The organism is Psychrobacter sp. NG25 (assembly GCF_015234355.1).
Classification (GTDB): Bacteria; Pseudomonadota; Gammaproteobacteria; order Pseudomonadales; family Moraxellaceae; genus Psychrobacter.
Genome location: NZ_JADGMV010000005.1, coordinates 1 through 57,671, shown reverse-complemented (window position 1 = coordinate 57,671; position 57,671 = coordinate 1). Strand labels below are relative to the sequence as shown.

At 41.0% G+C, this 57,671-nt stretch carries 50 protein-coding genes and 1 tRNA gene (1 of these 51 running past the window's edge); 31 read left to right on the top strand and 20 right to left on the bottom strand.

Features of this window, described 5'->3' with window-relative positions:
* Both IPZ60_RS08745 and IPZ60_RS08740 read left to right on the top strand, forming a co-directional pair.
* Positions 1-4,081 carry the 3' portion of an SdrD B-like domain-containing protein gene (locus IPZ60_RS08745; protein WP_194197428.1) on the top strand. It extends 1,247 nt beyond the left edge of the window, so the window shows 4,081 of its 5,328 coding nt (coding positions 1,248-5,328); its start codon lies beyond the left edge, outside the window; it ends in the stop codon at positions 4,079-4,081.
* A 135-nt stretch (positions 4,082-4,216) separates the two neighbouring features.
* Positions 4,217-4,990 carry a hypothetical protein gene (locus tag IPZ60_RS08740; RefSeq protein WP_194197427.1) on the top strand — a complete coding sequence of 258 codons (774 nt, stop codon included), beginning with the start codon at positions 4,217-4,219 and terminating at the stop codon, positions 4,988-4,990.
* Positions 4,991-5,106: 116 nt separating this feature from the next.
* On the opposite strand, the gene IPZ60_RS08735 is transcribed toward IPZ60_RS08740, so the two are convergent.
* From IPZ60_RS08735 to glpK, 5 genes are all read right to left on the bottom strand, one after another.
* Entirely contained in the window at positions 5,107-5,805 is a 699-nt protein-coding gene (locus tag IPZ60_RS08735; RefSeq protein ID WP_194197426.1) for a TetR/AcrR family transcriptional regulator, read from the bottom strand.
* A gap of 248 nt (positions 5,806-6,053) precedes the next feature.
* Positions 6,054-6,713: an endonuclease/exonuclease/phosphatase family protein gene (locus tag IPZ60_RS14205; RefSeq protein ID WP_227669305.1), complete on the bottom strand. Its 660-nt coding sequence runs from the start codon at positions 6,711-6,713 to the stop codon at positions 6,054-6,056.
* Between the two features lie 66 nt (positions 6,714-6,779).
* Positions 6,780-7,082, bottom strand: a complete 303-nt coding sequence (locus tag IPZ60_RS14200; protein WP_227669304.1) for an endonuclease/exonuclease/phosphatase family protein — start codon at positions 7,080-7,082, stop codon at positions 6,780-6,782.
* Positions 7,083-7,377: 295 nt separating this feature from the next.
* Positions 7,378-7,890 carry a hypothetical protein gene (locus IPZ60_RS08725; RefSeq protein ID WP_194197425.1) on the bottom strand — a complete coding sequence of 171 codons (513 nt, stop codon included), beginning with the start codon at positions 7,888-7,890 and terminating at the stop codon, positions 7,378-7,380.
* Between the two features lie 311 nt (positions 7,891-8,201).
* Complete coding sequence (glpK, locus tag IPZ60_RS08720) at positions 8,202-9,785, bottom strand: glycerol kinase GlpK (RefSeq protein ID WP_194197424.1); 1,584 nt, start codon at positions 9,783-9,785, stop codon at positions 8,202-8,204.
* A gap of 453 nt (positions 9,786-10,238) precedes the next feature.
* On the opposite strand from glpK, the gene IPZ60_RS08715 reads away from it, so the two are divergent.
* The 5 genes from IPZ60_RS08715 to IPZ60_RS08695 are packed head-to-tail and all read left to right on the top strand — an operon-like array spanning position 10,239 to position 16,590.
* Entirely contained in the window at positions 10,239-11,876 is a 1,638-nt protein-coding gene (locus IPZ60_RS08715; RefSeq protein ID WP_194197423.1) for a TolC family protein, read from the top strand.
* A gap of 50 nt (positions 11,877-11,926) precedes the next feature.
* Positions 11,927-12,793 (top strand): YihY/virulence factor BrkB family protein, encoded by an 867-nt coding sequence (locus IPZ60_RS08710; RefSeq protein ID WP_194197422.1) that lies wholly within the window; start codon positions 11,927-11,929, stop codon positions 12,791-12,793.
* 48 nt (positions 12,794-12,841) lie between these two features.
* On the top strand, positions 12,842-14,041 hold the full coding sequence (locus tag IPZ60_RS08705; RefSeq protein ID WP_194197421.1) for an HlyD family secretion protein: 1,200 nt from the start codon (positions 12,842-12,844) through the stop codon (positions 14,039-14,041).
* A gap of 3 nt (positions 14,042-14,044) precedes the next feature.
* Positions 14,045-15,382, top strand: coding sequence for an ABC transporter permease (locus tag IPZ60_RS08700; protein ID WP_194197420.1), 1,338 nt, complete (start codon positions 14,045-14,047; stop codon positions 15,380-15,382).
* On the top strand, positions 15,382-16,590 hold the full coding sequence (locus IPZ60_RS08695; RefSeq protein WP_194197419.1) for an ABC transporter permease: 1,209 nt from the start codon (positions 15,382-15,384) through the stop codon (positions 16,588-16,590). The genes IPZ60_RS08700 and IPZ60_RS08695 overlap by 1 nt, the downstream gene beginning before the upstream one ends.
* 236 nt (positions 16,591-16,826) lie before the next feature.
* On the opposite strand, the gene sthA is transcribed toward IPZ60_RS08695, so the two are convergent.
* From sthA to IPZ60_RS08680, 3 genes are all read right to left on the bottom strand, one after another.
* Entirely contained in the window at positions 16,827-18,476 is a 1,650-nt protein-coding gene (gene sthA / locus IPZ60_RS08690) for a Si-specific NAD(P)(+) transhydrogenase (protein ID WP_194197418.1), read from the bottom strand.
* 84 nt (positions 18,477-18,560) lie between these two features.
* Positions 18,561-18,959 carry a DUF4377 domain-containing protein gene (locus tag IPZ60_RS08685; protein WP_194197417.1) on the bottom strand — a complete coding sequence of 133 codons (399 nt, stop codon included), beginning with the start codon at positions 18,957-18,959 and terminating at the stop codon, positions 18,561-18,563.
* 81 nt (positions 18,960-19,040) lie between these two features.
* Positions 19,041-19,937, bottom strand: coding sequence for a pyruvate, water dikinase regulatory protein (locus tag IPZ60_RS08680; protein WP_227669303.1), 897 nt, complete (start codon positions 19,935-19,937; stop codon positions 19,041-19,043).
* Between the two features lie 579 nt (positions 19,938-20,516).
* Here IPZ60_RS08680 and ppsA point away from each other — a divergent pair.
* The 8 genes from ppsA to IPZ60_RS08640 all read left to right on the top strand — a co-directional run bounded on the left by ppsA (position 20,517) and on the right by IPZ60_RS08640 (position 28,927).
* Entirely contained in the window at positions 20,517-22,901 is a 2,385-nt protein-coding gene (ppsA, locus tag IPZ60_RS08675; protein ID WP_110923068.1) for a phosphoenolpyruvate synthase, read from the top strand.
* A gap of 126 nt (positions 22,902-23,027) precedes the next feature.
* Complete coding sequence (locus IPZ60_RS08670; protein WP_227669302.1) at positions 23,028-24,011, top strand: RDD family protein; 984 nt, start codon at positions 23,028-23,030, stop codon at positions 24,009-24,011.
* A 290-nt stretch (positions 24,012-24,301) separates the two neighbouring features.
* On the top strand, positions 24,302-24,706 hold the full coding sequence (rpsF, locus tag IPZ60_RS08665; RefSeq protein WP_045446907.1) for a 30S ribosomal protein S6: 405 nt from the start codon (positions 24,302-24,304) through the stop codon (positions 24,704-24,706).
* Positions 24,707-24,722: 16 nt separating this feature from the next.
* Positions 24,723-24,953 carry a 30S ribosomal protein S18 gene (gene rpsR, locus IPZ60_RS08660; protein WP_010198808.1) on the top strand — a complete coding sequence of 77 codons (231 nt, stop codon included), beginning with the start codon at positions 24,723-24,725 and terminating at the stop codon, positions 24,951-24,953.
* Positions 24,954-24,977: 24 nt separating this feature from the next.
* Complete coding sequence (gene rplI / locus IPZ60_RS08655; RefSeq protein WP_110923070.1) at positions 24,978-25,484, top strand: 50S ribosomal protein L9; 507 nt, start codon at positions 24,978-24,980, stop codon at positions 25,482-25,484.
* Between the two features lie 337 nt (positions 25,485-25,821).
* The gene (locus IPZ60_RS08650) at positions 25,822-26,046 is read left to right on the top strand and encodes a hypothetical protein (protein WP_194197415.1); all 225 of its coding nucleotides are present in this window, start codon (positions 25,822-25,824) and stop codon (positions 26,044-26,046) included.
* Positions 26,047-26,363: 317 nt separating this feature from the next.
* Positions 26,364-27,722, top strand: coding sequence for a GntP family permease (locus IPZ60_RS08645; protein WP_227669301.1), 1,359 nt, complete (start codon positions 26,364-26,366; stop codon positions 27,720-27,722).
* A 68-nt stretch (positions 27,723-27,790) separates the two neighbouring features.
* Entirely contained in the window at positions 27,791-28,927 is a 1,137-nt protein-coding gene (locus IPZ60_RS08640; protein WP_194197413.1) for a glycerate kinase, read from the top strand.
* Between the two features lie 57 nt (positions 28,928-28,984).
* Here the strand turns inward: IPZ60_RS08640 and IPZ60_RS08635 are convergent, their stop codons facing one another.
* On the bottom strand, positions 28,985-29,854 hold the full coding sequence (locus tag IPZ60_RS08635; protein ID WP_194197412.1) for a LysR family transcriptional regulator: 870 nt from the start codon (positions 29,852-29,854) through the stop codon (positions 28,985-28,987).
* A 107-nt stretch (positions 29,855-29,961) separates the two neighbouring features.
* Here IPZ60_RS08635 and IPZ60_RS08630 point away from each other — a divergent pair, with 107 nt between their 5' ends.
* Together IPZ60_RS08630 and IPZ60_RS08625 are read left to right on the top strand one after the other, a co-directional pair.
* Positions 29,962-30,462 (top strand): lactoylglutathione lyase family protein, encoded by a 501-nt coding sequence (locus IPZ60_RS08630; RefSeq protein ID WP_194197411.1) that lies wholly within the window; start codon positions 29,962-29,964, stop codon positions 30,460-30,462.
* Positions 30,463-30,661: 199 nt separating this feature from the next.
* Entirely contained in the window at positions 30,662-31,474 is an 813-nt protein-coding gene (locus IPZ60_RS08625; RefSeq protein WP_194197410.1) for an enoyl-CoA hydratase, read from the top strand.
* Positions 31,475-31,544: 70 nt separating this feature from the next.
* Here IPZ60_RS08625 and IPZ60_RS08620 read toward each other — a convergent pair whose 3' ends face one another.
* The 3 genes from IPZ60_RS08620 to IPZ60_RS08610 all read right to left on the bottom strand — a co-directional run bounded on the left by IPZ60_RS08620 (position 31,545) and on the right by IPZ60_RS08610 (position 35,697).
* Entirely contained in the window at positions 31,545-31,883 is a 339-nt protein-coding gene (locus tag IPZ60_RS08620; RefSeq protein ID WP_194197603.1) for a RidA family protein, read from the bottom strand.
* Between the two features lie 59 nt (positions 31,884-31,942).
* On the bottom strand, positions 31,943-33,190 hold the full coding sequence (locus tag IPZ60_RS08615) for an FAD-binding oxidoreductase (protein WP_194197409.1): 1,248 nt from the start codon (positions 33,188-33,190) through the stop codon (positions 31,943-31,945).
* Between the two features lie 326 nt (positions 33,191-33,516).
* Positions 33,517-35,697, bottom strand: a complete 2,181-nt coding sequence (locus tag IPZ60_RS08610; protein ID WP_194197408.1) for an ATP-dependent helicase — start codon at positions 35,695-35,697, stop codon at positions 33,517-33,519.
* Positions 35,698-36,020: 323 nt separating this feature from the next.
* Between IPZ60_RS08610 and ychF the strand changes: the two genes are divergently transcribed.
* The 4 genes from ychF (at position 36,021) to IPZ60_RS08590 (ending at position 40,223) form a co-directional block, all read left to right on the top strand.
* A complete protein-coding gene (gene ychF, locus IPZ60_RS08605) occupies positions 36,021-37,112 on the top strand; it encodes a redox-regulated ATPase YchF (RefSeq protein ID WP_194197407.1) in 1,092 nt (363 codons plus the stop codon).
* Between the two features lie 129 nt (positions 37,113-37,241).
* Positions 37,242-37,805: a hypothetical protein gene (locus tag IPZ60_RS08600; protein ID WP_194197406.1), complete on the top strand. Its 564-nt coding sequence runs from the start codon at positions 37,242-37,244 to the stop codon at positions 37,803-37,805.
* A gap of 198 nt (positions 37,806-38,003) precedes the next feature.
* On the top strand, positions 38,004-39,437 hold the full coding sequence (locus tag IPZ60_RS08595) for a deoxyguanosinetriphosphate triphosphohydrolase (RefSeq protein ID WP_194197405.1): 1,434 nt from the start codon (positions 38,004-38,006) through the stop codon (positions 39,435-39,437).
* Positions 39,438-39,542: 105 nt separating this feature from the next.
* Positions 39,543-40,223, top strand: coding sequence for a TetR family transcriptional regulator (locus IPZ60_RS08590; RefSeq protein WP_110923082.1), 681 nt, complete (start codon positions 39,543-39,545; stop codon positions 40,221-40,223).
* Positions 40,224-40,380: 157 nt separating this feature from the next.
* Here the strand turns inward: IPZ60_RS08590 and IPZ60_RS08585 are convergent, their stop codons facing one another.
* Together IPZ60_RS08585 and IPZ60_RS08580 are read right to left on the bottom strand one after the other, a co-directional pair.
* On the bottom strand, positions 40,381-41,064 hold the full coding sequence (locus tag IPZ60_RS08585; RefSeq protein ID WP_194197404.1) for a TetR/AcrR family transcriptional regulator: 684 nt from the start codon (positions 41,062-41,064) through the stop codon (positions 40,381-40,383).
* 219 nt (positions 41,065-41,283) lie between these two features.
* Positions 41,284-42,072, bottom strand: coding sequence for a TatD family hydrolase (locus IPZ60_RS08580; RefSeq protein WP_194197403.1), 789 nt, complete (start codon positions 42,070-42,072; stop codon positions 41,284-41,286).
* A 296-nt stretch (positions 42,073-42,368) separates the two neighbouring features.
* On the opposite strand from IPZ60_RS08580, the gene IPZ60_RS08575 reads away from it, so the two are divergent.
* On the top strand, positions 42,369-43,034 hold the full coding sequence (locus IPZ60_RS08575; protein ID WP_194197402.1) for an acyltransferase: 666 nt from the start codon (positions 42,369-42,371) through the stop codon (positions 43,032-43,034).
* Positions 43,035-43,055: 21 nt separating this feature from the next.
* Here the strand turns inward: IPZ60_RS08575 and IPZ60_RS08570 are convergent, their stop codons facing one another.
* Together IPZ60_RS08570 and tsaA are read right to left on the bottom strand one after the other, a co-directional pair.
* Positions 43,056-44,843 (bottom strand): GspE/PulE family protein, encoded by a 1,788-nt coding sequence (locus tag IPZ60_RS08570; RefSeq protein ID WP_194197401.1) that lies wholly within the window; start codon positions 44,841-44,843, stop codon positions 43,056-43,058.
* A 50-nt stretch (positions 44,844-44,893) separates the two neighbouring features.
* Positions 44,894-45,754 (bottom strand): tRNA (N6-threonylcarbamoyladenosine(37)-N6)-methyltransferase TrmO, encoded by an 861-nt coding sequence (gene tsaA / locus IPZ60_RS08565; RefSeq protein WP_194197400.1) that lies wholly within the window; start codon positions 45,752-45,754, stop codon positions 44,894-44,896.
* Positions 45,755-46,109: 355 nt separating this feature from the next.
* Here tsaA and IPZ60_RS08560 point away from each other — a divergent pair, with 355 nt between their 5' ends.
* From IPZ60_RS08560 to IPZ60_RS08535, 6 genes are all read left to right on the top strand, one after another.
* Positions 46,110-46,883 (top strand): ferredoxin--NADP reductase, encoded by a 774-nt coding sequence (locus IPZ60_RS08560; RefSeq protein ID WP_110923088.1) that lies wholly within the window; start codon positions 46,110-46,112, stop codon positions 46,881-46,883.
* A gap of 159 nt (positions 46,884-47,042) precedes the next feature.
* Positions 47,043-47,128, top strand: a tRNA-Leu gene (locus IPZ60_RS08555).
* Positions 47,129-47,291: 163 nt separating this feature from the next.
* Complete coding sequence (locus IPZ60_RS08550) at positions 47,292-48,650, top strand: integrase arm-type DNA-binding domain-containing protein (protein ID WP_194197399.1); 1,359 nt, start codon at positions 47,292-47,294, stop codon at positions 48,648-48,650.
* Between the two features lie 265 nt (positions 48,651-48,915).
* Entirely contained in the window at positions 48,916-49,521 is a 606-nt protein-coding gene (locus IPZ60_RS08545; protein ID WP_194197398.1) for a YqiA/YcfP family alpha/beta fold hydrolase, read from the top strand.
* Positions 49,522-49,578: 57 nt separating this feature from the next.
* Positions 49,579-50,070, top strand: coding sequence for a hypothetical protein (locus IPZ60_RS08540; protein WP_194197397.1), 492 nt, complete (start codon positions 49,579-49,581; stop codon positions 50,068-50,070).
* A gap of 182 nt (positions 50,071-50,252) precedes the next feature.
* The gene (locus IPZ60_RS08535) at positions 50,253-50,864 is read left to right on the top strand and encodes a hypothetical protein (RefSeq protein WP_194197396.1); all 612 of its coding nucleotides are present in this window, start codon (positions 50,253-50,255) and stop codon (positions 50,862-50,864) included.
* A 195-nt stretch (positions 50,865-51,059) separates the two neighbouring features.
* Here the strand turns inward: IPZ60_RS08535 and IPZ60_RS08530 are convergent, their stop codons facing one another.
* A complete protein-coding gene (locus IPZ60_RS08530) occupies positions 51,060-51,581 on the bottom strand; it encodes a hypothetical protein (protein WP_194197395.1) in 522 nt (173 codons plus the stop codon).
* A 233-nt stretch (positions 51,582-51,814) separates the two neighbouring features.
* Between IPZ60_RS08530 and IPZ60_RS08525 the strand changes: the two genes are divergently transcribed.
* Positions 51,815-52,720 (top strand): hypothetical protein, encoded by a 906-nt coding sequence (locus IPZ60_RS08525; protein WP_194197394.1) that lies wholly within the window; start codon positions 51,815-51,817, stop codon positions 52,718-52,720.
* Between the two features lie 162 nt (positions 52,721-52,882).
* On the top strand, positions 52,883-53,905 hold the full coding sequence (locus IPZ60_RS08520; RefSeq protein ID WP_194197393.1) for a hypothetical protein: 1,023 nt from the start codon (positions 52,883-52,885) through the stop codon (positions 53,903-53,905).
* Between the two features lie 62 nt (positions 53,906-53,967).
* Here IPZ60_RS08520 and IPZ60_RS08515 read toward each other — a convergent pair whose 3' ends face one another.
* From IPZ60_RS08515 to IPZ60_RS08505, 3 genes are all read right to left on the bottom strand, one after another.
* Positions 53,968-54,993 carry a phage/plasmid replication protein, II/X family gene (locus IPZ60_RS08515; protein WP_194197392.1) on the bottom strand — a complete coding sequence of 342 codons (1,026 nt, stop codon included), beginning with the start codon at positions 54,991-54,993 and terminating at the stop codon, positions 53,968-53,970.
* Between the two features lie 229 nt (positions 54,994-55,222).
* Positions 55,223-55,429 (bottom strand): AlpA family phage regulatory protein, encoded by a 207-nt coding sequence (locus IPZ60_RS14365; RefSeq protein ID WP_194197391.1) that lies wholly within the window; start codon positions 55,427-55,429, stop codon positions 55,223-55,225.
* A gap of 637 nt (positions 55,430-56,066) precedes the next feature.
* Positions 56,067-56,870, bottom strand: coding sequence for a tetratricopeptide repeat protein (locus IPZ60_RS08505; protein WP_227669299.1), 804 nt, complete (start codon positions 56,868-56,870; stop codon positions 56,067-56,069).
* Positions 56,871-57,490: 620 nt separating this feature from the next.
* Here IPZ60_RS08505 and IPZ60_RS14195 point away from each other — a divergent pair.
* Positions 57,491-57,671 (top strand): hypothetical protein (locus IPZ60_RS14195; protein ID WP_227669298.1); only part of this gene is annotated, 181 nt, incomplete at its 3' end.

The window sequence follows — 57,671 nt, the reverse complement described above, 5'->3', positions numbered from 1 at the left end:
ATTTAAAGCTGATGGTAAATATCAGGTGCTAAGCTTAGGTAACATGGCAACTGGCGAAAGTAAAAAGATAACTTATCGTGTGTTGATCGGTGCCTCGTCATTAGGTGGTGACGGTATCAACCGCGCGACTGCGGTGGCTAGCAACGACCAAGGTCAAAGTGTTGCTTCAAGAGAAGCACAATGGAAAATTGATGTAGAACGCGGCATCATGAATACGGATGGCATTATCATCGGTAAGGTGTACCACGATATCAACCGTGACGGCATTCAACAAAAAGAAGATGGCGAGCTGGGTGTCGCAGGCGTCCGTATTTACATGGAAAATGGTGACTTTGTGGTGACCGATCCTGAAGGTAAGTATAACTTTTATGGTGTCAGTGCAAAGACACACGTCCTGAAAGTAGACCGTACCACTATTCCTCATGCAACCGAGATGGTAACCCAAAGCAATCGAAACACTGGCGATGCTGGTAGCCGTTTTGTCGATTTAAAGTATGGTGAACTGCATCGCGCTGATTTTGCTATTGTTGGTGGCATGGATGATAGCACTGAACGCTTGAATACTGAGCTAGTCGCTCGCAGCAAATCAGTAGGTACTAAAAATGATACCTTAGAGCAAGCTATCAAAACGGAGCTGACTCTAGAGCCTGACTATAATCGTGACTACGAAGATAATGTCGATGCTAGTGGCTGTAATATCAATGGCGATTTAGATCTTGGTAATAATTGCGACTCTGCAATCGTCAATGATATGGTTGGTGAAGTAACCAAACGTGTTGACATGGCTGTGACGACAGTAGCACCACCCGTCGAACAAGAATTAGAGCTATATCTAAAAGAAGTCGCCAATAACGATGTTGCCTTTATCAACTTAAACGAAGGTCAACAGCTTAGCTCTTATAAGCAAATAGTACAGGTACAAGCACCGCTCGGATCAATATTCACACTATATGCCAACGGCAAAGCAGTATCAGAGCAAAAAATAGGTAAAACAGCTGAGCAAGAAAAGCAAAATGTAACTGCTTTCGATTATTATGCAGTGGATTTACAACGCGGCAAGAATACCTTGCGCGGTGTGGCTACCGATATCAATGGTAAAGTCATCTCTGAACAAACGATCAAAGTATTGACGCCAGATAGCCTTCAAGCGATTGACTATCGTACTCAAACCCAGCTAGTAGCTGCCGACGGTATCAGCGAATATCAAGTCGTCATCAGCCTAAAAGATCGTGATGGTCGTCCTTACATTGCTTCAACACCGATTACTATTGACACGAACATTGGACGTATCAACCTGAAAGACGGTAGTCAAGACAAGGCCAGCACCCAGGTTATTGTATCCGGTGGCGAGCTATTGATTCCTGTGACCGCCCCTAGCGCACCGGGTAAAGGCGAACTGGTTATCGACACTGGCAGTAGCAAACAGGTTATCCCTCTACAGTTTACCGCTCAGCTGCGTCCATTGATTGCTGTGGGTATTGTAGAAGGCGCTATCTCGCTCAAAGACTTTGATGGCAGTAGTATTACAGATGCTCAAGGCGCATTTGAGCAAGAGCTAAATGAAATTTCTGGCGATGACAACTATTCAGCGACTGGTCGTGCTGCTATGTTCCTCAAAGGCAAAGTACGCGGCGACTATCTGCTGACATTAGCATATGACAGTGATAAAAAAGGCGAACGTTTATTCCGTGATATCGATCCTGGCGAATACTATCCTGTTTATGGTGACTCATCAGCTAAAGGCTTTGATGCCCAATCTACTAGCAAGCTGTACGTACGCCTTGATAAAGGTCGCTCGTTCGCTATGTATGGCGATCTAAAGACTCAGATTGATAATGATGAAGGTATCAAGCTCGGTCAATACAACCGTACGTTGACAGGCCTAAAAGCTCAGTTCGAAGACAGTAATACTCGTGTTACCGCTTTTTTAGCAGAGACCAGTACAAGCCAGCGTGTCAATGAGACTCGTGGTCTTGGTATCTCAGGCCCTTACCCGTTGGCTGAAAACTTTGATGCCGTACTAGAAAACTCTGAAACCATCGAAATCATCACTCGTGACGCAAACAATTCTGGACTGATCGTCAGCCGTGAGACACTGACACGTTTTGCTGATTACGAAATTGACCCTATTAGCCGTAGCCTATATTTAAAGAGTCCTATTGCCAGCCAAGATATTGATGGCAACCCTGTCTATATTCGTGTCACAGTAGAAGTAGATGAAGGTGGTGAAGATTACTTGGTTGGTGGTATCGCAGCCAAGCAACAGTTAAATGAGAAAATTTCTATTGGCGGTAGTTATATCAATAGTGATGATCCACTTAACAAAGAAGAGCTTGCTAGCCTAAATAGCGTCATTAAGTTCAATGACAACCTAAAGCTAGTCGCTGAATATGCTATGAACAAAGCTGAAAATCCAAACTTCCAGCCAAGTAACCAGATCAACACCACAGAGTTGAACGAAAGTAATGTCGAAGGCAACGCATTCCGTATCGAGCTTGATTTTGATAATAAGAAAAACACACGTGCTAAAGCTTATTACAACGATGCTGACGAAGGTTTTGTCACTGGTTCATCGCCACTGACTGCTGGGCGTACCGAATCTGGTGTAGAAATCACCCGTACTTTAAATAGTAAGCAAACTGCGTTAACGTTAGAAAGCATACGTACAGAAGATCATACTACTGATGCTAGCAGTGAAGGTGTACAAGCCAGTATCGAGCATCGCTTGACTGAAAACGTCGTTGGTGAGATTGGTGTGCGCTACTACAAACAAGACGCAACCGCTGCCTCACGTAACACTCAAGCTGCAACAGATGTTTTGGGCATCACAAACGACACCTTGTTCAATGACGACATCATCAATCAGTCAGTGTTAAGCAGTATCAGCAGTGCGGCCGAAGACATCGAAGGCACCACTGCTCGCGCCCGTATCACAGCGCATTTGCCGAAGCTAAATAATTCATTGGTATTTGCAGAATATGAGCAAGATATTGAACACAGCTCACGTAATGCCACGTCTATTGGTGGTGAAACTCCAATGGGAAGCTTGGGCCGACTATATGCCCGTCATGATTTGATCAACAGCTTATCTGGTACTTATGGCCTTGATGACACTGATGAACGTCAGCGTACGGTTTTCGGTTTTGATGCCGCTTATATGAAAGACGGCAAAGTCTATAGCGAATATCGCATGAGTGATACCATTAGTGCTCGCGAAGCTGAAGCTGCTATCGGTCTAAAAAACAAGTGGTATGTTCAAGAAGGTCTGACCTTAAACACCTTATTCGAACGTGTAGAATCGCTCGAAGGTGAAGAAGATAACACGGCAACGGCGGCAGGTATCGGTGTTGAGTATCTTGCAAAAGAAGACTACAAAGCATCAGGACGTTTTGAGAAACGTTGGGGCGAGACGAGCGATACATTACTCGGTAGCGCAGGTATTGCGTACCGTTATACCGATGATATTACTTTATTGGCTAAAGACATTTATTCACGTATTGACTATGACGATGGTGATCGTACGATTAACCGTTTTCAGCTAGGTGCAGCATACCGTGATTACGATAGCAACCAGCTAGACATGCTTGCAAAGTTTGAATATCGTTTAGATGACAATAATACTGGCGATGACATTTATCAGAAAGATACTATGGTGTGGTCATGGAACGGTAACTACCATCCTACGCGTGCTATGACATGGTCTGGCCGCTATGCAGGTAAATATACAGAATACAAAGCAGATGGGTTGACGAGTGATAACACTGCTCATGCCGTCTATGGTCGCGGTCTTTATGACATTAGTGAGCGCTGGGATATCGGCATGCAAGCGGGTACTTACTGGAACGAGCAAGCAAATGACTTGGCTTATATGCTTGGTGCTGAAGTAGGCTATAGCCCAATGACCAATCTTTGGTTATCCATTGGCTATAACTTCATGGGCTTTGAAGATGAAGATATTGCCTATGATGACAGTACGCAAGAAGGCGCTTACTTCAGACTACGCTTTAAGTTTGATGAAGACTTATTCAAACGTGAAGATCCACGCAAAAACAACCGCCTAGCCAGTGACTCCACCTTATAGTTTGACAACGTTGTTCTCAGTTACTGATAACAATGTTGCACTTACTCTGTTATTTAGCATCAGCCGATAGGTCATAGATCTAGCCATAATGATGCTAAATATCAATACTTATTACCTTAATATAAGGTTTGCACCATGTTTATATCTGTTATTAAAGCCATTTCTCGCAAACAGCCGATATATGCTGCACTATCGGCAGCAGTACTGCTAACAACCATCTCACCTGCTTTGGCAGACATTGATACTGCACAGATCACAGATAAACATAGCATTACTGACTGTCGTAATGACGCTAAAGATCAAGAGCCTTCTTATAGATACCAAAGTAATGAGCAACGCGTCCTGAACTGTATGGTAGATCAGCTAAAACCTTACCAACAAGCTGATAAAACTACTCAGCAACAGTACCTTGCTTACAAGGCGCAAGCATGGCTAAACTACGCTATTAATCAAGACAGTATGAATAGCAAATCATCTGCTGGTAGTATGGCGACAGAAATGGCCGAGTCGATACTGCAAGCGCTAGAGACTGATACGATACAAAACATCGCACTACATCAAGACATACCTTCAAACTCTGCTCTTATGCGACCTGATCTATGGGCGACTTTAAATGCTCTTAAAGATAGCGATGGTATCATCTCAGCACCACGTGAGATAGCATTTAGCGAAGTGGCTCTCATTTGGGCAGCCACCAATCAATGTGAGCGCGGCTGGCGAGAATCAAGTATGCATTTTCGTATGGCAGACCGCTGGCTTGAACAAGCACGCGAGGCTTATGTAAACGCGCACGACTCACAAGCCAATGTAAATTTAGAACAGCTAATCGTCCGCTATTATAAGCAATATGCCCCTTTGGATACCGGTAATGATGTTTGCCAAGGGCAAGTGTTAACCCCGATTTCATAAAACCATTCTATAAAACGACTGTAGCCATATTGATAGCCATCCATCCTAAATACAGTAAACACAAAAAAGCCGACATAGTATGTCGGCTTTTTCTATATATGCGTGAGGCAATCGTTCTACACTGATACTTTTTTACGTGGTAGCTTTTCTGGTAGGTAGCAACGTAAATAGGCAATAAATGCAGTGTTCGCTTCTTGGATATAGTCGTCAGTGATTTTCTGATGACGGCGATAAGATAACGTAAATATAGAGTTGATAATGCTATAAGCAATTAACAAGGTATCTTGGATATCGTGGAAACCTGGCATCTCATAGCGTTCTGATAGACGTTTGTAAACCAAATCAACAATTTGGTGATTAATGTCTTCACCAAAACTATCACCTTCAAAATCAGGCGTGTTGGTGTCATAAATGAGCTTTGCTTTCGTTTCATCATTATGAAATATCGTCACACACTGGTCAATCAGTGCGGTTAGATAACCCTGCCATCTATCATAATTACCAACATCAACCGTCTCTACGATTTCCAATATTTCAATAGCATTCAAAAAGCGCAATGCTAAAAATATGGCTTCAATATTAGGGAAGAAATGATAAGCAGATGCTCTTGGTATACCCGCTTCTTCACAGACAGCAGCCAAGGTAATATCATTAATTGGTAGCGTTTCGCTCAACTTTTTGGCACCAGCCAACAATTTTTGACGGCGCGCACGGCCTTGCTGACTCGTAAACTTAAACTTATTCGGTACAAGTTTTTTTGCCAGTTCCGAGTCTACCAACACGTCTTCAATCTTTTCGTCTTTATTTTCGCTCATTATAAGTCTCTTAAGGTTACACCCTGTTTTATAAATACAATTTTCATTGGATAATATTTGTCCAAAATGAAATTATTACATCCTATTAGTGAGTAATATAGCGTCAATATGAGCGCTACTACATCTAACGGAGACGCATCATAAACGCTTGTACACCATCAAGCAAGGGAGATAAATGGGTTAAAAAATAATGTGTAAATCAACAATCTAATAGAGTTGACCATTTAGTGCAATTTAATTTAATAAAACTAACTATTAAGTTTTATTTTCGCTCTTATAATACCATGATCGATGACTCTATCTGCATAATCCCATTTCAAATGGTCATTGAAATAGTCCACCCGTTCAACCTGACCAAGTGAAAACTTACTGTCAGGCAAAAACTCTTCTGAAACAAATAGTTGATCAATCACTTCTGGCATGCCTTGATAGATATGGGTATATGCCACATCTCTCATCCAGCTATAACGTGATTGAATTCGAGCAGCATCAAACAATGCGATATCGCGCATGCTTTTGTCATAGTTGACTTCACCCGTTTCCGCCATTAGTTGGGTGGTGACGCTACCAGTAACATCATTCATATCACCCAATAAAATCAATGGCTCATGAGTATGCTGCAAGCGCTCTATGATAGACATACGAATAGAAGCGGCTTCTGCAGCACGCATACATAGACTGCGCAGCTTGGCACGGACTCTAATATTAGGATCATCCATATCTTCTAACAAGCTGCCATTTTTATCACGTAAGAAAAAAGCACGCTTACTCTTAAGATGAGCAGTGATAATCGTTATTGGTTGACCATAGGCATTAACACGTACTACCAACGGCGGACGATTAAATCGCTGATAAGGACCAATATCAGGAACATCAATCACCGCTTCAGGTAAAATCTCTTCTAACAAACTGCTTTCTAGCTGTTCAAAACGGCTGATAATGCCAACAGCAGGCGTGTTTTGTGCGCCTCTACCTTAGGTATAAGGACTCGACACGTCATTACTGGCCAAGGGAACGACCACATGCTCCGCCTTAAATCCTAACGATACTGCCAATGCTTTAAGCGCATCACTGTCCCATACTTCTTGCACAGCGATGATATCAGCATGTGCTTTTGATAATAAATCACTAATACCACGTAATTTGTGCTCATACTCATCATTATTATAAGCGGGTGCGTTCTCATAATAAATACGATCTGGGTTGGCAAAGTTAAGCAAATTAGCAGTAGCTATATAAAACTGCTTTGAATTATTCTCTTTTGTATTATTAGTCATGGATTACCTACTATTAATATTCTTAACATTTGTTTTTAATAGTGTTTTTTGGAAATAACATGCATTTATAACAAACAATATACAGTAAAAAAGCCCCCAAAGAAATCTTTGAGAGCTTTGAAACTGTATAAATCCAAGTTATTCTGTGCATTAATATAGCAATATCTACAACTTTACTAAATTCGGTGATGAGAGAGTAAGCTTATACACTGTATGCTTACTTACACTTAATATGCTGTTAGTTTCACCTAGTTGATTTTAGTTCACTAATTGATACGAATAGCTATATTGTTTGTTATGATACACGGTTCCATGCGTCACGTGATGCTCTACGTGCATCGTTCCATTCCATACGCGACTCGCCTTTTACTTCATGCCATGAACGCTCTAACTCTGATTCATGATCTTCGAAACGAGCATCTACGGGATAATTAGCACGGTTAGCATAGCCTACTGCATAAGCTGGATGTAAGTCACGGTCAAAGTCATAGCCTTCTTTGTAATAATCCGCATTGGCATGCTCTGCGCGCCAGTAAGCTTCTTCATGGGTAGGATCGATAGCTTCTGCTGCTGCATGTCCAGCGCCGCCGCCAACGATAGCACCAATAGCGCCACCGATTAAAGTACCCAACGGACCTGCCATTGTACCGATAGCTGCACCTGCCGCTGCACCGCCTACACCACCAATCCCTGTTCCTAGTGGATGTGAGCCTGGCTCACCAGTTATGATGTCAGCATTTAGGTCTTGCTTTGCCTCTTTTGACATATGTTTTACTTCACTGCGATCAATACTGTCATGGTTACTCATATTATTATCCTTAATTATTTGTTATATACTCGATCTATTAAGTGCCTGTTTCTTAAGCGCTTATTTCTTAAGTTATGAATCTTAGAATTATCAATTTATCAATTACTGAAGAATCAGCACGTTTGCTTGATTCGACTAAAGTATAAGAATTTATAGATAACAACAGATAGGTAGATTATGTAAACTGTGTCCAAATTGCGATTGCGTTGCGTTACAGCCTGTATCTTTACAACGTTTTTGTAGAACACTCGACAACATTAAGTAATCTTCCGTTAAATAATTACAGCGCTTGGATGATATTACTCAATAATTTATATCGTTCTTAGCGCCCGCTCCACAGCTTGTTTCCACTTATTAAGGTGCTGCTCGCGTATATCACTGGACATTGTAGGTTCAAAAATACGCTCAACTTGCCATGATGCTCGCATCGTTGCTTCGTCATACAGTCCAGTTTTCAGACCTGCTAGTAATGCGGCGCCCTTGGCTGTAATTTCTGTGTCTCTCGGGCGCAGTACTGGCACATTTAATAAGTCAGCCTGAAACTGCATCAGCAAGTCATTGTTGGCCGCACCGCCATCTACTCTCAGCTCAGTCAGCGGATGAGGACTGTCTTTTTGCATAGCAATGAGGACATCGTAAGTTTGATAAGCCACTGCTTCTAGAGCTGCACGTGCAATATGAGATTTGGTTGTACCACGGCTCATGCCCGTGATACTCGCGCTGATATCAGAGCGCCAATAAGGTGCGCCCAGTCCTGTAAATGCAGGTAGCAAAACCACATCCTCACTACTATCAACCTGTCGTGCCAAGTCCTCAACATCACTACTCTTTTGAATCATGCCCAGATTATCGCGTAGCCACTGGACGATTGCGCCCGCCATAAAAACACTACCCTCTAACGCATAAGTCACTTCTTTTTTAGGTAGATGTAGCATACGCTTGCCCGATTGCACGATTTGATCAAACGATAAATTCTCTGGACGAGTTGGTACTGGTTTTCTTTGCCAAGCGATGGTCGTCAATAATTTATGCTCACTAAGTTTTGGTTTTTGGCCAATATTCATCAGCATAAAACACCCTGTACCATAAGTGTTTTTTGCCATGCCAGCATCGAGGCAGCCTTGCCCAAAAAGCGCTGCTTGCTGATCACCCAATACAGCATGAATGGGTATCTGCTTGGCGAGCAATCCTTTTTTAGTTTTGCCAAAATCACCGTCGGATGGTAGGACTTTAGGCAAGATATTCATGGGTATGGCAAACCGCGCACACAGCTCTTGTGACCACGCCATTTTATGAATGTCATATAGTAACGTACGAGAAGCATTGGTCACATCAATGACATGCTCTCCACCAGTCAGTTTATAGATAAGCCAACTGTCTATAGTACCGACCGCGATTTCACCCCTATTAGCACGCGCGCTCAATTTGGGATTGTTTTCGAGCAACCAAGCAATTTTACTGGCACTAAAATAAGGATCTAGACGTAAGCCTGTGATGCGTTGCACTTCACTTGCCATGTCTTCATCGCTATCATTAGTAACCTTTTCCACAGCCAATGTTTGACAATAGCGTTCCGTACGGCGATCTTGCCAAATAATAGCAGGTGCTAAGGGCTTGCCCGTTTGCTTATCCCAAATAACAATCGACTCACGCTGATTGGTAATCGCAATACTGGCCACATCGGTAGCAAGTAGGCCTGCCCGATTGATCACATCATGTGCACAGCTAATCTGAGTCTGCCAAATTTGTTGGGCATCTTGCTCGACATATCCAGCTTTGGGTGTTTGCAAAGTTGTCGGCTGCTGTACCATTTTTATCGGACGTGCATGGTCATCGTACAATATCGCGCGACTCGATGTTGTCCCTTGATCTAAAGCCAAAATGTATCCTGCCATGCCACCCACCTTCTACTGGTATTGTTTATACGATTCATTAATCGGTGCAATGATTCAATCATTCATTACGTATTACTGCTGACATTAGTTAATAATGTCATTTAAAAATAATAATTATTTAATACTAATCCGCTCAAACTTAAAAATACGCCACCCATGGTATTCGCTATCACACTACTTATAAACGAATATTTTAAAACTAAATCAGCTCTCTATCATACTGCTATTGACTATACAATAGAAAACAGGAGAATATTGAGCATTGACCCGTCACCATTGTGGCACTACAGTGTACGCTTTGTTATTGATAACAAAGTTCTGGTCTCTGTAATAGACTGGTATTTCGGCTTTTCTCCATCAGTAAATAGCTACAATGGTTCATACTTTCGCTATAGTTAAGACGTTATCTGACACCAAAACACCTTGCACTCTAATTAATGGCTTATGTGACTTATGAAATTTGCTTTATCGACTCTATCTAATTCGGTGATGATGGTTGCGCTTATAGCTTCAGCGGTATCCAATGTCGCAAGCGCAAACGAGAGTAATACTGAGCTCCAGAATAATGTGACACAAATTACTGATGCCGACTATCCAAGCGATATTCAAAAAACCCATGCCCAAGACAGCTCAATTACTACAAACCAAGAACTGAATAAAGCTCAGCAACCAATTGGTCTATCTACGGTTATCGACCCAATTACTCATAAAAGTATCGATGATAGTTATTCTTTAGAAGTACCAAGCTTATTAAGTCTCGAACAAGCCCAAAATATTTTATTACAAGTATCGCCGAAAATCGCTGCCAATCAAGCAGCAATCGCCGCCAGTGATTATCAGACTGATGCGCTAAGCACCTTAGACAACCCATTGGTATTTGCACGTGTATCAGCGACTGCTTACCATCTGGACACTGATGTTGATTTATCATCACTCAAAAGTGGTGTTGTCAACGAAATAGATAGTATTGTTCCAGCTATACCGAACTTGCCAGATTTTGATGGATTGGTTGATGAGCGTATCCCAGACTCTTATAATATAAAACGCTCGGGCTCAACGTCGGGTGCAGGACTTGGGGTCTTATGGCCTATCTATACTGCTGGACGCACAACCGCCTTAATAGGCGCTTCTGATGCTCGTACTCAAGAAGCTGTAGCAGACAGTTTGTTGGATAAAAATGAGCTATATAACACGTTGATTGAGCGGTATTTCAAAGCACAGCTAGCCATCATTGCGGCCTATTTACGCGAAGACGCTTATGATACCTTGCAACAAACCGACCATATGGCTCAGCGACTGTTTGAAGAAGGCTTCATCTCTCGTGTTGATCGACTGGAAGCGCAGTCTGCACTGGCCGACGCAAAAAGCGAATCCGTCAACGCCAACAATGATGCACGCCTTGCGATGATGGCCTTGCAACGCCTATTGCGTACCGAATATCGCATCAAACCTACCACCGCACTATTTGTCTCTAGTCGTCCCTTACCAGATGTGAATTACTTTCAAGACTTAGCACTGACCAATCATCCAGGTTTACAAAAAGTAGCGGCCAAACGTGCGCAAGCACAGCAGTTACACGCACTGTCCGATACGGGTTACAAGCCCACTGTCATGCTGTATGGCTATAGTCAACTTGAAAAAGACCCCAGTTGGATTACTGGTATTTCGGCAAGCTGGAAATTGTGGGGCGGACTAGATAAAACTGCATCGCTGGCATCGAGCAATGCCAAAATTCGCCAAGCAGATTTGTCTGAAATTGAAGTCAGTGACAATCTATTATTAGTAGTAGAAAAAAACTGGCACGATGTGAATAATGCTCAATCACGTTATCAAGCACTACAAAGCAATGTTGATCTGGCTGCAGAAGTATTGCGTTTACGCCGATTGGGGCTGCAAGAAGGCGTGAACACTCCTATCGAGGTGGTGCAGGCTCAGACACAGTCACTCAAAGCACGTACGGAACAAGCACAAGCAGCAAATAGCTACGTACAATCACTGGCGGCGCTCATGCAAAGCTGTGGCACGCCTCTCGCTTTTAACGCTTATTTGAATGCTGCCGACATTCAATTGCCGACTTTGTATAACGAATAATAATTTGATATGAGTAATTAATTAATCAGCCTATTGCGAATACCTGTCTTATGAAAGAACCAACTTCTACATCAACAAATAGCTGGCTACAGACTTTACTAGAAACCTGGCGTATCGCGAACAGCTCTAATGTTTGGGCACATTGCGCGAGCGTAGGTTTTTTTGGTTTTCTATCCATTTTTCCAGTAATGGCCGTGTTTGTACTGCTTTATGGTCTCGCATTTTCACCCGCTGAGATGCAAGAACAGATAGCGCTTTTACAGCCATTTATACCTGATACAGTATATGAAATCCTAAATTCACGTCTGAGCGACTTGGTCTCTAGTACCACGTCTACACTAACGCTCAGCCTTGTTTTATCGAGCTTGCTCGCCCTTTATGCTGGCTCTAAAGGCATTAAGTTTTTAATTATTCTGATCAATCTTGCCTTTCATATCACCCAAGAGCGCGGCTTTATACAAGGTACCATCAGAGCCGTTGGTTTGACCCTTGCAGCAGTAGTTGTGTTGATTATCGCGGTTTCCTCTATTGCTATCATACCTTTGGGGGCGGCCTATTTTCCTTTCCCCCAGATAGCTAAGACGATTGCGCTTTGGAGCCGATGGCCGATATTGGCAGGTATCATATTTTTAAGCTTTTTAGGCTTGTATCGCCTAGCCCCAAACCGTGATGCCGTAGCGCTAAAGAAACTGGTGCCCGGGGCAGCGCTGGCAACCGTTCTTTGGATTTTATTGTCTGTCATATTTTCAATTTATGTACAGAACTTTAATAACTATAGCGCTGAGTTTGGCGCACTTTCAGCGGCTGTGGTCATTATGCTGTGGCTTTATTATTCAGCATTTATCGTGGCCTTTGGTGCGATTTTTAATTCTGAAGCCATAGAAGACGCCAAACCTTATGCTACTCGAGTGTACTAGTAATAACCCTTTTATTTTCAACTTTGTTGCTTTAGGAACCTCACCATCATGACTGAACTTCCAAACGAATCAGACCACTCACAAAAATCATCTGATTCAACCGAGCCAGTACTCCCTCAAGATGGTCAAACTTCAGTCGATTCTGCAGAAGATGCACCTGATATCCAACAAGAGCAGACAGAGCCTCACTATAAGCGCGATGCAGCAAAAGCTGATAAATCTGCCATGATAAAAAAGGGGCTTCTGGCACTATTTATTTTGATTGTATTAGGCATGGTGGCCTATGGTCTATATAAGAGCAACCAGCACAGCGAACCTGAGGTCATTACCTTACAAGGGCAGATGCAGATGCAGCAAACGTCCATCGCTGCAAAAGTACCAGGGCGGATTTCTAAAATTTTGGTCACCGAAGGGGATGCTGTCACCGCTGGTCAACAGCTCATTGAAATGGACTCGCCTGAGATTAATGCCAAAATTGATCAAGCACGTGCTGGCAAGCAAATGGCACAAAGCCAGTTAGATAAAGCAGAAAATGGCGCCCGCCCACAAGAGATCGCTCAAGCAAAAGCAGCATGGCAAGCCAATAAAGCGGCATCGGACTTGGCAGAAAACACCTATCAACGTGTCAACCGCCTGTATGAAGAAGGGCTAATGGCACGACAAAAACGTGATGAAGCATACGCTCAATATCTGGCTACCCAAGACCAAACAGAAGCAGCACGCTTGCAATATGACTTGGCGATGGAAGGTGCACGCAGTGAAGACAAATCAGCTGCCACCGCACAAGTTGCACAAGTCGATGCAAAACTCGATGAAGCACTAGTCGCAAAAGAAGAAGCGAACTTACGAAGCCCTATAGCAGGCATCGTGGACAATGTCATTGTCAATGCTGGTGAAGTCATCGGTCAAGGTGTGCCGCTGCTCACGTTGGTCGATACCAGTGACCAATGGGTGGTGCTCAACGTCACTGAGACGTACTTGAACCAGTTGGCAATTGGTCAGCAGTTTACAGGGATGATTCCAGCACTATCCTCAACGAATAAGCCTTATACAAAACAGTTTACGGTCTACGCTACTTCAACGTTGTCTGACTTTGCCACTTGGCGTCCAACCAATAATGATGATGGCTTTGATGTGCGTACCTTTGAGGTAAAAGCACGACCAACGACGCCTGATGCACGAATTCGCTCAGGCATGAGTGTCATAGTGCGCATCAACCCTACTTCTATTAATAAAAGCCAAGAGTAAGCCATGCGTCTGACCAAGCTAAGTGAGGCTTTTTTACGTAGTGCGGCCTATGAGCGACGGTTTTTATCCAAAAATCCGTGGGACTTAGCCATGGTAGTTTGGATACCATTCGCAACTGTACTGCTGATTTGGTGGATTTTTTCACAAACTCAGATTACAGATTTGCCCATTGGAGTCATAGATCAAGACAACAGTCCTGTTGCTAATACGGCTGTACGCTACTTGGAAGCCAGTCCGACGCTGATGGTAAAACAGCTTTATACCTCAGAATCTGATGCAGAGGCCGCTATCTTGCAGCGCGAGATCTATGCAGTGGTCATTATTCCTGAAGATTTTTCTCGTAATATTTTATCTGGTAAGCCAGCTCCATTGGTTTTGCAAGTAAACGCGCAGTACGGTACGCATTCGGGCATTATTCAAACCAGCGTGCAAACGGTTGCTAGCACATTGTCAGCAGGCGTCGAGATACAGCGTTTGGTCAAGCAAGGCATGGCACCCTCACAAGCAGCGATTGCCTACTCGCCGATTAGCATACAGCGTATCAGCCTATTCAATGCTGCGACTAACTACCAACAATTTTTAGCCTCAACGGTTATCCCTGCACTACTGCATATTTTGGCAATGGTGATTGGTGCAACGACTATAGGACGTGAGCTGCGTGATAAAAACATCGGTCACTGGTACGATGTTATTTCGAATGATGATACGGATAACAATCAGCATGACAGTGCTAATTTAACAAATATTAAAGCGAGCCAGACCAGCACAGTGCCAGAAAGTCAGCACAGCCATACTGATGAGAAGACAGAAACTTCTAAAAATAATATCAAGTCTAGACAAGTGAGTATTTCAATATTACTGTTTGGATTATTGGGAAAATATTTTTGGCCATTATTGGCTTATAGCATTTGGTCCATGATGGCACTTTGGTTTGCCACGCCGCAAGAATCCGTTGCCATTAGTTCCATTATTGCTACTTATATCGGTCTATTACTATTGATGCTGCTCTCGTTCTTTCTCGGTGCTATCTTAACTTTAAATTCGTTTTCATTGCGCATGGGCTTGTCTTCTACTGGTTTTATTTCCGCACCGTCTTACGCATTTGCGGGTGTGACTTTTCCGTATATCGCCATCAGTGACAATGCTCAGCATTGGTCAGATGTGCTCCCGCTTACCCATTACTTAAAGTTGCACATTGCACAGTTACAGATGCATGCACCTGCTGCGGTGTCATTGCCGATCGTTTATGGGCTTACCCTAGCCACGACGATTGCGATGCTCCTGACCACATTATTAACCAAACGGGCGCTGGCGCATCCTGAACGTTGGGGAGCACGCTAATGTCAGTTTCACCGAAAGAGAATGCAACCACTACAACGGTAAAGCCACACGCACAAACAAACAAAAAGTCACAGAGTTTTCTTGGTGGATTTTTGCAAACCCTAAAAGACATTTTTACTGATAAAGGTGTTCTTTTACTGTTAATGATTGCCCCTATTATTTACGGTTTCTTTTATCCTTGGCCGTACTCAACCGAAGTAATCAATCATGTGCCTGTTGGCATTATTGATTATGACAATAGCAATCTGTCACGGACCATCGTTCGTTATGCAAGTGCCAGCCCGCAGTTAGATACGGAGCGTTTTCTTAATGAGCAAGATGCCAAAGACGCCATATGGTCAGATGAAATCGCTGGATATATGGTTATTCCGAGCGGACTTGAGCAACAAGTCATGTCTGGCAAAAAGGCAAGTGTCAGCGTGCTAGGCAATGGTGGTTATTTTTTATTAAATAAAAATGTACAGATGGGATTTCTGAAAGCCGTTGGTACGGTATCAGCAGGTATCGAGGTTAAGAAAAGCGTGGCTCAAGGCATCTATCCATCAACCGCGACGGCCAATACCCAAGCCGTACCATTGCAAATTATACCTTTATATAATCAAACTGAAGGATATGGCGCATATGTCGTGCCAGCTGTGTCTATTCTAATTTTGCAACAAACGCTTTTAATGTCAACAACGATGTTAATTGGCACATGGTATGAGCAGCGTCGCCATAGGACTACTATCCGTGGCTGGCTGGGTCGTATTGCAGCGCTTAGTATGTGCAGCTTTATTATCGGCTGCTTTTATTATGGCTGGGCATTTGAGCTACATCACTATCCGCGCGGACAGAACATGCTCGGCAGTTTATTCTTTCTACTGCTATTTTGTCCAACCGTGGCAACTCTCGGATGTGTATTGGGGTTATGGTTTCGCCAACGTGAACGTGGTATGCAAATTCTTATTTTTAGCTCTTTACCGATGTTTTTTATCAGTGGCTATCCGTGGCCAGCTGACCAATTACCCACATTTTTACAAGTCATACGTTGGTTGATACCCACAACGCCTGGCGTCAACACATCAGTACAGCTTAACCAAATGGGCGCCAGCGTCTCGCAAGTCACTATTGGATTTTATGCACTGGCTGCTCTATGGGTATTTTACTTTGTACTGCTCATGCTCATTCGCTGGTATCACACTGACAAGCAAAGTAAGACAGTCGCATAAAACATATAGTCAAAGAAATCTAAAACAGCTACAAGGCAGCCGACCGCAGATTGTACATATAGTACCTCTAGGGAGGATAACACCGTAGCGGTTTGGTAGTTCGCTGACTATGGCTTGTCTACACAGACTCTAAGCTATACTTGGATTAATGAATAAGTTACAGAAAAGCGCCTGCACTATTAATTAATAGTGCAGGCGCTTTTTTATTGATATTACTTTACTTAGATAAGCTCGTCTTAAAAGACTCGATTCAAACCATTCAATGCCGCAACACGGTACGCTTCCGCCATCGTTGGATAGTTGAATGTCGTATTCACAAAGTACTCAAGCGTGTTATTACTCTTACACTTCATGACTGCCTGACCGATATGAATAATCTCTGACGCATGGTTGCCATAGCAATGGATGCCCAAGATTTCTAGCGTATCACGATGGAATAAAATCTTTAGGACGCCCGAACGTTCACCGATGATTTGTGCACGTGCCAGATGTTTAAAGAACGCCTGACCCACTTCATAAGGAACTTTTTCGTCCGTCAGTTCTTGCTCAGTTTTACCGATACAAGAGATTTCAGGAATCGTATAGATCCCAGTCGGTACGCTAGATACTGGCTCAGCATCGTCGTCGCCTACCATAAAGGCAGCAGCACATCGCCCTTGGTCATAGGCAGCAGATGCCAAAGATGGCCATCCGATCACATCACCAGCGGCATAGATATTTTCGATACCAGTGCAATAAGTATCATCGACTTTTAGCTGACCACGGCTATTGGCTTTTAGGCCAACGGCTTCTAGGTTTAGGCCTTCTGTATTACCTGAGCGACCATTTGACCAAAGGATGGCATCAGATTTGATTCGCTTACCACTCTTTAAGTGTAAGACCACGTAGTCATCGTGAGTCTCAAGGTGATCAATCTCTTCATTACTACGGATGAGTACACCAAACTGTCTAAAGTCATGCGCGATAGCATCACTAATCTCACTGTCTAGATAATTGAGCAGCTGATCTTGGTTATTAATTAAGTCAACCTTGTAACCCAGGCCCGTAAAGATAGACGCATACTCACAACCGATCACGCCTGCACCATAAATGATGATTTTTTTGACGACATAATCCATTTGCAAGATTTTGTCAGAATCAAAAACACGGGGATGGTCAAAGTCTAAGATATCAGGACGGTAAGGACGGCTACCGACGGTAATGATGGCTTTATTGAAAGTAATGGTTTCAAAAACATTGTCATCAATTTCAATACGTAGCGTGTGCTCATCAACGAAACTTGCCCACCCTTGAATCACTTCAATGCGGTTGCGCTCATAGAACCGTGTGTGCGTACTGACTTGACGACGTATTACTTGACGCGCTTTAGCCAACACTTCATTGAGCGGTACTTGTTTATATTCCATCGCCTTGGTAAACATCGGATCACGGCGAAAGTTGATCAAGTTAAATACTGATTGGCGCAGCGCTTTACTTGGGATGGTACCCACGTGAGTAGAGTTGCCGCCTACTTGGTCACGTGGATCAACGACCACGACTCTCTTACCAGACTTAGTCAGTTTCATGGCAGCAGCTTCACCAGCAGGACCTGCTCCTAAAACAACTGCATCATATTCATACTCATGATTATCGCTTTTTAGGCGGCGAGAGTCTTTGGTAAAACCAGATTTAATATCAATTCGCGTGTCATCAAGTGGATTCACGAGATCAGGGTGATGCATCACATCATCAGTAACTTGCTCGTGGGTTTGTTCAATCTTTTGTTGTTTGTTTTTGCCCTCAGTGTGCTCAGGATTAGGTATGTGACCATCCGCTTTGTTAGATACTTCGGTATGGGTATCTTCACCGATATCATTAGTCGCGTCGCTTGGTTTTTTACTTCCCATCGTATCCTCTTTATATTTACTGGTGTGTTTGATATCTAGATCGTAAGTGAGTCAGTATTTAAATGAGTTGGAATCATATTCACATTACTGAGGCTTGCCTACCATACGTTGTGACACAATATTTTGTAATGTCCAATACCCAGTAAGACTCTGCTTTGCCTCATCAATCTGCGGGCGAGCACTGATCACATATTCAGTACCGAGCGTTGGCTGAAAATCTTCAATCCAATCATAAGGAATTTGAAAAATACTACCATCTTTGCTTGATTTGGCAAGTAAGCACTGCATCGGTAATGCAGAGGCACAGGCCACTCGATTTGGCATAATCGTTAGCGTTTGTGCGTCACCCAATACGATGGACGGCACATAACGTGGCTCAGGAACCGGCTCACGCGACGTCTGACAAGCAGTAAGTAACGTCACGGCGCTCAATAAGCTGGCCAATAATAAAGGGGTTTTGATAGATTTGTAAGCTGAACTCATAATGTTCTCTATATGATAATGAGATTATATTGAACCGACTATGGTCAAATCGATTAACATTTGATTTGATTAAACGAACCCTCAGCCGATACGACGTTTGAGGCCTGTCTTCTGTAAAATACGAGTCGCAATTTCTTCGACGGACATCTCAGATACATCTAAACTTGGAATACCATGAGTGATATAAATGCCTTGTATCGCACGCTGTTCTTGCTGACATTGCTGATAGCTCGAATAACGACTGCCTGCACGGCGCTCTTGGCGGATTTTTACCAAGCGATCTGTATCGATGAGCAAACCAAACAGTTTGTCTTTATGTTCACGCAATGCCTTTGGTAATTGATTGTCGTACAAATCATCTTCGGTCAAAGGATAGTTAGCTGCTCGAATACCGAACTGTAATGCTAAGTATAAAGATGTTGGTGTTTTGCCTGAGCGAGAGACTCCAACCAAAATAATATCGGCTGCATTATAGTGGCGAGTACGGGCACCATCATCATTGTCTAAGGCAAAATGAACCGCATCAATACGTTCTTTGTAGGTTTCAGAGTCGACATCATCATGTGCGTGACCTGAATGACCATCTGGCTCTACACCTGTCTCTTCAGCCACGCGACCGATCAAACCTTCATACATATCCAAATTACAGCTGTGTGCCGAATTGATCTTTTCGCGTATCTCAGGATTGACAATCGTATCAAACACTAAAGGCAAAAATCCGTCTCGTTGATAGGCCATATTGATTTGCTCAACGGCATCCTCTGCACGCTCAATACTGTCCACATAAGGCAATACGCGTGTCTCAAATGGTATTGAAGCAAACTGACTCAAGATAGCACGGCCAAGTGTCTCAGCCGTAATTGCTGTACCATCTGAGATAAAAAATGCCGTTCTAACCGTTTGAGAGCTGTCCAAATTCAGTGCATGGTGATTTTGGATAGTGGACTTGACTTGTTCAGATGGGTTGCTTGAGTACATAACGTTGACACCTCAGTTAGAAACACACATGGTGATCTTTATTTGGTTTTTATTTTCAATCTACTTTAGACTCATCTAACTCTCGATATAAGCACTAAAAGTCGACACATATATAATGGCAGGCCTACATTCTTGATGCCCTACATTATACGCATAATAGCTACCTAATAGAAATCAATGTTACAGGCGCACACTTAGAAACCTACACTGCTTTTGATGTCCTAATTGATGCCAATAGGTCTGCTCACTGCACCCTCTTATTCGTATCGCTTTAATACTTTCTACTATATATAGATATCTATTATAAGTAGCTACTAACCCGCTTTTTCTCCACTCCCAAACCCTTTATTTATAGACCCATAAATGATTATCAAATGGCATTTATATCAGCTTTTACTTATATCTCATAAAAACTCTAAAAAGCAAAATCTGTGATACTTGCCATAATTTATGTAGCAAACGCCATAATTTGTATGTTTTTAACAATTTTTTTGATTTAAACCCTCGAAATTCTCAAAATATAGCGGTATAATCCACCGTTATAATCTTTACTAAATAACCTTATTTTCTGGAGTTATCATGGCAGCGCAATCTACAGCACTTGTAATCAATCTTGATCAGCTAGGAAAAGACGACATTGAAATGGTCGGCGGTAAGAACGCTTCATTAGGTGAAATGATCAGCCATTTGTCTGATTTGGGTGTTAGTGTACCAGGCGGCTTTGCCACTACGTCAAATGCGTTTAACCGCTTTTTGAATGAAACTGGCCTGCTTGACAAAATCAACAGCGAACTAAAGACGTTAGATGTTGACGATGTAAAAAAACTTGCAGAAACTGGTAAAAAGATTCGTACTTGGATTATTGAGCAAGAGCTGCCAAAAGATCTTGAGCAAGAAGTACGTCAGTCATTTGAAGCCATGAGTGGCGGCGAAGACATCGCTGTTGCTGTACGTTCTTCTGCGACTGCCGAAGATTTACCAGATGCTTCATTTGCTGGTCAGCAAGAGACATTCCTAAACATTCGCGGTATTGATAATGTGCTAATCGCTATTAAAGAAGTATTTGCTTCTTTATATAATGACCGTGCTATCTCTTACCGTGTACATAAAGGTTTTGAGCACGAAGGTGTTGCCCTATCTGCAGCCGTACAACGTATGGTACGTTCAGAGACTGGTGCAGCCGGTGTGATGTTCACGCTAGATACCGAAAGTGGCTTTGATCAAGTGGTATTTATCACGTCAAGCTACGGCCTAGGTGAAATGGTCGTACAGGGTGCTGTAAACCCTGATGAATTCTATATCTCAAAACAATTGCTAGCCAACGGCAAACCTTCAGTTATCCGCCGTAACCTAGGCAGCAAGCATAAGAAAATGATTTATGGTGATGAAGGCAGTACTGCCAAATCAGTCAAAACTGTCGATGTTGAAAAACAAGATCGTATGCAGTTCTCATTGTCTACTGAAGAGCTAACCTCTCTTGCCAAACAAGCTGTGACGATCGAAAAGCATTACGGTCAAGCAATGGATATCGAGTGGGCAAAAGACGGCGATACTAACGAAATCTTTATCGTTCAGGCACGTCCAGAGACGGTTAAGAGCCGCCAAGACAGCAATGTCATGGAACGCTATATCATCAACACGACTGATGCAAAAATCTTATGCGAAGGCCGCTCAATCGGTCAACGTATTGGTTCAGGTAAAGTACGTATCGTTAGCAACTTAAATGAGATGGACAAAGTACAAGAAGGCGACGTACTCGTATCAGACATGACCGATCCGGATTGGGAACCAGTCATGAAGCGTGCTTCTGCCATCATTACTAACCGTGGTGGTCGTACGTGTCACGCAGCTATCATCGCGCGTGAGCTAGGTGTTCCAGCCATCGTTGGTTGTGGTAATGCAACTGAATTATTGGTTGACGGTCAAGACGTAACTGCTTCTTGTGCTGAAGGCGATACTGGTTTCATTTATGAAAGCCAAATCGACTTTGAAGTACAAACCAACTCTGTTGAAACAATGCCAGAGCTAGCGTTCAAAGTAATGATGAACGTCGGTAACCCAGATCGCGCATTCTCATTCACGCAAATGCCAAACGAAGGTATTGGTCTTGCGCGTCTAGAATTCATCATCAACCGTATGATTGGTGTGCATCCAAAAGCATTGCTAAACATGAACAGCTTGCCACGTGAAATATCACAAGCAATCCAAGAGCGTATCGCTGGTTATGCCTCACCTGTTGACTTCTATGTTGATAAATTGGTCGAAGGCGTTTCAACGCTAGCCGTTGCCTTTATGGATCAGCCAGTCATCGTTCGTATGTCAGATTTTAAATCTAACGAATATGCTAACTTGCTTGGTGGTAAGCTATACGAGCCATCAGAAGAAAACCCAATGCTTGGTTTCCGCGGTGCCAGTCGTTATGTGTCTGACAACTTCCGTGACTGCTTCGAGCTTGAGTGTAAAGCACTGAAGCGCGTACGTGATGAGATGGGTTTGACCAATGTCGAGATTATGATTCCTTTCGTACGTACCGTTGGCGAAGCAGCACAAGTCATCGAGTTACTTGAGAAGAACGGTCTAAAACGTGGCGAGAACGGTCTGCGCATCATCATGATGTGTGAGCTACCGACCAACGCGCTATTGGCAGAAGAATTCCTAGAATACTTCGATGGTTTCTCAATTGGTTCTAACGATTTGACTCAGTTGACCCTTGGTCTAGATCGTGACTCAGGCATCGTCTCACATCTATTTGATGAGCGTGACCCTGCGGTTAAGAAGCTGTTGACTATGGCTATCGATGCTTGCCGTAAGCAAAACAAATATGTCGGTATCTGTGGTCAAGGCCCATCAGATCATCCAGATCTTGCTTACTGGTTGATGGAGCAAGGTATCAGCTCAGTATCATTGAACCCAGATTCAGTATTAGATACTTGGTTATTCTTGGCTGGTGAAGAATCAAAGTAAGCCATTACGTTCATTCGTAGCGGTCATTTACACAGTCACTAAGAGTACCACCATTAGGGTCTATTTGATTTTTTCAAATAGACCCTAATATAATGTACGAAGACATGACTAACTATGCAGGCAATTATGCAGATTTTCCTTGCTCGAAATAACGTACAAGCTGGGCCATATAGTTTGGATCAGCTCAATATCATGCTAACCTCTGGTGAAGTATTGCTGGACGATTTGATATGGCATGACGGCCTAAACCAATGGCAGCGCGTCGGTAACTTAACCAATAATCAAACGGTTTATCGACCGACCAACGTTAATAGCCCTCAGGACAATGACTCTATCATTAATAACGTTACTGTTTTTCCTGAAGATAATGTCAATGATGCACAAGATGGCAAGTCAGTATCGTTAGATAGACTATATGGTAAACCTGAACGTCCAAAAGATACCAGTAAAGATACTAAAGCCGATATGACAACCAATCGTCATCATACGCCGCATCACAATGTGTCATTGAATAAATCTACTAACAGTAAAGCTACCTCGAGCAAAGACAAAGTCGTTGGTAATGTTGTCCTTGCTCCCATCATGTCACGAGTCTTGGCAACTGCGCTAAATGGCTTATTATACATACTGGCCATTTTTCCGCTAGTCATGGCATTGACTAAAATGGATGTGGATTACACTAAATTCCAAAACATCCAAGATATGGACGCGGCTTATCAATACTCAATGACACTGATGGAGAGCCTTCCTAGCAGCACGTTGATGATGTCGCAAGTTATGGTTTTTGGCTTATTTGCGTTACAGCTGGTATTTATTACCATGCGTGGTCAATCACTGGGTAAGCTGATTACAGGTATTCGCGTCGTGGATCAAACCACGCATCGTCTGCCTTCTTTTATCAAGCTCATCGGCATGCGTACATTGCTGCTATTTATTATCTATAATTTGCTATTCTCATTCACGAGCTTTTTAGGTTTTGTGATTATTGCTATTCACTATTACATGGCATCGAAAAGCCCTGAAAATATTGGTTGGCATGACAAACTTGCTAAAACCTTAGTTGTAAAAGCAGATAGCAGTCAGATAGTGAAAGAGCCAAAAATAAAATAACCGTCTTCTGAGTTTGGTTATTTTTGATATGTCTTATTCATGATAAAAAGCAGCGTACGATCGTTGCTTTTTTTATTGGTAAAGACATATTCACCATTTTTATATTTTATTGACAGTACCTTAGAGATTAACCTTTGTGTTAATTGCTAAGTACTGTTATAATACGGCGCTTTATAAACTAAGCTTATTCCTCATTATTTTTTATAAAATTTGATAGGATTCGGGCTTACCTTATAAATCTCCTTGCTATTAACATAGGGTTAATAGCTACTAATCCGTAAGGAGTCATAATGCGACATTACGAACTGGTGTTACTTGTACACCCAGACCAAAGCGACCAAGTGGTCGGCATGGTTGAGCGCTATATCAAGTTAGTTCAAGACAACAACGGTGTTATCCATCGTTTAGAAGATTGGGGCCGCCGTCAATTGGCATATCCAATCAACAAGATTCACAAAGCTCATTACGTTCTTTTCAACATTGAAACTGACGGTGAAACTTTAGCTGAACTTGAAGAATTATTCCGTTATAACGACGCGATCATTCGTAGTCTAGTTATGCGCCGTGACGACGCTGTCACTGAAGAGTCGCAGTTAGCCAAGAATGCCGATGAAAAACGCGCACGCAAAGCAACTACTCGTCGTCCAGACAGTCGTGAAAACGATAACGACGACAACGACAACAGTGAAGACTAATTAAAGGAGAATACTCATGGCACGTTTCTATCGCCGTCGCAAATTCTGCCGTTTCACTGCTGAAGGCATCACTCACATCGATTATAAAGATGTTGAATTGCTAAAACAGTATATCAGTGATAATGGTAAAATCGTACCAAGCCGTATTACCGGTACATCTACTAAATATCAGCGTCAACTAGCTACTGCTATCAAGCAAGCTCGTTATTTATCGCTACTTCCATACACTGATAACCATCAGGGTTAACCGTTAATTAACTAGGAATGACTCATGCAAATTATTTTGTTACAGCGTATCGTCAACCTTGGTAAACTCGGTGAAACCGTCGATGTGAAACCAGGTTACGGACGTAACTTTCTTATCCCTTTGGGTAAAGCACTACCTGCTACTAAAGCTAACATTGAAAAGTTCGAAGCACGTCGTGCTGAACTTGAAGCTGAAGAAGCGAAAGAAGTAGCTGTTGCTCAAGAACGTGCTGATGCACTAACTGACGTTAATGTCATCATGCGTGCTAAATCAGGCGACGAAGGCAAGCTATTCGGCTCTATCGGTACTCGTGATATTGCTGAAGCATTGACTAACTCAGGTCTAGAAGTAGACCGTGCTGAAATCAAGCTTCCTGAAGGCACTTTACGTCAAGTTGGCGAATATAATGTTGATATTCAGCTACATCATGACGTTACTGCTAGCATCTTAGTTACTATTCTTTCTGAAGAAGGTAACAACGATGACGAAGACGACGTTGCAGACGAAAGCGAAGACTATTCTGAAGAGTAATCTTTAGCATATCTAGTTTCAGTCTACATAAAAAACCAGTGATGTTATGTCACTGGTTTTTTTACGTCTGCACTTTATGATAGTAGTCTAACATTGATTGAAACTAAGGTTTAAACAAACAATATTCTCCTTTCAAACACCACCATATTTGTTCTTTTATCGATGATTTCTGCAATGACATAATTCAGTAACTAGCCGTAATAAATATCCAAAAAAATTTATACTTAACAACAAGATACCGTATATAAAGCGTCTTTATTACCGTGTAGTGAATTGCTATTATAGCCATATCTAATCTACTGGTTCCGAGTTGTAGATAATAATAAGGTACGATAATATGATAAACACTAACGATAAATTAATATGTATCAAAGGTAATGACGTGTACTCAGAAGGTGAAATATATATCGTGGGTAGAATCGTCAACGATAAATATTTTCAGCTAATGACGGGCAGTAACGACGACCATTGGTACGCAACATTGGATAACGAAGGTATCTGTGTGAGTTTCGACTCGATAGTAGCAGAAGGTAACAAAGCACGATTCGATAAAATCGCGTAAATACCAACTAAATACTGCTTTAAACATGCTGTGCACAACGACTGGTCATTTAAAATGGCCAGTTTTTTTGGTTAAAATTCAATAATCACCGTTCTGTAAGCTAACAATCTTCATAAAAGAATCCTAAGATGTATGTACTACCTCCTCGCCATACCTAGTAAATCGTAAAAACCTTATCGATAACCCCATATATTTCACGAATGTATTTCCTAGTCGCGTCTATTTACTATAAAATATGCCCCTTTAAAATTTCGTATCGTTATTGATGCCTATTCACGTGAATAATTCATTAAGATATAAACCATATTGAGACAGTGATGATTGTATTTTGGCTTGTGCTGACCATTCTTTTTATTATTTTCGCTACTGCAAAATTAAAGTGGCATCCTTTTTTAGTATTGATTTTATCTGCTTTCTTGGTCGCACTATTCTACCAAGTACCGCTTAATACGGTCGCTAAGACAATCTCAGATGGCTTTGGTGGTATCTTAGGTTATATCGGTCTAGTGATTGTATTCGGCACCATTATCGGCTTAATCCTTGAGAAAACTGGTGCGGCTATTGTGATGGCAGAAACCGTTATCAAAGTGTTGGGGCCACGCTTCCCTACTCTGACCATGTCTATCGTTGGTGCAGTCGTGTCAGTACCTGTATTCTGTGACTCAGGCTACATCATCTTAAACTCTTTAAAAGAGACCTTAGCTGAGCGTTTAAAAGTATCTAGTGTGGCAATGAGTATTGCCTTGGCCACGGGCTTGTACGCAACACACACTTTCGTACCACCGACACCCGGTCCGATTGCAGCGGCAGGCAACCTAGGATTAGAGTCCAATCTAGGTTTGGTCATCATGGTCGGTGTGGTCGTGACAACCGTTGCTGTGTTGGCGGGCTGGTGGTGGTCTAATCGTTTTTTGAATGTGACGCCTGATAATATAGATGCGCTGGATGCACCAGCAGCAACATTACCTGAAAACATGAAAACACGTGATGACTATAGCAATATGCCGTCAGCAACGATGGCATTTTTACCTATTATCGTTCCTATCCTGTTGATCTGCTTATCGTCTGTTGCCAACTTCCCAAGCGCACCGTTTGGTAGTGGTACGTTGACAGATATCTTAGTATTCATTGGTAACCCACTAACGGCACTGCTCATTGGTCTATTCTTATCTTTCTTACTTATCAATACCGAGCAAAAGACACAGCAAATCAGCGATAGCATCTCACAAGGTCTGGTCGTTGCCGCGCCTATCCTATTGATTACTGGTGCTGGTGGTGCATTTGGTGCCATGCTAAAAGTGACACCAATCGGTGACTATTTAGGTACGACATTATCTGCATTAGGACTTGGTATCTTTATGCCATTCATCGTCTCTGCTGCGTTAAAAACCGCACAAGGATCCACCACAGTCGCACTGGTCACTACCTCTGCGATGGTTGCACCATTATTGGATCAAATTGGTCTAGACAGTGAGCTAGGTCGTGTATTTTGTGTGATGGCCATTGGTGCAGGCGCTATGACTATTTCACACGCCAATGACAGCTTCTTTTGGATTGTCAGTCAGTTTAGCCGCATGAGTGTGTCACAGGCATACAAAGCTCATTCAATGGCAACTGGCATTCAAGGTGTGACCAGTATTGTGTTTATCTGGCTGTTGACCTTAGTTTTCATTTAACAGTTTTCATTTAACACATTCGCGAAAATATCCAAAAAGACGTTCAAAAAATACCCAAAGAGACATTCATGAAAATTTTAATCGCCCCCGACTCGTTCAAAGAAAGCTTAGAAGCACTGGATGTTTGCCGCGCCATTCAATCTGGTTTTAGTCAAGTGTTTCCTGATGCTGACTATACGCTATTGCCAATGGCCGATGGCGGCGAAGGCACCTCTGCGGTATTGTCTTATGTACTGGGTGGACGCTGGAAAGACGTTAGAGTACATGATCCTTTGATGCGACCGATCACAGCTAAATACTTGCTATTACCGGATAATACTGCCGTTATCGAGATTGCTCAAGCCTGCGGATTACATTTGTTAAAGGCGACAGAACGCAATCCTGTTACTACCAGTAGTTATGGTGTCGGTGAATTGATTGCGGATGCTTTAGATGAAGGCGCCAAGCGTATTATCATCGGTCTGGGTGGTAGCGGAACCAATGACGCAGGGCTTGGCATGCTCATGGCACTGGGTATGACATTTCATGATGTCAATGACAGCTTGATCACTCATGGTGGTGGCGCACTTGCCCAGCTGCATAGAATTGATAATCGTCAGCTTAATGCAAAGGTTCTCGATGCGGTGTTTGAAGTGGCGTGTGATGTGACCAACCCATTATGCGGACTATTGGGCGCGAGTGCCGTGTTCGGGCCGCAGAAAGGCGCTTATCCAGAGCAAGTCAACGAAATGGATAAGGCTCTGAGTCACTTTGCGGCTGTGTGCGACCAGCAAGGCTATGATGATTGTCAAAATGTCGAAGGCGCAGGAGCCGCTGGTGGTCTTGGCTATGCGATGATGACGTTTTTTAACGCGCAGTTAAAATCAGGGTTTAACACCGTTGCCGAAGTGGCTCATTTATCAGAGCATATCGCTGAGGCTGATCTGGTCATCACTGGTGAAGGCAAACTAGACGTGCAGACTGCCATGGGTAAAGTGGCAGGCGGTATCAGTCATATTGCTAAAGCCAATAATACGCCCGTCATTGCCATTTGCGGCAGTGTAGACGGTCTAAAACCTGCGCAAACCAGCCAATTCGATGTCATCATGCCAAGTATTCAAAAGATAGATACTCTCGATAATGTGCTGAGTCAGGCTTATGATAATATCGAAACGACAGCAGCTAATATTGCGGCAGCCATCAAATTAGGTCAATCAATGGCATAATGCAGATTTATAGTCAGCGCATGTATCCATTGATACTATGTTGACTTTGCTCTATTTCTATAGCCATTTCTTTACTTCATTGATGACAGTATGTATTCTATTAGAGAGTGCCTGCTGTCGTCTTATGGCAAGATATAGCGTCTCGCTAACGGCAACGGGTAGATAGTGACTGTGAATAAGCTCAGGCTTTTGATAAGCAGCCACTGCGTGTGCAGGTAGCACGGTAAAGCCTATTCCTCTACTGACGGGCTCTAAAATCAGACCTATCTGATTAGAAAAGCCTTTTTTCTTAAAGTCATTAATATGCTGGAATTGCTCATAATTAGCAGTCAGTAGCATGCCTGCATGATGTGAACCATCCGGATGATCAATAAATCCAAGCTTAATGAGCTGCTCCCAACTTGGCTCTACTGTAGCCGCAGGTGTTACTAGTATTAATGCTTCTTGCGCCACGGGTTTGCAGCTAACTGTCTCATCACCTGAGATATCCGTCATAAAACCAATATCAATCTCCTGATTTCCCAGTGCTCGTTCGATATCAGCATTGGGTGCAAAGCGATAATCAATCACTAGATTAGGATGCTGCTGCTGTAGTGTCAACAGCTGCGGATACAGCTTAAGCCCCACGCTACCCGGTGACATCAGTCGCACCAATCCTTCATAAGGTGGATCCTCACCGATACGCTGTTCTAAATTTGATAAGCGCTGCAATATCTCGCCTGCTTCTTTATAAAGCTGCTCACCTGCATTGGTCAATGAGAACTGCTTTCCTTGTCGAATCAGCAAGTCTGTATCTAGTTGCTCCTCTAGCTTACTTATGTGCTGGCTCACACCGGACTGCGTCATATATAGGCGTTCAGCCGTACGAGTAAAGTGCCCAACTTCAGCAAGCGTACAGAAAGTTCGTAGCCATGTAATATTTATCATTACGTTTCATACTTATTTATATAATATTTGATAATTTTACATAATGGCAGTGCGTTTGTATACTGGCCTCACGTTAAACAAGAGTACAGCAAACAGGAGCACAAGCCATGAACAACGTTTATCCAAGAAGCTTTTCGCACATCGGTCTTTCAGTCCCTGACCTAGATGCAGCCGTGAAATTCTATACTGAAGTAATGGGTTGGTATACCATCATGGAACCTACTGAGATTGTCGAAGATGACAGCCCTATTGGCGAGATGTGTACTGAAGTATTCGGTTCAGGTTGGGGAAGCTTCCGTATCGCTCACCTATCGACTGGCGACCGTATCGGTGTTGAGATTTTTGAATTTAAGAATCAAGAGAACCCTGAAAACAATTTTGAATACTGGAAAACTGGTATCTTTCACTTCTGCGTTCAAGATCCAAATGTTGAAGAGTTGGCTGAGCGTATGGTTGCAGCAGGCGGTAAAAAACGTATGGAAAAACCACGCTACTACTACCCTGGTGAAAAGCCATATCGCATGATTTATATGGAAGACCCGTTCGGCAACATCGTTGAAATATACAGCCACAGCTATGAGCTTATCTATAGCGAAGGTGCATACTAATCTCAAGATAAATACAGCTTAGTATGGTCTTAGCTTAAATCTGGCTGACAAACCAATAGCGTACTCATCACCTGAGTGCGCTATTTTTTTTGAGCACTCTATATTAATAAACTATTGTATAGACTATAAGCCATGCTACTATTTAGATAGCTGTATATATCACTTACCAAACCCAACTACCCATTATCAAGGATGATAAATGACACAATCTGACATTACTCTAGATATAGATGATCTTCTTGTTATTAGAGAAGACAATAAAGAGAGTGGCGTGGTCACACTCACACTGAATCGCCCAAAACAATTTAATGCATTATCCGTTGAAGTACTGTCTGCCATGCAAACAGAGCTAGACCACATCGCTCAAGACGCTACAGTCAGAGTTGTGGTTATTCAAGCGACAGGCAAGGCATTCTGCGCTGGTCATAATCTAAAGCAAATGCGCGCGCACTCAGATGAAGCATTTCATCGTGCCCTATTCCAGCAATGTAGTCATATGATGCTAACCATTAATCAAATGCCGCAAGTCGTCATCGCAAAAGTGCAAGGCATTGCCACCGCTGCAGGGTGTCAGCTAGTCGCCGCCTGTGATTTGGCAGTAGCCGCTGATGATGCAAAGTTTGCCACCTCTGGGATAAACGTTGGACTTTTCTGCTCCACACCTGCTGTTGCAGTCAGCCGTAACTTACCTCGTAAGCAAGCGTTTGAGATGCTGATTACTGGTGAGTTTATCGACGCGCACACTGCCTTAAAATATGGCTTGATCAATCGAGTAGCGCCAGCAGAACAATTAGAGCAAGTCTTGCAGTCCTTAGTAACGGCGATCACTGCCAAGTCTCCGGTAGCGGTAAGAACTGGTAAAGACATGTTTTATAAGCAACTGAATATGAGCCTCGAAGATGCTTATGACTATGCCAGTGACGTGATGACCTGCAATATGATGGCGAACGATGTGAGCGAAGGTATTGATGCTTTTATTGAGAAGCGCCAAGCCGTGTGGAAAGGATACTAACTCTCATATAAAAAGGCCATGATATCGCTATCATGGCCTTTTTATTTAACACAGGTGCTACGAGTAGTTTTTACTCAGCAGCGATGGCGATCATCTCAACCAATAGCTCAGGACGTGCCAATGCTGATTCGCCACAAGCACGTGCTGGTGGTTGAATGCCTTCAAAAAATTTGTCATAGACTTCATTCATAGCAGCAAAATCTGCCATATCTTTGATCCAAACCGTTACTGATAGTAGTTTTGATTTATCGCTACCCACTTCTTCTAGCAAGGTTTGGATTTTTTCTAAGCAAGTTAATGTCTGTGCTTTGATATCGTCTTCTGCATTACCTACCTGACCACATAAATAGATAGTCTGGTTATGAATTACGGTTTTACTCATACGTTGAGTGCTGTGTAGCTTCTTTATCATATTATATACCTTCAATTTATTAATTTAAGTCTGTGCTAAATCTAGCAGATATGCGCTTATTTTGAAAAACGCTGAGCACTAAATGGTGCAAGGTTTACTAATGATGGCTTTTCATGAATCATTTCTTCAACCAAACGCCCTGTCATAGGCCCTAAGGTGAAACCCTGATGGCTATGACCAAACGCAAACCATAATTTGTCATGCTTGTCTGCAGGACCAATAACTGGCTTCATATCAGGCATACAAGGACGTGATCCTGCCCAAGCTTCAGATTCTACTGCGTCTTCTAATGGTAAGATTTTGCGAGCCAGCTTCAGAACGGTTTTTAATTGACCAAAGTTCTTTGGCGCATCCATGGTGGTCATCTCAGCACCAGTCGTAATACGGATACCTTGCTGCATTGGACCCATCACAAAGCCTTTGTCCATATCAAACATACTGTGATTGATGGTGTTTTTTTCCGTCACTTTGAAATGCTGATGATAACCACGCATTGGGAACAATGGCAGATTATAGCCTAGCGGTCTGATCAAGTCGTTCGACCATGGACCCGCTGCAATGACCAACTTATCACTATAGTAAGTGTCATTATCAGTGATGATTTTCCAGCCTTCGCCGTCTTGTGCGATTTCTTTTACATCGCTCTCTTTGATCGTGCCACCCATCTCTTGGAAATTTTTCGCATACGCTTTGACTAGCGAGCTTGGGTTCGATACTTGCCAAGAGTTTTTCCAATGAATTGCACCAACGAAACCTTCGAAATTGGCACTAGGCTCCATGGCTTTTAGTGCTTCAAGATTTAATACGTTGTGCTCAACGCCTTGGTTGCGTGCATCAATGGCTGCTACTTGCGCTTCTTTAAACGTCTCTTCAGAACGATGCAGCTGTAACCAGCCGTCACGCGTGATTAGCTCGTCAGCACCAGATGCTTCAATCATCGTTTGATGTTCGCTGGTGCAATGCTCAATCAGTGTCTGCCACTCTGATTCGATTTGCTTGACAGTCGCAGGTACAGAGTATTTCCAGTACTGTAGCAGCGCTTGATGGTAACGCAGAATCGCTGGGATACGATAGCGAATATCAGTACCTTGGTTCGGTAATACTCTGATCATCTCAGTCAATTGACGAGGAAAAGGATGGGTATGAATGGCTTCGCGCTGAATCAATCCAGCATTACCATATGAGGTCTCTGACCCTGGCAGCTTCTTGTCTAGCATCAATACTTGTGAATTGTTTTTTTGTAAATGCCACGCAACTGACGTGCCAACCATACCTGCACCGATAACGATCACTTCATAGCGCATAACCTATCCTTTTCTTAGGGTGTTAATACAGAGTATCAAATACGAGGGTCTAACGGAATAAGGTGGTAATAGTAACGCATTGAGCTAAATATGAAACCCCAATCTCATAAATATTTTTGCTATTAAATACTTTTGGTTATCCCTTTAGTAGTAACGTATTTTCAAAAGGAATAGCTAAAGTATTTAGCAATGGCTTGACAGCAAAAATGAGGAAAACAGGCTGAAATCCTGCACGAGTTTCTCTTCTTATAATGACGTACTAATTACAACGCTAAGTAATGTCGTAGAAAACCTGACTCAGCCATGTCATCGATGAACAAAGAAAATTACCACCATACTGGATCATCATTCTCCTCTCTCATTTGTTTAGAATTTTCTACCGTCACTTCATCAGCAGACAACTCAGCGATAAACCGTGATGGTTTGTCAAAATATCCTGAATAACTGGCAAAGTAATCAGGTGCCGTTAGGTAAAGTCTAGTCTTTGCTCGACTACAAGCAACATAGAATAATTTACGCTCTTCTTCTAGCTCCTCAAAGTCATCCAACGAGCGATGATGCGGCGTGATACCATCGACCAATGAATTAATAAACACCACTGGCCACTCTAGCCCTTTAGCACTATGAATGGTCGAAATAGTGACTTTATCACTGTCATTATTATCTGGTTTACTGGTTGTTGCTACCGAGTCATTGGGTGGGTCGAGTGCTAAATTTTCTAAGAAGTTATCAAGGCTGCTGTGTTCTGTTGCCAAATTTTTGAGCACACGGAAATCTTCGTTACGCTCTCGCCAATTCTCTTCAATCGTTTTTAAGACAGGAATATAGAACTCTAAAATATGCTCAATGACCGTTTCGACTGATTCAGCCTGATTTGCCTTAGTCAGCGTATTGTATAAAGGCTCAAGCTGTGCACTTTTTTTAGCAAACTTCGCCGTGAGTAATGGCTCAAAGGAGTTGTTATCAGCATTAATAGCTTGGGTCAAACGCGTCGCGGTGACTGTCCCAACGCCTTGGAATAAGGTTAAAATACGATGCCATGCAATCGTATCATTGGGGTTATAAAGAATTTTAATAAAGGCCAAAACGTCTTTGATATGTCGCCTTTCAATGAACTTGATACCGCCCACCACGATGAATGGAATATGACGCTCCATAAACTCTAATTGGACATAGTTAGACTGAAAGGATGTGCGGCACAGTACCGCAAAATCATCGTAATCATGATCCGACTTTAGCTCGATGATTTTATCGGCGATATACTTGGCTTCTTTTGTCTCATTGCTTAGGCGGCTAAACACTGGCTTATGCCCACTTATCGATGCGCCAGAGTACAATTGTTTTTGATAGCCTAGCGTGATTTGCGCGGACAAGGCATTAATATAATCCAAAACAGCAGGCGTGCTGCGATAGTTTTGTTCGAGCTTAATCAGCTTGGCGTCGGGATAGGTCTCACCGAATAACAGAATGTTTTCGTAATTGGCACCGCGAAAAGCATAAATACTTTGATTGTCATCACCGACTACCATCAGCGATACCGACTCAGGTTTACTAATCAAATCTATCAGCTGCTTTTGCGGAATATTGGTGTCTTGGTACTCGTCAACCATGATGTAGCGATATTGGTTTTGTAGCATTTGACGAAAGGTATCATTCGTCTTCAAATGGCGCACGACCTGACTGATAATATCGTCAAAATCATAGAGATGATTGGCACGCTTATACTCATGAAAATCGACTGCCAATTGCTCAATGATAGGAATATGCACAGCGATATCAGGGTAACTGCTTTCGATTAAATCGCGGATATGAATACGTCTATTCCGAGAGCTAGAAATAATATTTTGCAATGTTTTCTTACGTGGAAAGGCCTGGCTTTTGGTTTGCGCAGGATACTTTTTTTCTTTATGAATTAAGTCGATGGCATCTTCACTATCGCCTGTATCTAAAATCGTAAATCGCGGATTGATACCCAGCAGCCCTGAATACTGGCGCAATAGCATATTGCAAAACGAATGAAATGTCCCACTAGTGATATCGTTGAGCCGCTTATCAGTTGGTAGTTTATCCTTGGCCAAATCTTCATCAGATAAACTATTGGTCAATAAAGTCTTTGCACGACTTTTGATTTCATTGGCGGCTTTACGCGTAAAGGTCAGTAGCAAGATGCTTTTGGGCGTAACTCCGTTCTCTAACAAATAACTGGTACGATACGTGAGTGTTTTAGTCTTGCCAGAGCCAGCACCGGCTATGACTAAAACCTTGCCTTCGATAGTTGTGGCTGCTAATAATTGATCAGGATTTAATTCGCGGGCATAGTCTACTTTTAATCCTAATTCACCACTCATCCTATGATTTAGTAGCTCAATATTTGCATCATCATTAGCATCGATTAAATTTGCCTCTAGCTTTTTAATCGCCTTTTCTAGACGTGCCAGCTTGGGCTTAATCTCCATGAAATTCTGTGGATAATTATAGTGGCGCGTGTCAAAAATCGTGGTAGTCATTATAGAATTTTGCCTTTCATTTTATTTCAGCTGCATTTGACTGAGAGCATTTGGTGTTCATAATGAGGATTGCTCGTAAAGTGTAGCGAGTCACAGATGCTTATCTTTTATACGCCTACAAGCCAAACTATTATTTTATAACACAGCTTACCATAATCGATAAAATGGCAAAATTGCCAGTAATGAGCAAAAGCAAAATCTCAGTATACAATACAACAACCTCACCCCTATTCAGGTAAATTTGCTACAATGTGCCCAATTTTGATTTATCATTTAACCAATCTTTATACCAACTGATTTTATTAATACATTGAGAGAATGTTATGGGTTTTAATTGCGGCATCGTCGGCCTACCAAACGTGGGTAAATCCACCTTGTTTAATGCTTTGACCAAAGCGGGTATCGCCGCTGAAAACTTTCCATTTTGTACCAAAGATCCCAACACGGGTATCGTACCAGTACCAGACCCACGCCTAAAGAAATTGGCTGATATCGTCAATCCAGAACGCGTACTACCAACGACCATGGAGTTTGTTGATATCGCAGGTCTAGTCGCAGGCGCGTCAAAAGGCGAAGGCATGGGAAACCAGTTCCTAGCCAACATCCGTGAGACCGATGCGATTGCTCACGTCGTACGCTGTTTTGATGATGACAACGTCGTTCACGTCGATGGCCGCGTCAGCCCGATTGATGATATCGAAACCATCAACACTGAACTGGCACTCGCTGACTTAGAAGCCGTTGAGCGCGCTATATTCAACTTGACCAAAAAGGCCAAAGGCGGTGATAAAGACGCTAGTGCTATGCTTGATATCTTCAAAAAAATCGAGCCATTGCTAGCAGAAGGTAAAGCAGCACGTGCGGCAGATCTAGATGCTGATGAGAAAAAACTCATCAGAAGCTATGGTTTAATCACACTAAAGCCAACCATGTATATCGCTAACGTCGCTGAGGATAGCTTTGAAAACAACCCTTACCTTGATGCCGTTCGCAACTATGCGACTGGTGAAGACTCTATCGTCATCGCTCTATGCAACCAAATCGAATCTGAAATCGCTCAGCTCGATGAAGACGACAAAAAAGACTTCCTAGCTGAGATGGACATGGAAGAAGCCGGTCTTGATCAAGTCATTCGCGGTGGTTATGACTTACTTGACATGCAAACTTACTTTACCGCTGGTGTCAAAGAAGTACGTGCTTGGACCGTCGCTATTGGCGCAACTGCCCCACAAGCTGCTGGCGTAATTCATACTGATTTTGAGCGCGGCTTCATTCGTGCCGAAGTTATTGCCTATGATGATTTCATCGAACACAATGGTGAAAAAGGCGCAGCTGCTGCTGGTAAATCGCGTCTGGAAGGCAAAACATACATCGTGCAAGATGGCGACGTGATGCATTTCCGTTTTAACGTATAACTTTAAGCGGTAGATAGCACTTAAAACTAATGAGCCGATGATGGAGATTCTCTATCATCGGCTTTATTTTTTGCATTAACTGTTATATTATAACATATCTTTATTTTTGCTTATTTGAGGACGTATATTATGGCTGCTTATTTCTCTTTTTCTAAACTTGCAAGTGCTGCACTAATAGGAAGCGTAGTGACAGGCTCACTATTGGGCTGTCAACCTAGTACTGACACTGAGGTAGTAACCGCCGTAGAGGATCAAGAAGGCCATGATCACGAAGAACATGAAGGGCACGATCACGAAGAGCACGAAGGGCACGATCACGAAGAACATGAAGGGCACGATCACGAAGAGCACGAAGGGCACGATCACGAAGAGCACGAAGGGCATGACCATGCCAGTGCAGGCACGCCATTCTCTTGTGAGCCTACTGCTACTATTGAGGTTTCTTATGGTAACGACAGTACGCCACAGACAGCGACCCTGCTCATCGATGGTCTAGAGTATGACTTGACTGCTGCCTCTGATCTCAATGAAAGCACCGATAAAAAAATCTATATGAGTGATATTGGCCTAGATGATACCCATGGCATCATATGGCAAGTAAATGGTGACAAGGCAACACTACTCAATAAAACATTGGACGGCAATGTGACTATCGAAAAGGAAGACGTTTTATTTAACTGCCAAAAATCTTAATCTATTTAGGGCGTGTTCAATATGGCCTAATCCATAATAAGATTGCTAAAACATCGCTGATGTATAAACTCATACATTGTTATACTCAGCGGCGTTAATACTTTAGCTATTTTATTATATGATTACCGCTAGACTAGTGCTGTACCAAGGGCGCTATTTTGCTATGCTAAAGGTTCTCTTGGTTTCGGACATCTCAACATGCTAGGTACACCTACCTCTTTGTCATCCCCTACCGTCCAATGGTCTCATCTCCTCAACTCACAGCGTCTTGGCGCTTCCAAAAAATTTAACGCCAATACGAGTACCCGCTCTCAGTTTCATAAAGACTATGACAGACTGGTGTTTTCACATTCCTTTCGACAGCTCAATCAAAAGACCCAAGTCCATCCGTTGACCAATCAGCTCGGGATTCACACTCGCTTAACGCATTCGCTTGAAGTCTCGTGTATTGGACGCTCTTTAGCAATGATGGCAGCAGAAAAGCTCCATGATAAATTAGGCAATGGCTTACCAGCAGGTATCTCGCCAGCGGACGTCGGCGTCATTGTACAAGCAGCCTGCCTCGCTCATGATATTGGCAACCCTCCTTTTGGTCATGCAGGAGAATATGCCATTCGTGATTGGTTTATCAATCCGGATCGTCACACTGTTTTGCAAGCTTTGAATAGCAACGAGCGCTTGGACCTATTAGCATACGAAGGTAATGCTCAAGGGTTTCGGCTATTGGCACGTAATGAGCACCATCCGGACAAAGGGGGCATGCGCCTTACTTGTGCGACCTTAGGTGCCTTTATGAAATACCCTTGGCTAGCGACACATAGCAATGATACCTCTCACAGCTTACATTCAGGCGGCATTGCAACCAACGTGCAAAAATTTGGCTGCTTTTATAGCGAAGCGGCTCAGCTAGAAGAGCTAGCAGCTTGCTTGAATCTGCCGCGCTCAGAGCAACATGATGGCTTTGCGCGGCACCCACTAGCGTATTTGCTAGAAGCGGCCGATGATATTTGCTATGCATTAATAGATTTAGAGGACGGCATCAATCTAAACATGCTCACTTACGAGGAAGTCGCCACAATATTTTATGAGCTGATTGGTGAGCACCCTGGTAGTATTAACTTACCGACACACATGTCCGTTAGGCAGAGTCTTGCCTCATTGCGAGCACGTGCCATGATGCGTTTGGTAAACACGGTGACCGACGCCTTTGTCTCCAATAGTGATGCCTTGCTTGCCGGAAAAATCCAAGGCAGTTTATTTGACCACTGTGATATCAGTGTGCAAAGTGGCATCAATCAAGCCAAGCAGTTGGCACGTGAGAAAATATTCAATCACCCAAACAAAGTACGAATGGAGCTCATGGCCAATCAATGCTTGCATCGTTTATTAGATGCTTTTATGCCATTGGCTTGGACAGGTAGTAGAGCAACATCTGACCCTCAATCTATGTCCTTTGAGCAGCAACGTCTGTCTATGCTGCTACAACCACACCTGTGTGAACATCGCCGCGAGCTATCAGATAATACTTATCACAATATTTTAAATATTTTAGATTTTATTACTGGCATGAATGACCATGAAGCGTATCGATTGGCGCAGGAATTGCAGGGTCATTGGGGCACAATGGTTTAAAAGACCAGTGTATGGTTTAGTAAATGAATACAAGTTGCGTATTTCATTCGTATTTTTACGCTGAAATGAGTATGATAAACACCTACCGGACAATTTTGAAATATTATGAGCAGTCGCGAACAAAAGAAACTTCAAACTCGGCACGCCTTTTTTAATGCCGTACTCGATTTATGTATGACAGGGCAATCTTTTAGCTCTATCAGCCTAAGACAAGTCACGCGTGAAGTCGGCGTAGTACCGACCGCATTTTATCGACATTTCGATGATATGGAATCGCTCGGACGTGCGTTGGTGGTTGAAGAGCTAGGAGGCACGTTGGCCATATTAAGCGATAGCTTACAGATTGGTCGCAAGCGTAGCTTCGATCGTCAAATTGCCAAGAGTATTCAGCTGTTTTTATATATGGTGAGCGATCAGCCTTATTACTGGCAGTTTTTGGTCAGTGAACGTTATGGCGGATCAGAGTCTGTCCGAAAAGCAATCAATGAGCTCACAAAGAAGCATGCTCAAGGCTTGGCAGATGACCTAGCACTACAGCCAGCATTTACTCATATCAATGACTATGACCGTCGGTTATTGGCCGAAGCTGGGGTCAATATGTTCTTCTCTTGGATTATCGACTGGTTGGAGCTGACGTACACGGAAGACCATGATGACGAGATCGACTTGAACGAGATTGAAGAAAACAAGCAGATGATGCTGCATAACTGTACTCGTCAAGCACAGATGCTATTTTATGGTGCTTATAATTGGAAATCGACGGAAGAAACCCTATTAGAAGACTAGCGTGCTGTAGGGCTCGGCATGCTTCATTAATTTTTAAAAGCTATAAAAAACTAAGAGCTGTATGTTGCCATGATAAATATGACAACACATAGCTCTTATAATGATATTGCTTATGACATTAAAACTGAATAGACAGCATTAATAGTCAATAAACCGCTTAATAATTGGTATTGCGATGCTCTTCTGACTCAGTCTCAATCTGTTCTACCAATTCCTGCATATCTTCATCCATTACTTCATCGTCCACAGCAGGATAATGGCTAGGCAACTCTAGTATTTGCTGGACAAACGCATAGCGTAAAGTATCTCGGCGACCCAAGTAACGCTGGTAAAAGCTCGAATTTAATAGTCCAGCACCGCCTTGACCCATCGCCCAAATAGACGATAGATAATCACGCGTACTCAAACTGCTGTGCTCATCTTTCAAATAAGCACTGATGATATCAATCAAACGTTTCATACGCTGACGACGGATATCATACAACTCACCAAATAATCGATTGAGTCCTGTTACCGATGCGGCCAAACGCTCTTCGATTTGATTCAGTAGCATGGCTTTTTGTGGATTGAACAGCTGCTGAAAAATCATACGAGCGACACCTGCCGATGGGCAATCATCAATACGATTGATATTAAACAGATGCTCTTCGTAGCGGATAATAATACGCAAATAGAGCTCATCTTTGCTGGAGAAATGCTTATATAGTGTCCCTTTAGCCAAATCCAGCTGGTCTGCCAAACTGTCTAAAGTGATATCACCATCGCCCGACTCAAGTAGCAATTGCTCTGCCATTGCTAAGATATTTTCTTCTCGTACCTTGAACTGATGCTGACGACTCATAGTCTCTCCCAAAACTTAATAAGATTAAGCATATGACTGTCGTTTGCGTTAACACACTAACATCAAGAGTATGGAGCCATACAGAGACTGCGCGAGGTCGACAAGGAATATGCTCATATTTTCTAATATAGTCATTAGCAATCATATAATTACGTCTGCTTGGAGCAGGTCATTATAAGGCTACATGGTAAATGACTGATTGGTCATAGCATAACCATTTTAATGATACTGTGCCAGTAAATTTTCAAAGTTTTTTGCAGTCAATGCACCAACGTCTTCGCTACTACAGCCATACATCTCTGCGATACAACTGGCCACGTAGGGCACATAGGCTGGCTCATTGGGTTTACCACGTTTAGGCACAGGTGCTAGGTAAGGGCTATCGGTTTCGATAAGCAGTCTGTCTCTAGGCATATTTTTTGCGGCGTCTTTGATTTGTTGCGCACTTTTAAAACTGACGATACCCGAAAATGAGATATAAAACCCTAAATCGAGTGCTTTTTTTGCGGTCTCCCAATCCTCGGTAAAGCAGTGGATAATGCCGTGTTCTGCACCCTCAGATTTTAATATATCGATTGTGTCTTCTTTGGCATCACGCATATGGATGACGAGTGGTTTTTTCAGACTTTGGCTGGCATGGATATGACGGGCAAGGCTAGCTTGTTGTTCTTTTTTATTTTCTGTTGACCAGTAATAATCTAATCCAGTCTCTCCTATCGCCCATACATGATCAGCATTGGCTGTTTCTATCAGGCGGTCGACGGTCGCTGATTGTAATATAGCCATATCTTCACAAGGATGAATACCCACACTCATACCAAGATTCAGTGTTTCATCCGCATACGTTTTAATAATGTTAGCGATATCATCATATTCGGCAAAATCACACATAATCGCCATCGCACGAGTGACATTGGCTTCTTTCATAGCAGCTATCGCGCCAGACAGTTGGCCATCGTACTTTGTTAAATCTAAACGGTTAAGGTGACAGTGAGTATCAGTAAACATAAAAATCTCGTTAATAAAAATTGATAAATAAAAAGTATTAAAGTTAAAACTTCGAATATAGTTGATTCAGTTTAAAAGAGATACAAGGCAACCGAGTGCAGATGTATATCTGATACTTCAAGCGAGGTTAACGCTGTCACTCTTTTATAGAGGATTGACTATAGATAACTGTATTTATTGCTCTAGAATAGGCTATTTTCAAGTGCTGTTTGACGGTACACTATAAAACGCTTAACCAGCAGACACTTTTATCCTTTTGACGACTTCTATTTGATGACTTGTATAAGCCCTTTATTATGACCCATAAAAAAACCATCACCCTGCCTCCTATTATCAAGACACTATTACCCAAACAGCTGTACGGACAACGGTTTTTATTACAAGACAAAGGGCATCGTAACCATATCGATATTGCCGCAGATGCACGCATCATTGGCAATTCAGTTATTACCATTCGTCAAGGTCATGACAATCAAATTAATATCGGTGAGCATGGTAAATTTAATAAGCTAAAAATAGACATCAATGGCAGTCATAATCGCATAACCATTGGAGAGAAAGTTAAATTCTCTGGGCAACTATTGGTTGTTGGTAATCATTTGCACATTCATATTGGTAACCATACTACGGCCATTAACTGCTATATTTTGGCACGTGATAGAAACGTGACCATTGGTGAATCTTGCATGATATCTCGTGGTATTGAGATTCGTGCTACTGACGTCCACAAGGTTTACGATATAGACACCAATGCACGAGTAAATAACGCACATTCTGACGTCATTTTAGGGGACCATATCTGGATTGCTGCTAATGTGACCATTTCTAAAAATGTCTCTATTGCTAGTGGCTGCATTATCGCAGCTGGCTCATTTGTCAATAAGCCAGTCGAAACACCAAACTGTATGATTGCCGGCACGCCAGCAAAAATCATTCGTCAAAATGTACGTTGGGAGCGCTAAAAGCGGTTCACGATTTGATTCTTAATTAAGGGGTACTACTCGCATCACCTCTTCTATGGTCGTCACCCCGTCACTAATGCGCTTCGCACCAGACAACCTTAGTGGCTGCACACCTTCACGGTACGCTTGTTGCTTAAGTACATCCAAACTCGCATCAGCAGCGACCAGTTTTTTTAGCTCATTTGACAACGGCATGATTTCATAGAGCCCCACACGCCCTTGGTAGCCTGTATGACGGCAGTGTTCACAGCCATTTGCAGTATAAATTTGTGCTGGGGCTGGCGCGCGCCAAGGCTGTACCAACTCTTGCCACTGAATCGCAATCTCACTGTCTGGCGTGACATCAACGGCTTGCTTGCAATGCGTACATAACGTACGTAGCAGGCGCTGGGCCATCACTCCTAGTATGGTTGCCGAGGTTAAAAACGGCTGAATACCCAAATCATGCAAACGAGTGAGAGAGCTTGGTGCATCATTGGTGTGTAGCGTTGAAAGCACCAAATGCCCAGTTAGAGAAGCTTGCACAGCCATATTGGCCGTTTCTGCATCACGAATCTCCCCGACCATAATGATGTCTGGATCTTGACGCATCAAGGAGCGAATACCTTCCGCGAAATGCAAATCAACGCCTGGATTCACCTGCATTTGGTTAAAAGCAGGCTCAATCATCTCAATCGGATCTTCAATCGTACAAACGTTAACCTGCTCTGTGGCGAGCTGCTTGAGCGTGCTATATAACGTTGTAGTCTTACCTGAGCCCGTTGGACCTGTGACCAAGATAATACCGTTGGGATGCGCCGTCAGCTCATGCCACGTCTCAAGCTGCTTGCCGGATAAGCCAAGCTGTGCAAATGAACGCACCAGCACTTCAGGGTCAAATACACGCATGACCAGTTTTTCACCAAACGCAGTAGGCATGGTAGAAAGACGTAGCTCAGTTTCTAACCCTTTTGGCGTACGGGTTTTTAGTCGTCCATCTTGTGGTTTACGCTTTTCTGCAACATTGAGTCGTCCTAGAATCTTGATTCGTGCCGTGACTGCGACGATAATTGCTAAAGGCATCTCATAGACGGTATGCAGCACGCCATCGATACGAAAACGTACCTTACCAGTCTCACGCCGCGGCTCTAAATGAATATCACTAGCACGCTGCTCAAAAGCATATTGCAACAGCCAGTCAACGACTCTGACGATATGTTGATCGTTCGCATCGGGATTGGTGTTATCACCTAACTGCAATAACGCTTCGACATTGGTGACATCAGCTGACGCACGCTTGTGAACACTATTCGCGCCTGCAATGGCTTGCGTAACTTGATAGAACTCTTGTCGATAACGATTAATCTGTTCAGGATTAATATAGACCGTACGATAAGTTTTAGACTTAATCAGCTTTTCAATATTTGAGTGCCAATCGGTATGAAACGGTTGATCTGTACCGATGACTACTTCATCGAGTGTGACTTCAATAGGCAAAATATGCTGTGAGCGTGCATACTCGAAGGACATCAGCTGCGTCACAGCAGGGACATCAACCTTGAGGGGATCGATACGCACAAGTGGCATACCCGCTTTAGCAGCCAGCCATTGATTAAGCCACGGCAATGTCAACTTGCTCTCAGAATCACTATCAAGCGCATGGCAATTTGGCAAACCAAACTCGTTGATAGTCAACAATGGATGCTGCGTCTTATCACGGCGGCTCGTAATGACTAAATTATAGCCTCGTTGGTCAATCACTTTATCTGCCAATAGCTCATCTAGACACCAACGCAAATCAATCACTATTGAATATTTATGCTCAGACATATTTTTCTTCTTTTATCGTTTTAGAATATATGGTTAAAAATGATATCAATTTACATCACTTCTACAACGGCGGTCATTTGTAGCTCATCTACCGCTATCAACTGAAAGCTCACGTCAACGGATTTATAGCGCATGGTAAACGGCATATTTATTTGAGTACGACGATACGCTGGACGAGGATCTTGCGCAATGAGTGCCTTAATAATATCGATATCAGAGAGTAGTAATTGACTTTGCATCTGATGCATAAGCGCCGTAACCGTATCCTGCTCTACATTTATCTCTTTCTCTTTCTCTTTCTCATTATTAATATCAATAAGCTGTCCGGTATTAGCTAACGCTAAAAACTGCTCGTAAGCAGGCTCGGTCATCGTCACTTCTAACAGCGTAGGAGCCGTAGGTGCAAATCCGCTTTCTGCATCTACAAGCGCATCGCTATATGCCACATACGGCTTAATATCTATAATCGGTGTACCATCTATCATATCTGCACCGCTAATAATAAGAAATGCTCGCCCCTGTATGACCTCTACGCGCTCAAGCTTGACGACAGACAACCCTAGTGCCGACGGACGATACATACTGCGACTGGCAAACACACCTATTTTTTGATTGCCACCCAACCGTGGTGGCCTTACTTGCGGACGAAAGCTCCTATCTGCCTCATTCACAGCGTTGTCTTTTGTTTTATAGTTATGATGAAACTGCCAACTGATCCAAATATGGCTAAATGCTTCCAAGCCCACGAATGCTTCTGGTGTATCGTAAGGCGCAAGCATTTCAATAATACTGGTTAGCGTTACCAAATTTGGTTGACGTGGCGCACCAAATTTTTGTGATAATGGTGCACGGTGGTAACCCACTATGGGCGCATGATGATGGTTATCTAACTGTGCATCGTCACCAGACATAAAAGTCTCCAAGAAATCTATTAATAACCAAAACCTGCCAATATAAACCAGTTTTATCCAGTGATACACAATTACTCACTAACGATATTCCATTTTATCATGCCACATAGTAGTGGCTAGGCGGATTTTTATTTTAAATTTTGGTATTATGAGCGAGAATTATTATTGAGAATAGATTGCATCACGATAATAGTGGCCTTTATCTCATTAATAAGATATAAAATATACTTCGACATTTGGACACTGCCTGACCATTTAATCGTCATCATAATAAAAGTTTGATGCAGTGCTAACCCCTAATGACACATTCAATTAATACTGTTGACGCACACAGCGACTACTTAACGAGGACTTTATGTCAAAACTTCGCACCGAAACGGTTACAGAGGTTCGTCATTGGAATGACTCTCTATTTAGTATAAAAACCACTCGCGACGACGGCCTACGTTTTCGTAATGGTGAATTTGCGATGATTGGTATCGTCGTCGATGGCAAGCCATTATTACGTGCTTACTCGATTGCTAGCCCCAACTACGAAGACCAATTAGAGTTTTTCTCTATCAAAGTACCAGATGGTCCACTGACCTCACGCCTGCAACACATTAAAGTAGGTGATGAGCTATTGGTTAGCAAAAAACCAACTGGGACACTAGTACTAGATGATTTATTACCGGGCAAGCATTTATATATGCTATCGACAGGCACAGGACTGGCACCATTTTTGGCGTTAGCACGTGACCCTGAAGTGTACGAGCGTTTTGATAAAATCATTTTGGTACATGGCGTGCGTCATGCCAAAGATTTGGCCTATCGTGAAATGTTCGAAACTGAGTTGGCCAATGATGAAATCTTTGGTGAATGGTTCCGCGAAAAATTCATTTACTATCCGACTGTCACTCGTGAAGAGTTTAGAAACCAAGGCCGTATCACTGACCTTATGAAATCGGGCAAGTTCTTTGAAGATATTGGCTTGCCACCGATGAATAAAGAAGATGATCGTGTGATGATTTGCGGTAGCATGCCATTCAACGCAGAAGTTTCTGCTATTTTGGATGACTTTGGTCTAACCGTTTCACCACGTATGGGTGTTCAAGCAGATTATGCGGTCGAACGTGCCTTTGTAGGATAAATAATATATAGAATATATCGGTTTTTTTGATTTAATCGCAAATTATATAAAATAATTCTTGACGATCAAAAATAGCCTGCTATAATACGCAGCCTATACAGAGTTAACCCTGTAGCCCAATTCGATAATACCTATCTAATAGATATTATTACCTAACATGCCAGTGTGATGGAATTGGTAGACATGACGGATTCAAAATCCGTTGCCTAATAAGCGTGTCGGTTCGAGTCCGACCACTGGTACCAATACATAGTCCTATACTATATCATATAGACTCTAAAGCCCCTGATATCAGGGGCTTTGTTGTATCTAGCGTATCATACTGTCGCATCAAGTCCCTGCCAATCCCTGTATATAATGTACACTACAATGTACACTCTAGTTATATATACATTTGGGAGACTTAGCATGAGTAAGCGCAGGCCTATAACCTCAGATAGAAGTATCAGTAGCCATAAGTCAGAAGATAAAGAATATTTAGTCTCTGTAAAAAACTTCCTCAAGCTCAATCTGAGAGTTAAACCTAATAATACAAAGTCTTGGCTTTACCGTTATAACTCTCCTCACTCAAAAAAACCAAAAAACATGTCACTTGGAGTATATCCAAGCGTCACATTTGCTCGCGCCTGTGAATTGTGGCGAGAAAATGAAGATTTACTTAATCAACAAATTGACCCGCAAGTTTACCGCAAAGAAAGTAGAAAGACTAATTTGAAGCAAAGTAAAAATACTTTTAAAAATTTTGCTTGGCAGCACTTTGATTCCCTTAAATTTAAACAAAAAGAAAATACATTAGTACGAAAAAAACGCCTTGTTGAGCTTGTTTGTTCCTATATTGGAGATGTCCCTATTAATGAGATTGATTCAGTTAAGATGCTTGATATACTCACTGATATACAAAATAAGTCATTGAATAGTAAAGGTATGCCAACTGAAAAAGCGGAACGTTGTGCCAGCATTGCTAGCAACATATTCATGTACGCTAAAGCTAGAGGTTTTTGTGATACTAATCCAGTTCCATCAGTTAAAAAAGAGATTTTAAGTCATACTTATGGTCACAGACCCGCTGTCACAACTCCTGCTGATTTGGCTATATTATTACGTAAGATTGAAACATTGAATGCCGAACCGAATACACTTAACTCATTACGTCTATTAGCAATGCTTTATGTGCGTAATGGTGATTTGAGACAAATGAGATGGGTTGACTTAGATTTAAAAAAAGGAGAATGGGAACTAAAACCGCAAAAAGGACAAGGCAAATCCAATATGGTCAGTAGCATGATTGTACCTTTGCCATTGCAAGCTATTCATATTTTAAATGAACAATATGAGATTAACGGACACACTGAGTACGTTTTTTATAGTAATACTGCTAAACTCAAATATATATCTGATAACACAGCTAATAAGTGTTTAAAGGATTTAGGGTATAAAGACATACATTGTGTACATGGGTTTAGAGCTACTGGTCGTACTATACTTGAAGGTTATTTGAAGTATCCAATAGTAGTCATAGAAATGGCATTAGGTCATACTACTAAAGACCCTAATGGCAATGCTTACGGTCGATTCAAATACTATGATGAGCGTGCGGAGATGATGCAAAACTGGGCTGACTATCTAGATGCTTTACGGGCAAATAAAGACACTAAGCAGTTTAAATATGGGTTCAAAGCACATGATACCTCTAATCAAATCCAAGCTTTAATTAATGAGCTTGGTGACGATGCAATACTAAAGATGATATTAAAAGCAAAATCATAATTTACTATATGTATGTAGTTACTTAAACCATACTTTTAAACCCGCCTAATTTTACGCTACAGCTGTTGTAGCTATCGTTTGATACATATGTTGCATTCCCTTTTTTAACGTCTGTACAAGTAATATTATGCTTGTTCGCATATAAGCAATGTACCTTATCTAGCCAGCATAGTAATAGTAAAAACACGCCACGACTAACTCTAGTCAATGCGTAATATCTCAATATAAAAATTAAACAACGCTACGTTAATAAAGGGACATAAAAATGTTAGATATTATTAAAAATCCAAATTCATTTGTATTGTTTTTTCATGGACTAGATGCGAATAATCAAACTGACAAATTTACCTCTATCAAGCGTAAGCAAAAGCTATGCAAAACGGTTAACTATCGCCATAACTTTCAAAATACATTTAATGTTTATGATGATTTAATTCAATACCATCTTAAATATTATGACCGTCTAGTGCTAGCAGGAGACGGTTTGGGAGCATGGTTTGCAAATCACTTTGCTCATCAATATGGACTACCCAGTCTATTAATAGAACCATTCATATATCCTAAAGAATCAGTTATTAATAACACTTTTATACCTAATGAGATGCGTCTATCATTTCCAGCAATTAATACTAATACTGTACGTGTCATTATTGTCGATAATAATACTTCATCTGTCGCGACAGCAAAAAGGACGTTAGTTAGTCTTCCTGACTCATGGGAGATAGATTACCTTGAAGATACTCGTAGCAACACGAGCTTAGGTATTGATATTAACTATCACTTAAATTGGTTGTGTAATGACGAGATAATGATTGTTGATTTAGATTATGTAGATGAAAATGCCTATGCAAGCTTTAAAGAAAAGTATTAAATCGGCTTACCTTGACCTTACTATTAATTAGTTAGACAGCTTTAGGAGCATGTATTATTGAATGATATTAGTAGCTATAACAAAAATGTTTATTTTACAGTTAGACAAATTCTTAATAACTACGGCTTACAAAATCTACCTTATTACCGTTTTAAACAATGGTGGGACTTGCCAAGCTCTAAACCTATAGACTTTAGTGGCTATATAACCCTTGAATCTATCGTAGAAGACTTTTATGCCAGTGAGATAGATGATAATACAGATATTGACTTCTCGTGCCATGAGCAAGCTCTCGTAGTCATAATTAAAAAATACTACCTATTTGATAACAAAGCTATGTTTGAGCGGATTAGTGATGTTATTGGCTATCAAGTACCATTAGCAGAACAACAAAAAGTTATAGATAGCGTAGACTTCTTTATCAACTTAAATGATGTTCATGCTGATGTACAACATCAACTACATTTTTCACCTTATAACATGCCTAGTCGTTTATCAAAGCAGTTAATAGCTGATGTATTAGAGTTCTTATCTCACAATAAACTATAGTGTTGGTCTTACTCTGACTTTTTATACGTAAAACCACAACCATTTACTATACAGTTGTATATCAAAGGTCAACATTTTTCTATTGTAGTAATGATTATCTATTCAAAGGTAGCTATAATTAAAATAACCTGAATGGCAGGTGTTTTTGTTAAATTTGAATAATTAAATATTGAGGTAATCACATGAAAAAAGCATTGTTAGTACTATTTTTTATAAGCAGTACCGCATTGGCAGATACATCATGCAAAGACTCGACTGAGTATAAATTCTATCTCGATGTAAGCATGATTAATACTCATAATTGGGCTATTGAAGAGAATAAAAAACTTTTAGAGCAGTACGAAGGAATGAGACCAACCTATGAAGTAAATCAGCAAATAAATGATATAAAAATGAATATAAATCAATCAGAGTGGGCTAGAGATATTTCTTTTAAGTCATACAAAAGTGTGGGAGGTAAAGCAAATAACTACAATAGCCTAGAACGTTTAAAAAATCCATGCGCTAACGAATATAGTGACGACAACCCTATAGCTAAAACAATGCGTGATTTTCGTGATATGAAAGAAGACCCAGTTAAACCTGTACCTGAACGTGTAAGTCTTATCGGACCCTATACTGGTCAGCAAGAATCGGTTCATAGAGACTTTGGACTTGGACCAAATAAGAATGGTACGACATCTGATGAAGGTAACGGACGGAAAAGCAACACGAGTCGGCAAGGTGATGGTCAGAGCAATTTACAAAGAACTATTGAAAGCGGCTTAAGCCTATATGAGCTTTTTAAACGCTGAGCCTTTTCTAAAAATAATGTCACTGCTTATAACCCATTAAAATTGATAGAGTATCTCATATTTTTTGTAACTACTATTTAGTGTGAACCTATGTGCTTATACAAAATTTAAGGTACTCTCTGCTATATATGCGCTAGTATACTTCTGTAACGTAAGGTAGCAAAAGTCTTCATTAAGTGTATAGCTTTTATTTAATCAAAAGCCTTGAATGTCATTCATTCTACAACTCATTTCAACAAAGACACCTTTTTCAGGTATAGCATTAACAATACCAAGACGTTCATAATAATAAGTATAGTCGATAGGTTCGACTAAACATTTATTTTTTTGAGCGAAGTTCTCTAGCTTTTGCATACTACCAGTTAGCTTTAACACTACACCGACACCTTCATTCACACAGCAACCGACATACTCTGACATGTACTCTTCTTCAATCACTTTTAGTTCATGCCCTAGTACATAAGCTGGCTTTTTTAATACATAATAATCTACATAATCAGCACGATAAACAGTAGGCTTTTTGTCGATGTATCCTTTATTCATATAAGCCCTAATGGCTTGACCATGATTGCCGTTACGCTCTATATCTCCAAACTCATTTAGCTTAAGTTTTAATGTTGACAGTAAATTATTTTCAAGTGAGTCACTAGCATATGAGATACTTGTTAAAACGCTAGTTACTACCAATACAGCTATAGCTTTGAACTGCTTTTGCATAATAAAACTTCCATTTAATTATAGTTGTATCAAGTAAAATATTGGTAAAACTATAGTTGATCCAATTTAAGAGTGGTACAAGGCAACCGAGTGTAGATGTATACGTTATACTTCAAGCGAGGTTAACGCTGTAACGCTTTTATAGTGGATTGACTATAAGCATTATGATGTTGCAAAATCAAAATAAAAGCAAAAAAGTCTAATCATATATCAGAATAAGGGATTATTTTACATTGAGCACTAATAACAATAAAGCGTGCAAAGGCATTGAGTCATCAATTAAAGCGCACACCGTAAATTATCTTGATGTAAGCTATAAAGCTAATGAGGAAAGCTTAACTATACTTGATGAGCTTTGTGCAATGTCAAAAAACTTACTCTTCAAGGTTAAAGACAACCTAGGAACCGCTATCGTCATTCCCACAGTACTTGGTGGTTTAATACAATTAATTGAATTGGGAAGTATTAATACAAGTTATATTAGGTTTTTCTCAGCAAACCAGTTAATTCCTGATGGATTAATAGCTGTGCTAATATTAATTCTTGTATCAATTATCTTTATAATATATAAAAAGCTATTTTCAAAAAACTTGAACCTACTAAACCTAACCAATCTTGTAAATCTACCTAGCTATAGCATGGTAATCTACTTCGCTGTAATATCGTTATTTTTTTTGGGTTCAATATACTATCTATACAATTACGATACTTATATGAGTATTCAAGATATACCAATTATATTATTAGCATTAAATGTTGCTTTTTTAGCTTTGGTATTACATGTTAAAGATGTTTCATTTGCACTCTCATTCTATGTTCTAAGGAAGTACGATACAGACAAATTTATAGTCGAGGCATCAAGGTACTATTCCTTTTTTATCGGGCTTGTACTACTCATAATATTTTTATTGCTGTCCATCAAACTTGTTCTTACCCAACTAGACTCTATAAGCAGACCCTACAATCTAGATAATTACACTAATTTAGAAGAACGTATTGCAGATGATTACAATGGTATAGAAAAGCAGGATTATGAGTTACTTTATTTTAACGACCTATATACCTTTATTGAGATTGAAAAACCTCAAGACGATAAAAAGAAGGTAGTCATATATAAGACTGAGGATGTACTTTTTTAATAGTTGTACTGTACTACTGTTTAGGAACGAAGATATTATACCTAAACATTTGATAGTTTTAAGAAATTGAGTTAAGTAGTAGAACCAGTTTACTAATATGAAAATTAAAATTTAGCTATTTGAATTAGCAGTTTTTTGGGCTTCGGGTTTTAAGGTTAACTGATGAGTGAAGAGTCAAGATTAAACGACCTCTTAAATAATGATAGTGTTGAAAGCACTACTACTACCCTGATGGAAGTTGAACCTATTAGCATAGATACTTCTAACAAAGAGAGTATACTATCCAATGTTTCTGGAGCTATGAAGTTAAGCAATCTAGTCAATGTTTTCGAATGGTCTAAAGAGAATACGTCTACTGTTTTAGTGTGGATAACTGCTATAGGTGCTTTTATTCAAATAATAGAATTAGCTGTAATTGATTTATCTTATATAAGATTCTTTTCTGTAAGTCAGTTAATTTCAGACGGTGCGTTAGTTTTACTAGTGTTTGGAACATACACGTTGATGTATCTAATTTCTCACAAATTTTTATTTTTTGAGTCAGCATTGAAGTCTCGCTATGAAAGAATAGATAATGGTGAGATTTTTGGATTCAATGAGAAGTACTTTAGTTTTATATCTGCATCTATAACTGTATTTTTTGTAATGGGTGGTCTTGCAAATTTTACAAACATGGATACTATTAACGGGATATTATGGCTAGTTATTTTAATACTGCCAGTAGCAACCTATTTAAATTATGTATTAATACGACTATTATTGCTAAATTTATATTATATAGTTAGCACAAGTGATGACTTTAAAATCGATGTCATTCTCTTTAAAATCAATATCAAAATTCTATATATTATAATTAATATTTTTGCAATTTTAGCAGGCACTTTGATGTTTATTGTAGCATTAGCTAAGTTCCTAATATTAATATATTTATCTGTACGAGTTCCTTACTACATAGATAATTACAATCATTTAGAACAAAAAATAGCTGAAGATTACGACGGCCTTCAAGACTATAAACTATTGTATTTTAATGACGTTTATACGTTCGTCGAGATTAGTAAACCTGAAGATAAAGACAGTAAGCTTATAAGTCATAGCATCAGCGGTGCAAACTATAACGTTAGCTTTTATAAAAATACGGACAAAAAGGTAGTAATATATAAAACTGAAGATGTACTATTTTGAGTAGCACTACAAACATATTACTACCTTAAATACCTTAAACTTATATAAGCAACCTTATTAAACTACAAAGCAACTAGCTCTTGCTTATACGCCCACTCTGGTATATCTATAACGTTATCGGTTAAAACCTTAGCTAAATCTAAAGTAGGCTTTTTAAATTTAGGTAATACGATAGATATGTCTATGCTATGCTCTAGCAGCTCTCTTCTATGTTTACTATACGTATTAGGTTTTAAGCAATCTTTAAGACAGTACCCCTCTACCCACTTATAATATGTAGCTGCAAGAGTAGGCTTTAAATCTAATATTATTTTATCGCTCAATCGCATATTGCCTGTTAATATTATTCTAGACAATGATTCGTCAAGCAAAGACTCTACTAGCTCTTCATTCCAATTGCGTGCATAGCTTAATTCTTTTTCACGTAGCCACTTACTATTAAGTCTGACTTCAAACCTTAACATCTTGTTGGCATACTCTAATAACTGAGGTGTTTGTATGCTCTCTGCTAGACTTTTATTATCTATAATTTCACTACCCTTAGCATAAAACTTAAGTTCTTTAGTCTTTTCACCTTTACCAAAATAAAGAGTGCTGTTGTACTGCTTAACGTGCCCATAGTAACTCATCGTCATACCATACTTAGCCTCAACAATCCATTTGTCTGCTTCAGTTTTAGATGGCAAATGAAAGTTACGATTGATATCAATTTTTGTTATCTTAACAAAGCCATTATTAATATCTTCAAGCTGTGTTTTAGTAGGTTTTAAACCTAAATTGTCAACTATAAGCTGTTCAATAGTTAAACTAATTAGCTTAACAGGGTCATTAATTCCAAACAAATTATGACCTTGTAAAAACTTAGCTAAATTACCTTCAATTTCAATCCTGTTATTAGCTTTATCACCTAACGTTCTAATTCTAATTTTGCTATTGTGCTTACCTTTGACTTCAAGTCCAGTATAAAAACCGTAAGTAGTATCTGTATTATCTGCTAACTTGGCTAAAGAGACCTTAGCTATAAAGTTACTACCTATACCTGTGGAGCTATGGTCACACTCTAAATTACATTTAATATAATCAATCATTTCATTATGTCCTACAATACCAATCAAATTTTTATGACTTAGTACTTGTAAACACAACACTTAATGTTTATGTTAAAAATAACACAAAAGTAAAGTATTACTATGAAGCTAAGGTGCCGTTATAAAAATTAGACACAACAAATCCACAGTAGACATATAGCCGACTGTGATAGCTTTATACATTGTAATTTGTGTATAACAAGTACGTTTATCAATGCGAATGTACTTGTTACACGTTATCTGACGGAGGTATTTTACTATCTATCCATGACAGGATTTCGTCATAACGCCAGACAGTAATAGTAGAAGTATACTTTGATGGCTTAGGGAATTTACCCTCTTTGACCCATCTCCATATAGTAGATTTGCTTAGAGATGTCATTTTTACAACATCACTAATTCGGATTGTAATTTGCTCTATATTGTTCGATTTCATAGGTGACTGCCTTTTAACTAGTCACTACAAAATAACCTCTAGTACTTCCAATAATATAAGATGACTTACGTCAAGTTCCAACAATTTTAGTAGTTATGTTTATAGTCTACTTTAATAACATAGTTTAGCTGACACATAATATTATGTGACTTTAAACTACAGTGAGCTATTATAATGGGGAGTCATCTTAAGCTTTGCAATAGCATTACAAAAAAATATAAAATAATTTTTGTAATGCTATCTTTAGTAATTAAATGCCTGTGTATTAGCTCAATTGACTATTTGATGTACACTGTAATGTACACTACCAATAAAATTAAAAATTAAAGCCTTTTAAATCAAAATGTTAAAACGTTAGTTAGGTACCGACCACTGGTACCAATATTTAGTTCTATAGTTACTTATAGAGCAGCCAAAGCCCCTGATATCAGGGGCTTTGTTGTATCTGGTGTTCTGTCCTGCTCTATCTATGCACATTGAGTGTACTGAATTTGAAGAACCATTCTGCTCAGCTAAAACATTCATGCTTTCAAAGAACTCATCGACTCCAGCTGACAGAGTTATGCCAAGTGATAACCTCATGGCTAACACTTGATAAATAAATGTCTGTTTTAACTTTTTAGAATGACAGTTTCTACTATTCAATTAGCGACAACTCATCACAACTGGGCTGATATCCGTTGTCACAAGATTTGCTATACCACTCTTGGGATTGAGCTTTGTCTTGCGCCACGCCTCTGCCCTCAAAGTACATCAAGCCAAGACTGTTCTGCGCTTCGGCTATTTCTTGATTTGCAGCTTTTAGATACCATTCAGCCGCTTTTGCATCATCAAGTTTAACCCCTCTACCAGTTTCGTACATATCACCAATATTGTTTTGAGCTCCCGCATATCCTTGAGCAGCAGCCTTTCTTAACCATTTGAGTGTCTCTGCATAATCTTGACTCACCCCTTGGCCTTTATCGTACATTCCAGCAAGATTATACTGAGCTAGTGCAAAACCTTTATCAGCTGATTTTCGATACCATTGAACTGCTTTATCATAATCCTGAGGAATACCTTCGCCGTGCTGATAAAAAGTTCCAAGATTGAATTGAATCTCAGCATTGCCCTGATTGGCAGCTTTTTCATACCACTCAATGGCCTTGGCATCGTTTTGACGTACACCAGTGCCATTGCTATACATCTCTCCAAGTGCATATTGGGAAAATGCCCTTCCTCTATTAGCAGCGGCTTTAGTCCATTCAAATGCTTTAACATCATCTTGACTAATATCATCACCAGTACTGTACATATAGCCAAGAGTGGCTTGAGTAGTAGCGAGTCCTTTGTTCATTAAAGTATTTACAATGCCAAGATCTGCAACAGCAGGTATGGCTAAACCACTTGATAATCCTACTATCATCATTTTATGAATTAATATCTTATTAAGTTTTTGCATGATAATCATTCTTTCTCATTCAGTTTTTGATGAGCGTCACAGCTGAGCTTATAGTCGATTTAATTTAAAAGTAGTACTAGGCAACCGAGTGTAGATGTAATACTTCAAGCGAGGTTAGCGCTGTAATACTTTTATAGTGGAATGACTATATCACCATTTTTTTAAGCGTTGCTATACCACTCTATCAATTCGACCTTGTCTTTAGCGATACATCCGCGTTCCACATATAAACATTTGTTCTTTATAATACATCGTTTATCTGATTCTGTTATTGATAAATACAAAAAATAAACCACCCTAATCTTAGTGTTAAGGCTGATTAACAGGTTTAGGAGGAACACCCAAAAATATTAGTATTAATGCGCTCTGCAATCTCGCTTGCTGCCCACATTACCCCTACTTGTGTCAGCTGTATTTTCTTAGGGCATATTGAATCGCAACGATCAGAGCTTTTGTTAATCATTGAAAGTGATCGATGAAAAACTAAGCTATAAAAAATTGTCGATTTGTATTAACTAAATAGTCTTTGACTTTTAATAAAAAAATAACATGGAAAGCATTATCAAAGAGACCCATCCGCCTTTATTTAAAGCTATAACTTTTAGTAATAGATAATTGAAATGTTTAACGTAAAAATTAGCTTTAACTTGAATAAGAATATCAGTAGCATGAAATTAAGACTCGATCAGGAAGATCAGTTGAAGGCATTTAATATGCCTTTCTCACAACAAGGAGCAGTTAATGTTATATCCCTATCCAAATACCGAAAAAAGCCAAGTCCAATTCCGCGAAAAATACGAC

Bases quoted from the DNA above. Each gene is read 5' to 3' on its own strand.
- IPZ60_RS08740 (WP_194197427.1), top strand. From the start codon at position 4,217: ATGTTTATATCTGTTATTAAAGCCATTTCTCGCAAACAGCCGATATAT.
- IPZ60_RS08735 (WP_194197426.1), bottom strand. From the start codon at position 5,805: ATGAGCGAAAATAAAGACGAAAAGATTGAAGACGTGTTGGTAGACTCG.
- IPZ60_RS14200 (WP_227669304.1), bottom strand. From the start codon at position 7,082: ATGACTAATAATACAAAAGAGAATAATTCAAAGCAGTTTTATATAGCT.
- IPZ60_RS08725 (WP_194197425.1), bottom strand. From the start codon at position 7,890: ATGAGTAACCATGACAGTATTGATCGCAGTGAAGTAAAACATATGTCA.
- glpK (WP_194197424.1), bottom strand. From the start codon at position 9,785: ATGGCAGGATACATTTTGGCTTTAGATCAAGGGACAACATCGAGTCGC.
- IPZ60_RS08715 (WP_194197423.1), top strand. From the start codon at position 10,239: ATGAAATTTGCTTTATCGACTCTATCTAATTCGGTGATGATGGTTGCG.
- IPZ60_RS08710 (WP_194197422.1), top strand. From the start codon at position 11,927: ATGAAAGAACCAACTTCTACATCAACAAATAGCTGGCTACAGACTTTA.
- IPZ60_RS08705 (WP_194197421.1), top strand. From the start codon at position 12,842: ATGACTGAACTTCCAAACGAATCAGACCACTCACAAAAATCATCTGAT.
- IPZ60_RS08700 (WP_194197420.1), top strand. From the start codon at position 14,045: ATGCGTCTGACCAAGCTAAGTGAGGCTTTTTTACGTAGTGCGGCCTAT.
- IPZ60_RS08695 (WP_194197419.1), top strand. From the start codon at position 15,382: ATGTCAGTTTCACCGAAAGAGAATGCAACCACTACAACGGTAAAGCCA.
- sthA (WP_194197418.1), bottom strand. From the start codon at position 18,476: ATGGGAAGTAAAAAACCAAGCGACGCGACTAATGATATCGGTGAAGAT.
- IPZ60_RS08685 (WP_194197417.1), bottom strand. From the start codon at position 18,959: ATGAGTTCAGCTTACAAATCTATCAAAACCCCTTTATTATTGGCCAGC.
- IPZ60_RS08680 (WP_227669303.1), bottom strand. From the start codon at position 19,937: ATGTACTCAAGCAACCCATCTGAACAAGTCAAGTCCACTATCCAAAAT.
- ppsA (WP_110923068.1), top strand. From the start codon at position 20,517: ATGGCAGCGCAATCTACAGCACTTGTAATCAATCTTGATCAGCTAGGA.
- IPZ60_RS08670 (WP_227669302.1), top strand. From the start codon at position 23,028: ATGCAGATTTTCCTTGCTCGAAATAACGTACAAGCTGGGCCATATAGT.
- rpsF (WP_045446907.1), top strand. From the start codon at position 24,302: ATGCGACATTACGAACTGGTGTTACTTGTACACCCAGACCAAAGCGAC.
- rpsR (WP_010198808.1), top strand. From the start codon at position 24,723: ATGGCACGTTTCTATCGCCGTCGCAAATTCTGCCGTTTCACTGCTGAA.
- rplI (WP_110923070.1), top strand. From the start codon at position 24,978: ATGCAAATTATTTTGTTACAGCGTATCGTCAACCTTGGTAAACTCGGT.
- IPZ60_RS08650 (WP_194197415.1), top strand. From the start codon at position 25,822: ATGATAAACACTAACGATAAATTAATATGTATCAAAGGTAATGACGTG.
- IPZ60_RS08645 (WP_227669301.1), top strand. From the start codon at position 26,364: ATGATTGTATTTTGGCTTGTGCTGACCATTCTTTTTATTATTTTCGCT.
- IPZ60_RS08640 (WP_194197413.1), top strand. From the start codon at position 27,791: ATGAAAATTTTAATCGCCCCCGACTCGTTCAAAGAAAGCTTAGAAGCA.
- IPZ60_RS08635 (WP_194197412.1), bottom strand. From the start codon at position 29,854: ATGATAAATATTACATGGCTACGAACTTTCTGTACGCTTGCTGAAGTT.
- IPZ60_RS08630 (WP_194197411.1), top strand. From the start codon at position 29,962: ATGAACAACGTTTATCCAAGAAGCTTTTCGCACATCGGTCTTTCAGTC.
- IPZ60_RS08625 (WP_194197410.1), top strand. From the start codon at position 30,662: ATGACACAATCTGACATTACTCTAGATATAGATGATCTTCTTGTTATT.
- IPZ60_RS08615 (WP_194197409.1), bottom strand. From the start codon at position 33,190: ATGCGCTATGAAGTGATCGTTATCGGTGCAGGTATGGTTGGCACGTCA.
- IPZ60_RS08610 (WP_194197408.1), bottom strand. From the start codon at position 35,697: ATGACTACCACGATTTTTGACACGCGCCACTATAATTATCCACAGAAT.
- ychF (WP_194197407.1), top strand. From the start codon at position 36,021: ATGGGTTTTAATTGCGGCATCGTCGGCCTACCAAACGTGGGTAAATCC.
- IPZ60_RS08600 (WP_194197406.1), top strand. From the start codon at position 37,242: ATGGCTGCTTATTTCTCTTTTTCTAAACTTGCAAGTGCTGCACTAATA.
- IPZ60_RS08595 (WP_194197405.1), top strand. From the start codon at position 38,004: ATGCTAGGTACACCTACCTCTTTGTCATCCCCTACCGTCCAATGGTCT.
- IPZ60_RS08590 (WP_110923082.1), top strand. From the start codon at position 39,543: ATGAGCAGTCGCGAACAAAAGAAACTTCAAACTCGGCACGCCTTTTTT.
- IPZ60_RS08585 (WP_194197404.1), bottom strand. From the start codon at position 41,064: ATGAGTCGTCAGCATCAGTTCAAGGTACGAGAAGAAAATATCTTAGCA.
- IPZ60_RS08580 (WP_194197403.1), bottom strand. From the start codon at position 42,072: ATGTTTACTGATACTCACTGTCACCTTAACCGTTTAGATTTAACAAAG.
- IPZ60_RS08575 (WP_194197402.1), top strand. From the start codon at position 42,369: ATGACCCATAAAAAAACCATCACCCTGCCTCCTATTATCAAGACACTA.
- IPZ60_RS08570 (WP_194197401.1), bottom strand. From the start codon at position 44,843: ATGTCTGAGCATAAATATTCAATAGTGATTGATTTGCGTTGGTGTCTA.
- tsaA (WP_194197400.1), bottom strand. From the start codon at position 45,754: ATGTCTGGTGACGATGCACAGTTAGATAACCATCATCATGCGCCCATA.
- IPZ60_RS08560 (WP_110923088.1), top strand. From the start codon at position 46,110: ATGTCAAAACTTCGCACCGAAACGGTTACAGAGGTTCGTCATTGGAAT.
- IPZ60_RS08550 (WP_194197399.1), top strand. From the start codon at position 47,292: ATGAGTAAGCGCAGGCCTATAACCTCAGATAGAAGTATCAGTAGCCAT.
- IPZ60_RS08545 (WP_194197398.1), top strand. From the start codon at position 48,916: ATGTTAGATATTATTAAAAATCCAAATTCATTTGTATTGTTTTTTCAT.
- IPZ60_RS08535 (WP_194197396.1), top strand. From the start codon at position 50,253: ATGAAAAAAGCATTGTTAGTACTATTTTTTATAAGCAGTACCGCATTG.
- IPZ60_RS08530 (WP_194197395.1), bottom strand. From the start codon at position 51,581: ATGCAAAAGCAGTTCAAAGCTATAGCTGTATTGGTAGTAACTAGCGTT.
- IPZ60_RS08520 (WP_194197393.1), top strand. From the start codon at position 52,883: ATGAGTGAAGAGTCAAGATTAAACGACCTCTTAAATAATGATAGTGTT.
- IPZ60_RS08515 (WP_194197392.1), bottom strand. From the start codon at position 54,993: ATGATTGATTATATTAAATGTAATTTAGAGTGTGACCATAGCTCCACA.
- IPZ60_RS14365 (WP_194197391.1), bottom strand. From the start codon at position 55,429: ATGAAATCGAACAATATAGAGCAAATTACAATCCGAATTAGTGATGTT.
- IPZ60_RS08505 (WP_227669299.1), bottom strand. From the start codon at position 56,870: ATGCAAAAACTTAATAAGATATTAATTCATAAAATGATGATAGTAGGA.